This is a genomic window from Actinoplanes sp. M2I2, from assembly GCF_023544445.1.
Lineage (GTDB): Bacteria > Actinomycetota > Actinomycetes > Mycobacteriales > Micromonosporaceae > Actinoplanes.
In genome coordinates this window covers 1-55124 of record NZ_JALPVJ010000038.1, presented here as the reverse complement: position 1 = coordinate 55124, position 55124 = coordinate 1, and the positions used below count along the sequence as shown (strand labels likewise).

The 55124-nt window shown below is 71.4% G+C and carries 57 protein-coding genes and 1 pseudogene (1 of these 58 running past the window's edge); 23 read left to right on the top strand and 35 right to left on the bottom strand.

Features of this window, described 5'->3' with window-relative positions; all coding sequences use genetic code 11:
* The 4 genes in view from HJC40_RS43080 to HJC40_RS43065 are tightly spaced (at most 59 nt apart) and all read left to right on the top strand, a layout consistent with a single transcriptional unit that may run on beyond the window.
* Nucleotides 1-726, top strand: the final stretch of a protein-coding gene (locus HJC40_RS43080) for an ABC transporter ATP-binding protein (RefSeq protein ID WP_250009610.1). 750 nt of this gene lie to the left of the window's left edge; the window shows 726 of its 1476 coding nt (coding positions 751-1476); its start codon lies beyond the left edge, outside the window; the stop codon is at nucleotides 724-726.
* Nucleotides 723-1523, top strand: coding sequence for an energy-coupling factor transporter transmembrane protein EcfT (locus HJC40_RS43075; RefSeq protein WP_250009609.1), 801 nt, complete (start codon nucleotides 723-725; stop codon nucleotides 1521-1523). Before HJC40_RS43080 ends, HJC40_RS43075 begins: the two co-directional genes overlap by 4 nt.
* Nucleotides 1524-1582: 59 nt before the next feature.
* Nucleotides 1583-3031: a sensor histidine kinase gene (locus HJC40_RS43070; RefSeq protein WP_250009608.1), complete on the top strand. Its 1449-nt coding sequence runs from the start codon at nucleotides 1583-1585 to the stop codon at nucleotides 3029-3031.
* Nucleotides 3028-3672, top strand: coding sequence for a response regulator transcription factor (locus HJC40_RS43065; RefSeq protein WP_250009607.1), 645 nt, complete (start codon nucleotides 3028-3030; stop codon nucleotides 3670-3672). Before HJC40_RS43070 ends, HJC40_RS43065 begins: the two co-directional genes overlap by 4 nt.
* Here HJC40_RS43065 and HJC40_RS43060 read toward each other — a convergent pair.
* Nucleotides 3669-4424, bottom strand: coding sequence for an ABC transporter permease (locus HJC40_RS43060; protein WP_250009605.1), 756 nt, complete (start codon nucleotides 4422-4424; stop codon nucleotides 3669-3671). The genes HJC40_RS43065 and HJC40_RS43060 overlap by 4 nt on opposite strands.
* A 56-nt stretch (nucleotides 4425-4480) precedes the next feature.
* Nucleotides 4481-5128: pseudogene (locus HJC40_RS43055) on the bottom strand (ABC transporter ATP-binding protein); the annotation flags it as partial.
* A gap of 113 nt (nucleotides 5129-5241) precedes the next feature.
* On the opposite strand from HJC40_RS43055, the gene HJC40_RS43050 reads away from it, so the two are divergent.
* The 3 genes from HJC40_RS43050 to HJC40_RS43040 are packed head-to-tail and all read left to right on the top strand — an operon-like array spanning nucleotide 5242 to nucleotide 8453.
* Nucleotides 5242-6999 carry a histidinol-phosphatase gene (locus HJC40_RS43050; RefSeq protein ID WP_250009603.1) on the top strand — a complete coding sequence of 586 codons (1758 nt, stop codon included), beginning with the start codon at nucleotides 5242-5244 and terminating at the stop codon, nucleotides 6997-6999.
* Complete coding sequence (locus tag HJC40_RS43045) at nucleotides 6996-7502, top strand: hypothetical protein (RefSeq protein ID WP_250009602.1); 507 nt, start codon at nucleotides 6996-6998, stop codon at nucleotides 7500-7502. Before HJC40_RS43050 ends, HJC40_RS43045 begins: the two co-directional genes overlap by 4 nt.
* Before the next feature lie 21 nt (nucleotides 7503-7523).
* On the top strand, nucleotides 7524-8453 hold the full coding sequence (locus tag HJC40_RS43040; protein WP_250009601.1) for a 5,10-methylenetetrahydrofolate reductase: 930 nt from the start codon (nucleotides 7524-7526) through the stop codon (nucleotides 8451-8453).
* 2 nt (nucleotides 8454-8455) lie between these two features.
* Here the strand turns inward: HJC40_RS43040 and HJC40_RS43035 are convergent, their stop codons facing one another.
* Nucleotides 8456-9328 (bottom strand): aldo/keto reductase, encoded by an 873-nt coding sequence (locus HJC40_RS43035; protein ID WP_250009600.1) that lies wholly within the window; start codon nucleotides 9326-9328, stop codon nucleotides 8456-8458.
* Nucleotides 9329-9453: 125 nt separating this feature from the next.
* Here HJC40_RS43035 and HJC40_RS43030 point away from each other — a divergent pair, with 125 nt between their 5' ends.
* The gene (locus HJC40_RS43030; RefSeq protein ID WP_250009599.1) at nucleotides 9454-10122 is read left to right on the top strand and encodes an NADPH-dependent F420 reductase; all 669 of its coding nucleotides are present in this window, start codon (nucleotides 9454-9456) and stop codon (nucleotides 10120-10122) included.
* 4 nt (nucleotides 10123-10126) lie between these two features.
* Here HJC40_RS43030 and HJC40_RS43025 read toward each other — a convergent pair whose 3' ends face one another.
* From HJC40_RS43025 to HJC40_RS43010, 4 genes are read right to left on the bottom strand one after another with little or no spacing between them, the layout of a single operon-like run.
* Entirely contained in the window at nucleotides 10127-10312 is a 186-nt protein-coding gene (locus HJC40_RS43025; RefSeq protein ID WP_250009597.1) for a hypothetical protein, read from the bottom strand.
* Complete coding sequence (locus HJC40_RS43020; protein WP_250009596.1) at nucleotides 10309-10518, bottom strand: DUF2191 domain-containing protein; 210 nt, start codon at nucleotides 10516-10518, stop codon at nucleotides 10309-10311. The genes HJC40_RS43025 and HJC40_RS43020 overlap by 4 nt, the downstream gene beginning before the upstream one ends.
* Before the next feature lie 3 nt (nucleotides 10519-10521).
* Entirely contained in the window at nucleotides 10522-10947 is a 426-nt protein-coding gene (locus HJC40_RS43015) for a PIN domain nuclease (protein ID WP_250009595.1), read from the bottom strand.
* A complete protein-coding gene (locus HJC40_RS43010; RefSeq protein ID WP_374273673.1) occupies nucleotides 10947-11174 on the bottom strand; it encodes a DUF2191 domain-containing protein in 228 nt (75 codons plus the stop codon). Before HJC40_RS43010 ends, HJC40_RS43015 begins: the two co-directional genes overlap by 1 nt.
* 257 nt (nucleotides 11175-11431) lie before the next feature.
* Here HJC40_RS43010 and HJC40_RS43005 point away from each other — a divergent pair, with 257 nt between their 5' ends.
* Together HJC40_RS43005 and HJC40_RS43000 are read left to right on the top strand one after the other, a co-directional pair.
* Nucleotides 11432-11725 (top strand): MTH1187 family thiamine-binding protein, encoded by a 294-nt coding sequence (locus tag HJC40_RS43005; protein ID WP_250009594.1) that lies wholly within the window; start codon nucleotides 11432-11434, stop codon nucleotides 11723-11725.
* Complete coding sequence (locus HJC40_RS43000) at nucleotides 11722-12423, top strand: HAD family hydrolase (protein WP_250009593.1); 702 nt, start codon at nucleotides 11722-11724, stop codon at nucleotides 12421-12423. The genes HJC40_RS43005 and HJC40_RS43000 overlap by 4 nt, the downstream gene beginning before the upstream one ends.
* Nucleotides 12424-12507: 84 nt before the next feature.
* Here HJC40_RS43000 and HJC40_RS42995 read toward each other — a convergent pair whose 3' ends face one another.
* The 3 genes from HJC40_RS42995 to recO all read right to left on the bottom strand — a co-directional run bounded on the left by HJC40_RS42995 (nucleotide 12508) and on the right by recO (nucleotide 14823).
* Nucleotides 12508-13026, bottom strand: a complete 519-nt coding sequence (locus HJC40_RS42995) for a phosphoglycerate mutase family protein (protein WP_250009592.1) — start codon at nucleotides 13024-13026, stop codon at nucleotides 12508-12510.
* 190 nt (nucleotides 13027-13216) lie between these two features.
* Entirely contained in the window at nucleotides 13217-13999 is a 783-nt protein-coding gene (locus HJC40_RS42990; protein ID WP_250009590.1) for an isoprenyl transferase, read from the bottom strand.
* Entirely contained in the window at nucleotides 13996-14823 is an 828-nt protein-coding gene (recO, locus tag HJC40_RS42985; protein ID WP_250009589.1) for a DNA repair protein RecO, read from the bottom strand. Before recO ends, HJC40_RS42990 begins: the two co-directional genes overlap by 4 nt.
* 64 nt (nucleotides 14824-14887) lie before the next feature.
* On the opposite strand from recO, the gene HJC40_RS42980 reads away from it, so the two are divergent.
* A complete protein-coding gene (locus HJC40_RS42980) occupies nucleotides 14888-15682 on the top strand; it encodes a DUF4097 family beta strand repeat-containing protein (RefSeq protein WP_250009588.1) in 795 nt (264 codons plus the stop codon).
* Nucleotides 15679-16440: a thioesterase family protein gene (locus tag HJC40_RS42975; protein ID WP_250009587.1), complete on the top strand. Its 762-nt coding sequence runs from the start codon at nucleotides 15679-15681 to the stop codon at nucleotides 16438-16440. Before HJC40_RS42980 ends, HJC40_RS42975 begins: the two co-directional genes overlap by 4 nt.
* A 42-nt stretch (nucleotides 16441-16482) precedes the next feature.
* Here the strand turns inward: HJC40_RS42975 and HJC40_RS42970 are convergent, their stop codons facing one another.
* The 7 genes from HJC40_RS42970 to HJC40_RS42940 form a co-directional block, all read right to left on the bottom strand.
* Nucleotides 16483-17613: an acyltransferase gene (locus HJC40_RS42970; protein WP_250009586.1), complete on the bottom strand. Its 1131-nt coding sequence runs from the start codon at nucleotides 17611-17613 to the stop codon at nucleotides 16483-16485.
* Nucleotides 17614-17721: 108 nt separating this feature from the next.
* Nucleotides 17722-18609 (bottom strand): GTPase Era, encoded by an 888-nt coding sequence (gene era / locus HJC40_RS42965; protein WP_250009629.1) that lies wholly within the window; start codon nucleotides 18607-18609, stop codon nucleotides 17722-17724.
* Nucleotides 18610-19700: 1091 nt separating this feature from the next.
* Nucleotides 19701-20051 (bottom strand): cytidine deaminase, encoded by a 351-nt coding sequence (locus tag HJC40_RS42960; protein WP_250009585.1) that lies wholly within the window; start codon nucleotides 20049-20051, stop codon nucleotides 19701-19703.
* Nucleotides 20044-21420 (bottom strand): hemolysin family protein, encoded by a 1377-nt coding sequence (locus HJC40_RS42955; RefSeq protein ID WP_250009584.1) that lies wholly within the window; start codon nucleotides 21418-21420, stop codon nucleotides 20044-20046. Before HJC40_RS42955 ends, HJC40_RS42960 begins: the two co-directional genes overlap by 8 nt.
* 3 nt (nucleotides 21421-21423) lie before the next feature.
* Nucleotides 21424-21891 carry an rRNA maturation RNase YbeY gene (gene ybeY / locus HJC40_RS42950; protein WP_250009582.1) on the bottom strand — a complete coding sequence of 156 codons (468 nt, stop codon included), beginning with the start codon at nucleotides 21889-21891 and terminating at the stop codon, nucleotides 21424-21426.
* A gap of 22 nt (nucleotides 21892-21913) precedes the next feature.
* Complete coding sequence (locus HJC40_RS42945; RefSeq protein ID WP_250009581.1) at nucleotides 21914-22987, bottom strand: PhoH family protein; 1074 nt, start codon at nucleotides 22985-22987, stop codon at nucleotides 21914-21916.
* Nucleotides 22988-23112: 125 nt separating this feature from the next.
* Entirely contained in the window at nucleotides 23113-24504 is a 1392-nt protein-coding gene (locus HJC40_RS42940; RefSeq protein ID WP_250009628.1) for a serine hydrolase, read from the bottom strand.
* Between the two features lie 51 nt (nucleotides 24505-24555).
* On the opposite strand from HJC40_RS42940, the gene HJC40_RS42935 reads away from it, so the two are divergent.
* Nucleotides 24556-26934: a beta-glucosidase gene (locus tag HJC40_RS42935; RefSeq protein WP_250009578.1), complete on the top strand. Its 2379-nt coding sequence runs from the start codon at nucleotides 24556-24558 to the stop codon at nucleotides 26932-26934.
* Here the strand turns inward: HJC40_RS42935 and HJC40_RS42930 are convergent.
* A complete protein-coding gene (locus tag HJC40_RS42930; protein ID WP_250009577.1) occupies nucleotides 26931-28658 on the bottom strand; it encodes an ABC transporter ATP-binding protein in 1728 nt (575 codons plus the stop codon). The genes HJC40_RS42935 and HJC40_RS42930 overlap by 4 nt on opposite strands.
* Nucleotides 28655-30178 (bottom strand): ABC transporter ATP-binding protein, encoded by a 1524-nt coding sequence (locus tag HJC40_RS42925; RefSeq protein WP_250009576.1) that lies wholly within the window; start codon nucleotides 30176-30178, stop codon nucleotides 28655-28657. Before HJC40_RS42925 ends, HJC40_RS42930 begins: the two co-directional genes overlap by 4 nt.
* A 246-nt stretch (nucleotides 30179-30424) precedes the next feature.
* On the opposite strand from HJC40_RS42925, the gene HJC40_RS42920 reads away from it, so the two are divergent.
* Complete coding sequence (locus HJC40_RS42920; RefSeq protein ID WP_250009575.1) at nucleotides 30425-31219, top strand: hypothetical protein; 795 nt, start codon at nucleotides 30425-30427, stop codon at nucleotides 31217-31219.
* A gap of 412 nt (nucleotides 31220-31631) precedes the next feature.
* Here HJC40_RS42920 and HJC40_RS42915 read toward each other — a convergent pair whose 3' ends face one another.
* Nucleotides 31632-31904: a hypothetical protein gene (locus tag HJC40_RS42915; RefSeq protein ID WP_250009574.1), complete on the bottom strand. Its 273-nt coding sequence runs from the start codon at nucleotides 31902-31904 to the stop codon at nucleotides 31632-31634.
* Nucleotides 31905-32435: 531 nt separating this feature from the next.
* Here HJC40_RS42915 and HJC40_RS42910 point away from each other — a divergent pair.
* The gene (locus HJC40_RS42910; RefSeq protein ID WP_250009573.1) at nucleotides 32436-33791 is read left to right on the top strand and encodes a glycosyltransferase; all 1356 of its coding nucleotides are present in this window, start codon (nucleotides 32436-32438) and stop codon (nucleotides 33789-33791) included.
* A complete protein-coding gene (locus tag HJC40_RS42905) occupies nucleotides 33784-34545 on the top strand; it encodes a hypothetical protein (protein WP_250009572.1) in 762 nt (253 codons plus the stop codon). Before HJC40_RS42910 ends, HJC40_RS42905 begins: the two co-directional genes overlap by 8 nt.
* Before the next feature lie 238 nt (nucleotides 34546-34783).
* On the opposite strand, the gene HJC40_RS42900 is transcribed toward HJC40_RS42905, so the two are convergent.
* The 6 genes from HJC40_RS42900 to HJC40_RS42875 all read right to left on the bottom strand — a co-directional run bounded on the left by HJC40_RS42900 (nucleotide 34784) and on the right by HJC40_RS42875 (nucleotide 40408).
* A complete protein-coding gene (locus HJC40_RS42900) occupies nucleotides 34784-35071 on the bottom strand; it encodes a hypothetical protein (RefSeq protein WP_250009571.1) in 288 nt (95 codons plus the stop codon).
* Nucleotides 35072-36056: 985 nt separating this feature from the next.
* The gene (locus HJC40_RS42895; RefSeq protein WP_250009569.1) at nucleotides 36057-37256 is read right to left on the bottom strand and encodes a hypothetical protein; all 1200 of its coding nucleotides are present in this window, start codon (nucleotides 37254-37256) and stop codon (nucleotides 36057-36059) included.
* Nucleotides 37257-37614: 358 nt separating this feature from the next.
* Complete coding sequence (locus HJC40_RS42890) at nucleotides 37615-38220, bottom strand: hypothetical protein (RefSeq protein WP_250009568.1); 606 nt, start codon at nucleotides 38218-38220, stop codon at nucleotides 37615-37617.
* A gap of 180 nt (nucleotides 38221-38400) precedes the next feature.
* The gene (locus HJC40_RS42885) at nucleotides 38401-39135 is read right to left on the bottom strand and encodes a 16S rRNA (uracil(1498)-N(3))-methyltransferase (RefSeq protein ID WP_250009567.1); all 735 of its coding nucleotides are present in this window, start codon (nucleotides 39133-39135) and stop codon (nucleotides 38401-38403) included.
* A gap of 123 nt (nucleotides 39136-39258) precedes the next feature.
* Nucleotides 39259-39906: a hypothetical protein gene (locus HJC40_RS42880; RefSeq protein WP_250009566.1), complete on the bottom strand. Its 648-nt coding sequence runs from the start codon at nucleotides 39904-39906 to the stop codon at nucleotides 39259-39261.
* Between the two features lie 43 nt (nucleotides 39907-39949).
* Nucleotides 39950-40408: a carboxymuconolactone decarboxylase family protein gene (locus tag HJC40_RS42875; RefSeq protein ID WP_250009565.1), complete on the bottom strand. Its 459-nt coding sequence runs from the start codon at nucleotides 40406-40408 to the stop codon at nucleotides 39950-39952.
* 119 nt (nucleotides 40409-40527) lie between these two features.
* On the opposite strand from HJC40_RS42875, the gene HJC40_RS42870 reads away from it, so the two are divergent.
* Complete coding sequence (locus tag HJC40_RS42870; protein ID WP_250009564.1) at nucleotides 40528-41382, top strand: sigma-70 family RNA polymerase sigma factor; 855 nt, start codon at nucleotides 40528-40530, stop codon at nucleotides 41380-41382.
* 17 nt (nucleotides 41383-41399) lie between these two features.
* Here HJC40_RS42870 and HJC40_RS42865 read toward each other — a convergent pair whose 3' ends face one another.
* The 5 genes from HJC40_RS42865 to HJC40_RS42845 are packed head-to-tail and all read right to left on the bottom strand — an operon-like array spanning nucleotide 41400 to nucleotide 45491.
* A complete protein-coding gene (locus HJC40_RS42865) occupies nucleotides 41400-42362 on the bottom strand; it encodes a zinc-binding dehydrogenase (protein WP_250009562.1) in 963 nt (320 codons plus the stop codon).
* A complete protein-coding gene (locus tag HJC40_RS42860) occupies nucleotides 42359-42721 on the bottom strand; it encodes a hypothetical protein (protein ID WP_250009561.1) in 363 nt (120 codons plus the stop codon). The genes HJC40_RS42865 and HJC40_RS42860 overlap by 4 nt, the downstream gene beginning before the upstream one ends.
* Complete coding sequence (locus HJC40_RS42855; protein ID WP_250009560.1) at nucleotides 42718-43581, bottom strand: extradiol ring-cleavage dioxygenase; 864 nt, start codon at nucleotides 43579-43581, stop codon at nucleotides 42718-42720. The genes HJC40_RS42860 and HJC40_RS42855 overlap by 4 nt, the downstream gene beginning before the upstream one ends.
* Before the next feature lie 24 nt (nucleotides 43582-43605).
* Nucleotides 43606-44376 (bottom strand): citryl-CoA lyase, encoded by a 771-nt coding sequence (locus HJC40_RS42850; protein ID WP_250009559.1) that lies wholly within the window; start codon nucleotides 44374-44376, stop codon nucleotides 43606-43608.
* On the bottom strand, nucleotides 44361-45491 hold the full coding sequence (locus HJC40_RS42845) for a CaiB/BaiF CoA-transferase family protein (protein ID WP_250009558.1): 1131 nt from the start codon (nucleotides 45489-45491) through the stop codon (nucleotides 44361-44363). The genes HJC40_RS42850 and HJC40_RS42845 overlap by 16 nt, the downstream gene beginning before the upstream one ends.
* A 185-nt stretch (nucleotides 45492-45676) precedes the next feature.
* On the opposite strand from HJC40_RS42845, the gene HJC40_RS42840 reads away from it, so the two are divergent.
* From HJC40_RS42840 to HJC40_RS42830, 3 genes are all read left to right on the top strand, one after another.
* On the top strand, nucleotides 45677-47062 hold the full coding sequence (locus HJC40_RS42840; protein WP_250009557.1) for an amidohydrolase family protein: 1386 nt from the start codon (nucleotides 45677-45679) through the stop codon (nucleotides 47060-47062).
* A gap of 78 nt (nucleotides 47063-47140) precedes the next feature.
* Complete coding sequence (locus HJC40_RS42835; RefSeq protein WP_250009556.1) at nucleotides 47141-47944, top strand: IclR family transcriptional regulator C-terminal domain-containing protein; 804 nt, start codon at nucleotides 47141-47143, stop codon at nucleotides 47942-47944.
* A gap of 65 nt (nucleotides 47945-48009) precedes the next feature.
* Nucleotides 48010-48327, top strand: a complete 318-nt coding sequence (locus tag HJC40_RS42830; protein WP_250009554.1) for a hypothetical protein — start codon at nucleotides 48010-48012, stop codon at nucleotides 48325-48327.
* Here the strand turns inward: HJC40_RS42830 and HJC40_RS42825 are convergent, their stop codons facing one another.
* Nucleotides 48328-48894 (bottom strand): MarR family winged helix-turn-helix transcriptional regulator, encoded by a 567-nt coding sequence (locus HJC40_RS42825; protein ID WP_250009553.1) that lies wholly within the window; start codon nucleotides 48892-48894, stop codon nucleotides 48328-48330. It abuts the gene before it with no gap.
* An 89-nt stretch (nucleotides 48895-48983) separates the two neighbouring features.
* Here HJC40_RS42825 and HJC40_RS42820 point away from each other — a divergent pair, with 89 nt between their 5' ends.
* Nucleotides 48984-49619 carry an FMN-dependent NADH-azoreductase gene (locus HJC40_RS42820; protein ID WP_250009551.1) on the top strand — a complete coding sequence of 212 codons (636 nt, stop codon included), beginning with the start codon at nucleotides 48984-48986 and terminating at the stop codon, nucleotides 49617-49619.
* Between the two features lie 115 nt (nucleotides 49620-49734).
* Nucleotides 49735-50958 (top strand): DUF4241 domain-containing protein, encoded by a 1224-nt coding sequence (locus HJC40_RS42815; protein WP_250009550.1) that lies wholly within the window; start codon nucleotides 49735-49737, stop codon nucleotides 50956-50958.
* 30 nt (nucleotides 50959-50988) lie between these two features.
* Here the strand turns inward: HJC40_RS42815 and HJC40_RS42810 are convergent, their stop codons facing one another.
* Nucleotides 50989-51654, bottom strand: coding sequence for a TetR/AcrR family transcriptional regulator (locus HJC40_RS42810; RefSeq protein ID WP_250009549.1), 666 nt, complete (start codon nucleotides 51652-51654; stop codon nucleotides 50989-50991).
* A gap of 101 nt (nucleotides 51655-51755) precedes the next feature.
* Between HJC40_RS42810 and HJC40_RS42805 the strand changes: the two genes are divergently transcribed.
* Complete coding sequence (locus HJC40_RS42805) at nucleotides 51756-52667, top strand: SDR family NAD(P)-dependent oxidoreductase (RefSeq protein ID WP_250009547.1); 912 nt, start codon at nucleotides 51756-51758, stop codon at nucleotides 52665-52667.
* On the opposite strand, the gene dnaJ is transcribed toward HJC40_RS42805, so the two are convergent.
* Together dnaJ and hrcA are read right to left on the bottom strand one after the other, a co-directional pair.
* A complete protein-coding gene (dnaJ, locus tag HJC40_RS42800; RefSeq protein ID WP_250009546.1) occupies nucleotides 52664-53806 on the bottom strand; it encodes a molecular chaperone DnaJ in 1143 nt (380 codons plus the stop codon). The two genes, HJC40_RS42805 and dnaJ, sit on opposite strands and share 4 nt — an antisense overlap.
* Before the next feature lie 17 nt (nucleotides 53807-53823).
* Nucleotides 53824-54846 (bottom strand): heat-inducible transcriptional repressor HrcA, encoded by a 1023-nt coding sequence (gene hrcA, locus HJC40_RS42795; RefSeq protein WP_250009545.1) that lies wholly within the window; start codon nucleotides 54844-54846, stop codon nucleotides 53824-53826.
* Between the last annotated feature and the right edge of the window lie 278 nt (nucleotides 54847-55124).

The window sequence follows — 55124 nt, the reverse complement described above, 5'->3', positions numbered from 1 at the left end:
GTGCCCGGCTTCACCGTTCCGCCGCTCAAGTCGGGAAGGACGGCCGGCCCCGATCTCGTACGGGCGTCGCAGGTCGCCGTGGCGCAGCGGCTCGCACCGGTGTCGCTGGGCGTGGGCGAGGGCGAGGTGCTGGCGGTGACCGGCCCCAACGGCGCCGGCAAGTCCACTCTCGCGCTCGTGCTCGGCGGCCTGCTGGCCCCGACCGGTGGGCAGGTCCGCGGCTTCGGCGACGACCGCCCGCCGCACCGGTGGCGCGCGGCCACGCTCACCGGGCGGATCGGCTCGGTCTTCCAGAACCCCGAGCACCAGTTCGTCACCGCCCGCGTCGCCGACGAGCTGGCGGTCGGCCCGCGCCGGCTGGGCCGGTCGGCCGACGAGGTCGAGCGGATCGTCGACGACCTGCTCGACCAGCTGCGCCTGGCCAAACTGGCCGGCGCCAACCCGTACACGCTCTCGGGCGGCGAGGCGCGCCGGCTCAGCGTGGCCACCGCGCTGGCCACCGCCCCCCGGCTGCTGGTGCTCGACGAGCCGACCTTCGGGCAGGACCGGCGTACCTGGATCGAGCTGATCACCCTGCTGTCCACCCTGCGCGACGACGGCCACGGCATCGTCGCGGTCACCCACGACGACGATTTCGTGCAGACCGTGGCCGACCGCACGTTCCCGCTGGGCACCGCCCGGCGGCGGGACCCGCTCCCCCAGCGCCACCCGGGCGGCCGGTCATGACCCTGGCCCTCCAGGCGATCGCCGACCCCTCGGCCCCGCTCGCCCGCCGCAACCCGGTCGCCAAGCTCGCGGCCGCGCTGCTCTTCTCGCTGCCGCTGATCTCCACGCTCGACCCGTTGACCCCGGCCATCGCGCTCGCCATCGAACTGGCCGCCGTCCCGTTCTTCGGCGTGCGCTACGCGACGCTGGTCCGGCGGGCCTGGCCCCTGCTGATCGGCGCGTTCGGCCTGCTGGTCACGATGGTGCTGTTCGCCGCCGAGCGCAACGGCACGCTGCTGCTGGACCTCGGCCCGTTCGACGTCACCACCGGCGTGCTGACGGCGGCGCTCGGCCTGATCCTGCGCCTGTTCGCCGTGGCCGTCCCCGGCGTGCTGGTCTTCGCCACCACCGACCCGACCGACCTGGCCGACGCCCTGGTGCAGAACGCCAAGGCGCCGGCCCGCTTCGCGATCGGGGCCCTGGCCGCCTTCCGCCTGCTGCCGCTGCTCGGCGCCGAGTGGCAGATGCTGACGCTGGCCCGCCGGGCGCGGGGCATCGACGCCGGCCACAACCCGGTCGCGGCCTTACGGCTCTTCGTCTCGACGGCTTTCGCCCTGCTGGTGGGCGCGCTGCGCCGCGGTGGCCGGCTGGCGGTCGCGATGGACGCGCGCGGGTTCGACTCGGGGGCGCCCCGGTCGTACGCCCGGAGGCAGATCTTCCGGCCGGCCGACACGGCGCTGGTCGTGAGCGCGGTCGCCCTCTCGACGCTGACGCTGGCCGTGACGATCTCTCTGGGCCTGTTCCGCCCCATCATCTGACGACCAGACCTGACTTTCGGCAGTGGTGGCGGGCCGGGGCGCGTCGATAGCCTGGCCGGATGCGGGTACGGCGGGAGTGGGTGGCCGACGGAGTGCTCGGGTCGGTGCTGATCGCGCCGGTGGTGGCCAACCAGGCCTTGAGCAGCGAATACCTCGCGCTTCTGGGCGCGCTCGCGGCGGCCGCCGTCATCGTGCTCACGGTCCGCCGCCGGCCGGTCGTGGCGTGGCTGGTCGTGCTGCTCGGCACCCTGCTCGACGGCAACTTCGTGTTCGGCCTGCCGGTGCTGAGCTACCTCCTCGGCCTGCGCACCGAGCGCGTCCGGACGGTCGCGCTCGCCTTCGTCGTCATCGCGGCCGGGGGCACCGCGCTCAACGTCGCCGTGCTGCACACCGCCCTGGCCGAATGGTTCTTCCTGGCCATGGCCCTCCTCCTGCTGGGCGTCTTCCCGTGGCTGGCCGGGCGTTACCGCGCGCAGCAGGCCCGGCTGGTCTCGGCGGGGTGGGAACGCGCGGCCCGCCTCGAGTACGAGCATCGGATGGTCGTGCGCGAGGCGCGGCTGCGTGAGCGGGCCCGCATCGCCCAGGAGATGCACGACTCGCTCGGTCACGAGTTGAGCCTCATCGCGCTCAACGCGGGCGCGCTGGAGACCACGCCCGGCCTGCCGGCGAAGCAGAGCGCGGCGGCCGGGCGGATCCGCGCGTCGGCCGGCGCCGCCACCGACCAGCTGCGCGAGATCATCGGCGTGCTCCGCGGCGAGGACGACGGGCCCCCGCTGGAACCCGCCGGCGAGCAGGTGGAGGCGCTCGTCGAGCGGCACCGGGAGGCCGGGATGACCGTCCTGTTCGAACGGCGTGGCGAGCTGCCGCCGCCGATCGAGCGGACCGTCCACGGGTTCGTCCGCGAGGCGCTGACCAACGCGAGCCGGCACGCGCGAGGCGCCACCGTGCGGGTCACCCTGGCCGGCGACGGCGACCACACGACCGCCTCGGTGATCAACGACGCGCCACCGTCCCGGGGCGAAGGGCGGCCGATGTCCACCGGGCTCGGGCTTCTGGGGCTGCGGGAACGCGTACGCCTGGCCGGCGGGACCCTCACCGCCGAGCGCACCCCCGACGGGGGCTTCCGCGCCGTCGCGGTGATCCCCCACGACGGCGCCCCGGACGTCGCGGAACCCCCGGTGATCACCGAGATGCACGACGCCCGCCGCCGGGCCCGCCGCAGCCTGGCCGCCGCGATCGTCACGCCGCTCGTGCTGGCCGTGCTCACCGCGATCGGGTACTACCCGTTCGCGGTGGCCGGCTCGGTGCTCGACGAAGCCACGTTCGACCGTCTCGGCCCGGGCACGCCGCGCGCCGGCCTGGCCGGTGACCTCCCGGCCCGGCAGGCACCCGGCGACAAGCCGAAGGGCTGCGAGCTCTACACCGACGGCAACTTCCCGATGGCCGACGCCGCGTACCGGCTGTGTTTCTCCGACGGTCGCCTGACCAGCAAGGAACGACTGAGATGAAGGTGCTGATCACCGACGACGAGGCGATGATCCGGGCCGGCATCCGGGCCATCCTCGACAACGACGACGGCCTCGAGGTGATCGGCGAGGCCGCGGACGGCATCGAGGCGGTCGATCTGGTGCGGCGGCACCGGCCCGCTGTCGTGCTGCTCGACATCCGCATGCCGCGCCGCGACGGGCTGGCGGCCGCGGCCGAGATCCGCCGTCTCGCTCCGGACACCGGCGTGCTCATGCTGACGACCTTCGGCGAGGACGAGTACATCGTCCGGGCGCTCGCGGCCGGCGCGTCGGGTTTCCTGCTCAAGTCCAGCGATCCGCGTGAGCTGACCGCGGCGATCCGGGCCGTCGCGGCGGGCGCGGCCTACCTGTCGCCCCGGGTGGCCCACCGGGTCATCACCGAGCTGGCCGGGGTCCGCCTCGGCGCCGGCGCGGCCGCCCGTACCCGGGTGGACGCCCTCACCGACCGGGAACGTGAGGTGCTGGCCCTGGTCGGTGAGGGACTGTCCAACGCGGAGATCGGGCGCCGGCTCTTCCTGGTCGAGGGCACCGTGAAGGCGTACGTCAGCAGTCTGATGAGCCGGCTGGGCGTGCGTAACCGGGTACAGGCGGCGATCGTCGCCTACGAGGCCGGTCTCCTTTAGGCGTCGCGCCGGTCGAGCTCGCGGCAGCCCAGGACGAAGCCGCCGACTGCCCACACCGCCACGATCAGGAGACCGAGGCCCGGGGCGTACGGGTCGGAGTCGCCCAGCAGGAAGTGGTTTCCGGCCACGCCGGGCAGGGCGTCGGCGATCCCGTTGAGCACGGCGACGTCCGGCACCTGCAGCAGCGGGGGCAGCACCACGATCAGCATCAGCAGCACGACCAGCGTGACCACCGGGCCGCGCAGCGCGGCGCCCAGGCCGACCGCGAAGACCCCGAGCAGGGCCAGGTACGCGCCGATCCGCAGAGCTGTCGGAGGGATCCCGCCGGCCTCTCCGAGGTCACCCAGCAGCGGTTTCGCGATCAGCCCGCCAACGATCCCGGCCACCGCCCCGGCGACGAAGGTGACCGCCGCGACGACCGCGCTCTTGGCCAGCAGCAGCTTGACCCGCGACGGCACCCAGGTCAGCGTCGCCCGCATCGTGCCGGTGGAGTATTCGCTGGTCATCGCCAGCATGGCCAGCGCGACGAAGGCCAGTTGGGCAAAGCTCAGCGCGAGCACGGCGACGTTGCCGGCCGGCACGCGACCGTCGCGCAGCACGGTCGCGTCGAGGTCGCCGTTCTCCGCGTAGAGCGCGTACTGCGCGGCCCCCGCGGCCATCAGGACGAGCGCGGCGGCCAGCGACCACCACACCGTACGAGTCGTCCACAGCTTGATCCACTCCGCGCCGATCGCGGCTCGCAGCACGGTCATCGCAGCGCGCTCCCCTCGGTCAGCGCGTAGTAGGCGTCCTCGAGCGAGGCGTGCCCGGCGAGGATCCGGTCGAGCGGCGCGTCGGCCAGCAACCGCCCGTTACCGATCACGATCAGGTGGTCGGCGGTCACCTGCATCTCGCTGAGCAGGTGACTCGAGACGAGCACCGTGCGGCCCTGGCCGGCCAGCTCGCGCATCAGGCCGCGGATCCAGCGCACCCCGTCCGGGTCGAGGCCGTTCACCGGCTCGTCGAGGATCAGCACCGGCGGGTCGCCGAGCAGCGCGCCGGCTATCCCCAGCCGCTGACCCATGCCCAGCGACCAGGTGCCCGCGCGCTTGGCCGCGACCCCGGTCAGGCCGGCCTGGGCCAGCACCTCGTCGACCCGTACGGCCGGGATCGCGTTGCTGCGGGCCATCGCGCGCAGGTGGCTGCGACCCGTACGCCCGGGGTGCACGCCCTTGGCCTCGAGCAACGCCCCGACCTTGCGCAGCGGGAACTCGTACGCGGAATAGGGCCGTCCATCGAGGAGCGCGCGCCCCGAGGTCGGCCGGTCGAGGCCGAGGATCATGCGCAGAGTGGTCGACTTGCCGGCGCCGTTGGGCCCGAGGAACCCGGTGACCCGGCCGGGCCGCACCTCGAGATCGAGCCCGTCGACGGCCACCGTGGCGCCGAACCTCTTGGTCAGTCCGTCCAGGGTTATCAGCATGCGTCGGACGGTAGAACCGCAGGTGCCGCCGCCGCCCGACCCGAACGGCAGTCGCACGTACTGACGAAAGTCATGCCCGGTACACGGGCCGTTGAACTGCCGCAGCAAGTGTGCCGGAGTACGCATGCATCAATCTGTGGGAGATCATTGATATGGGTCACGGCCACGACCACCACCACCACGACGATGTGCACGAGGGCGCCGGCGGCGACGTCTCCCCCGCGCTCGACCTGAGCATCCCGGACAGCGAGCTGTCGCCGTCCGACGTCTCCCGCCGCGGTTTCCTGCGCGGGGCCGGTCTGCTCGGCGCCGGCGCGGCCGCCTCCGTGCTGGCCACGCCGTCCGCTGCCCAGGCCGCCGGCCTGCCGCACAGCCACGGCCCGGCCGGCGGGGGCACCGAGAAGGGCGGCTTCAAGTGGCTCGCCGGTGACCACCACATCCACACGCAGTACAGCTCGGACGCCCAGTACCGGGTGATCGACCAGGCCCGGCACGGCCACGCGTTCGGTCTCGACTGGGTCGTCATCACCGACCACGGCAGCGTCACCCACGCCAAGATCGGCGTCGACAAGGTCAACCCGGACATCCGCGCCACCCGTGACGAACTGCGCGAGCTGCTCACCTTCCAGGGCCTGGAGTGGAACATCCCGGGCGCCGAGCACGCGACGGTCTTCGTGACCCCGAGCCGCAACGAGGTCGAGGTCCTCAAGAAGTTCGAGCAGAACTACGACGGCTCGGCGCTGCCCACGACCAACACCAACGAGCAGAACGAGGCCGCCGCGATCGCCGGCATCAAGTTCCTCGCCTCGCAGGTCAAGGCCCGCAAGGTGGACGGCGCGGTGTTCCTGGCCAACCACCCGGCCCGCCGCGGCATCGACTCGCCGCACGAGATCCGCAACTGGCGGGACGCCGACCCGACCGTTGCCATCGGCTTCGAGGGCGCGCCGGGCCACCAGGCCGCCGGCATCCCGGCCCCGAACGGCCGCGGCGGCGCCCGCGGTTACTACGACAACAACCCGTCGGCCGCCTCGTTCGCCGGCTACCCGCTGGAGAGCTACCGCACCTGGGGCGGCTTCGACTGGATGACCGCCACCGTCGGCGGCCTCTGGGACAGCCTGCTGTCCGAGGGCAAGGCCTGGTGGATCACGGTCAACTCGGACTCGCACGTCAACTACCTGGACCAGTCGGACCGCGGCCCGGGCAGCGACTTCGAGGCCAACGGCAAGTACAACGACCCGGTCTACACCGGCAAGACGCTCACCACGGCCGGCGACTTCTGGCCCGGCTTCTACGGCCGCACCTCGGTCGGCGCCACCTCGTGGGGCTACAAGCAGGTCATGGACGGCCTGCGCGCCGGCCGGGTCTGGGTCGACCACGGCCGCCTGATCAAGGGCCTGGACGCCCGGGTCCGGGTCGCCGGGGACCGTCGCGGGTCGACCGGCACCCCGCTCGGCGGCGTGGTGCACGTCAAGCGGGGCACCTCGACCGAGATCACCCTCGACATCGACCTGCAGGATGTGCCGAACTGGGCGCAGTTCATCCCGGTCCTCAAGCGCGTCGACGTGATCGTCGGCTCGGTCACCGGCCCGGTCGCCGACAAGGACGCCTTCACCGCCCCGAACACCAAGGTGGTCAAGTCGTTCGAGGTCAGCCCCGGCGCCAAGCGGGTCTCACTGTCCTACTCGTTCGGGCGCCTCGACAAGCCGTTCTACGTGCGCGTGCGCGGCACCGACGGCAACCGCACCCAGCCCGGCCTGATGGGCGCCTCGGTCGACCCGTACGGACCCAAGCTGGACGTCGTCGGCGACGCCGACCCGTGGGGCGACCTGTGGTTCTACACCAACCCGATCTGGGTTCTGCCCAGGTGACCCTGTACCGCTCGGCTGCCGGCCTCCCGGCCACGACCGTGGGCATGTCCCTCGGTCACCGGGAGGTCGGCGCCGCCGATCACTGGATCCTCTCGCTCGACCCGCCCCCGGCGCTGGCCTGCACCCACCTGGTCACCTCGCCGTTCCCGCACGTCGCGATCAGCCTGGCCGGAGCCTCGCCCGTGGAGACGCCGGCCGACCTGCGGGTGGCGGCCGACGAGGCGATGAACGGAAAGTTCGGCCGGGCCGTGGTCTTCGGAGGATCGTCGGAGCTGACCGGCACGCTCACCGTGGCCGAGGTGCTGGACCGCAGCGTGATCGACCGCGTCGAGGTGCTGGGTTCCGGGGTGGCCGACCCGGGCTTGCGGCTGGACACCCGCGACTTCGTCCGCCCGCAGTTCCGGGGCGGCGAACTGGTCCTGGTGACCATGCCGGCCGTGGGCGGGACGCTGGTGCCGTTCGAAACGCGGGATCCCACCCCCTGCTGCGCCGACCACGCCTGACCGCTTCTCTACGCTTGGCCTGTGTCTCGTAACTCGTTGCAGTCCAAGCTCGCCGAGGCGCAGAGCGGGGTGATGCTGTTCAGCATCACCCCGCCGCGCCGCAACACCGCTCCCGAGCGGGTCAAGGAGATAGCCGAGATCACCGTGGGCCGGCTGGCCGGCCTCGACCTCGACGGTCTGATCCTCTACGACATCGACGACGAGTCGGACCGCAACTCCGACCAGCGCCCGTTCCCCTATCTGCCCACCCTGGACCCGGCGTCCTTCCTCGCCGACCACCTGGGCGACTGGGACAAGCCGACCGTGGTCTACCGCTGCGTCGGCAAGTACGCCGAGACCGAACTGCGGGACTGGCTGTCGTCGGCCGACCCGACCCGGACCCTGGGCGTCTTCGTGGGCGCCTCCTCCGGCGGCAAACCGGTGCGGACGTCGCTGAAGCGCGCCCAGCAGTTGCACCACGACGTCCGGCCGGAGCTGCCGCTGGGAGCGGTGGTGATCGGCGAGCGTCACGCCCGCCACGGCGACGAGCACCTGCGCATGCTGACCAAGCAGGAACGCGGGTGCGGCTTCTTCATCTCCCAGGTCGTCTACGACCTGAACGAGTCCAAGAACCTGGTCTCCGACTACTTCCACGCCTGCCGGGACGCCGGCATCACCCCGCGCCCGCTCATCTTCACGCTGTCGCTGTGCGGGTCGCCCAAGACCCTCGAGTTCCTTGAGTGGCTGGGCGTCCAGGTGCCGGCCTGGCTGGCCACCGAGCTGCGCGCCTCCGACGACCCGCTGGCCGACTCGCGGCGTGAGTGCCTGGCCATGGCCCGCGACCTGAAGGCCTTCTGCGAACGCCTGGGCATGCCTTACGGCTTCAACGTCGAGAGCGTCTCCATCCGCAAGGCCGAGATCGAGGCCACGACCGAACTGGCCCGCGAGATCGGCGCCCTGCTCCGCTCCTGATCTCAGGCGAGCCGGGCCAGGTCCTCCTCGGTGAGCCGCACGGCGCCGGCGGCGATGTTGTCCAGCAGGTGCTGTTCGTCGCCGGTGCCGGGGATGGCCAGAACGTTCTCGCCCTGGTGGAGCGTCCAGGCCAGACGGATCTGGTGCTCGGTCACGCCGTGGGCCGCGGCGAGCTCCCGTACGGTGTCGTCGGTCCCGGCCGGTGGGCCGTCCTCGCGGCCGGCGCCGGCGATGGCGAAGAACGGGACGAAGGCGATGCCCCGCCCGGCCAGGATGCGGGGCAGGCCGGCGTCCCGGCGCAGGTCGACGGCGAAGCTGTTCTGGACGCAGACGATCGGGGCGACCGCGGACGCCTCGTCGATCTGGGCGAGCGTGGCGTTGGAGATGCCCAGGTGGCGGATCAGTCCCTCGTCCCGCAGCGCGGCCAGGGCCTCGAAGCGGGCCGTCACGGGCGCCGTACGGCTGGTCAGGCGCAGATTGACCAGGTCGAGGCGGTCGACCCCGAGGCGGCGCAGGTTCTCCTCGACCTGGGCGCGCAGCCGGTCGGGGCCGGCGGCCTCCCAGTCACCCGACGGCAGCAGGCCGGGCCCCACCTTGGTGGCGATGAACAGCGTTTCCCCGTACGGATGAAGCGCCTCACGGATCAGGTCGGTGGCATACCGGCGAGGGCCGCCATCGCCGTCGAGGATGCCGCCGGGAGTCACATAGAAGGCGGCGGTGTCGAGGTGGTCGACGCCCAGTTCCACGGCACGTCGCAGAACCCTGATCGCGACACCGGGGTCGGGGTTCACGGTGAGGCGCATGGACCCGAAGCCCAGGCGATGGACGACCCGATCGCCCAGTTTCCAGGAGCCGGCGGCGTCTGCGGTGATCACCGTGGCCACGGTAACGACGACGCGCCCAGAAGGACCTCGGCCGTCCGCTCGATACCGATTTATCCACATCGTTGCTAGGGTGTTGCTCACGGAATGCTGCGCGCGAGACCGAGGTTGTCGCGGTCATGACGACGATCGGATTCATCGGTAGCGGGAACATCGGCGGCACGGTGGCGCGATTGGCGGTCGCGGCCGGCTACGACGTGGTCGTGAGCAACTCCCGCGGACCCGAGACCCTCCAGCACCTCACCGACGAGCTGGGCGGGTCGGCCCGGGCGGCGACCCCCGCCGAGGCCGCGGCGGCCGGGGACATCGTGGTGGTGAGCATCCCGTTCAAGGCCTTCCCGCAGCTGCCGGTGGCCGAACTGGCCGGCAAAGTCGTGCTGGACACGAACAACTACTACCCGCAGCGCGACGGGACCATCGAGGCCCTCGACAAGGGCGAGCTGACCAGCTCCGAGCTCGAACAGCAGAGCCTGGGCACGGCCCGCGTGGTCAAGGTCTTCAACAACATCAACGCAGGGCATCTGGCGTCGCTGCCCCGCCCGTCGGGAGCCGCCGACCGTTCGGCCCTGCCCATCGCCGGCGACGACGCGGCAGCAAAGCAGATCGCCACGGAATTCCTCGACGCCCTCGGCTACGACGCTGTGGATGCCGGTTCGCTGGCCGACAGCTGGCGCCAGGAGCCGGGCACTCCCGCCTACGGCCCGCCCTACGGCACCTACGCAGTGAAGGCCGGCACTCCCGCGAGTGCCGACCAGATCCGCCAGGCCCTGGCCGAAGCCAAGCGCTGACCGGTCAGGAGATCGTGCCGGGCTCGGCCACCCATTCGACGGGCTGCCCGGTGATCTTGGATATGGACAGGAAACCAGCGTCGTAGTGCAGAAGTGTCAGCTGATGCTCCTCCGCCGTGGCTGCCACCAGCAGATCGAGAGGCCCGGCCGAACGGTGGCAGCCACGCGACGTCATCTCAGCCGCCGTCATACGCGGTAATTCCTTTTGTCCAACAGGATGTCGAAGTCGCCCGCATCGGCCATCTCGGCGAGCCGGTCGAACGCCTCACCACGCCGTTGGCACTGAGCCGCATGCTCGACTGCCGCCGTGACAGTCTCTTCCCTCGTTGCGGTGCCGAACATGCGGGCAGCCGCAGTCAGTGCCCTGTCGTCCACTTCGACTCTGAACTCGCTCATCGGCTAATCGATCGAACCCGGTTTCGCCAGCCATCGGGTCGGCTGGCCAGTGGCGGCGGCGATCTGCTCGAAGTCCGCGTCGTAGTGCAGTAGCCCCAGACCATGGCTTCGAGCAGCCGCGGCCGTCAGTAAGTCGACCGTTCCGGCAGACCTGTGCGCTCCCCGATCCGACAACGCGTCCTGTACCTCATCAGCGCTCTCGAAGACCCGCTCCGGCATGACCACCCAGCTGAACGTATTGCGCAACAGCACTTTCTGCCTGTCACGATCAGCCTTTGACCGCGCGCTGTAAAGGTGTTCGATCTCGGTGACGGCACAGACCGCCACCATCCCGTCTCTGACAACACCCAGGCAGCGATCAAGAACGTCTGGATCGCGAAGGATGCGAACCACAGCACTGGTGTCAGCGAGATAGAGCGCGTAACTCATCAGCGATAGTTGCTTTTGTCGAGGAGCTCATCGAATGCGCCGGTCTGGGCTATCGCGGCCAGCTCTTCCAGGGCCTTCACCCGGCGCACCATCGCGACAGCCTCGCGAAGCGCCGTACTGACCGTCTCCTCGTCGGTTCCGGTACCCAACTCCTTCGCGGCGTCAGCCAAGACTGCGGCATCCACCTCCACTTGGATCTTCTCCATCACGGTCTCCATCCGCTCCACTCCCCTCAAGATAACCGAGTCGCTCCGTGCGCCTAGTTGATAGACGACAAGGCTAGTCACGCGTCCAGGAGGACGCAACATAGGTACAAGTCGAATTCCTCCCGGCTCAATCCGATCCTCCTTCACCTCCGGACGCCGCTGTACCCGCCGTGACCTGCGGAACCACTCTGCGCGGGTGCCTCCACGAGCAGTCGGCGCTGGTCATCACTACGCGCCAGGACTGCCGGGAAGCGGGTGGGGCCTGCGAGTATGGGGGTGTGCTGGTTGCCTTCTCTGTGACGCCGCTGGGCGTCGGCGATTCCGTCGGTGATCTCGTGGCCGAGGCGGTGCGCGTGGTGCGCGCCTCCGGGCTGCCGCATCGGACCGACGCCATGTTCACGACCATCGAGGGCGAGTGGGACGAGGTGATGGCCGTCGTCAAACAGGCCGTCGACGCGGTGGCCGCCCACGCGCCGCGGGTCAGCGTCTCGCTCAAGGCGGACGTGCGGCCCGGCGTGACCGGCGCGCTGGACGCCAAGGTGGAGCACATCGAACGGGTGCTCGGCGAATGAGACGCCTGGTCATGTGGGACATCGACTACACGCTGCTGCGCGGTGGCGGGGTCACCACGACGGCCTGGAAAGCCGCGTTCACCGAGCTGACCGGGGTCGCCTGGCGGACCACGCCGTCGTTCGGCGGCCGCACCGACATGGACGTGTGCGCCGAGGTCTTCGCGGCGCACGGGGTCACCGACTGCACGCCTGAGCGGTTCTTCGTGCGCTACGTGGCCGAGATCGAGCGCATCAAGCATCTGTTCATCGAGCAGGGTGCGTTGATGCCCGGCGTACGAGAAGTGCTGGCCCGCCTGGGTGACGACCCCGAGGTGGTGCAGACGCTGGTGACCGGCAACGTGCCGGAGGTCGCGGCGGCGAAGGTGGCCGCGTTCGAGCTGAGCGATTCGTTCGACGCCGAGGTCGGCGGCTACGGCACCGACGACAGTGTGCGCGCCACCCTGGTCCGGCGCAGCCTGGAGCGGGCCGAGGCCAAGTACGGCGAACGCTTCCAGCCCGTCGTCATCGGCGACACCGAGCACGACGTGACCGCTGCCCTGGCCAACGGCGCCTACGCCGTCGCGGTGGCGACCGGGCGAACAAAAATGGCCGACCTCGTGCTGGCCGGCGCCCACGCCGTGCTGCCCGACCTCTCCGACGCGGACGCCGCCGTCAGCGTGCTCCTGGCCGACGCCTGGCCCCTCGAACACCGAGCCTGACGAACGATCGCGCCCACTCGGACAGCAAGCCCGACGGCTCACCGCACGACTGACGCACGGCCGCTGGAATTGCAAGCCCACCGCTCAGGGCAGGCGCAACTCCGGCGGGAACCCGGTCCAGCGCAGCTCGGGCGGCAGGTGGGTGAGGTCGTTGAAGACCAGTGGGGACACCGGCCGGCCGGGGATCGGGCTCCAGCGCAGCACCGTGACGCCGGTGTTGGCCGAGTTCAAGGCCGCCCATCGATCGGCGGGCGCGCCGAGCACGGCGCGCACGAACCAGCCGACCTGGAACATGTGGGTGATGCACAGCTCGTCGGCGGGCGGGTCGGAGAAGCGCGCGACCATCGCCTCCGCGGCCGCGGGGTCCTCGGTGGGGTCGGAGTCGGTGAGCTCCTCGGCGGCCTCGACCGGCACGCCGGGCAGGGCCGCGGCCACGATCGAGGCGGTCTCGGCCGCGCGGGCCAGCGGGCTGTGGCTGATGCGGGTGATGCCCGCCTCGGCCAGCCGTTCACCGAGCAGCTGCGCCTGCCGCCGGCCGGTTTCGCTCAGCCCCATCCCGCCGGGCAGAGCCTCAGCGTGCCGCACCAGCCAAAGCCGGCTCACCGCTCGCTACCCGAGGCGGCCGAGCACAGGCCCCCACGCCAAACAGCCAAGCGGCCCGCGCCGACCGTCCCCATTCCGACGAGCACCGCGTGCGGCGACAAAGGTGAGCGCTCAGCGCCCCCTCGGGAGGACGAGCGCCCAGCCCTGATCTCGCGGGTGGCTCGCCGTGGCGACGGGTGAACCAACGCGGTCATGTCGGGCTGACGGGGTTGGGGACAGCGCCGCCGAAGCGGCGGTCGCGGCTGGCGTAGAGCTCGCACGCGTACCACAGGTGGCGGCGGTCGAAATCGGGCCAGAGGGTGTCGAGGAAGACCAGTTCGGCGTACGCCGACTGCCAGAGGAGGAAGTTCGACGTACGCTGCTCGCCCGACGGGCGCAGGAAGAGATCGACCTCGGGGATCTCGGGGTGGTAGAGGTATTTCCCGATCGTCTTCTCGTTGATCTTCGAGGGATCGAGGCGACCGGCGGCGACGTCGCGCGCGATCGCGGCGGTGGCGTCGGCGATCTCGGCCTGACCGCCGTAGTTGACGCAGAACTGCAGGGTGAGCTTCTTGTTCTTGCCGGACATCTCCTCGGCCGTCTCGAGCTCGGAGATCACGCTTTTCCAGAGCCGGCCCCGGCGTCCCGACCACACCACCCGTACGCCGAGATCGACCAGCTGGTCACGCCGGCGCCGGATGACGTCGCGGTTGAAGCCCATGAGGAAGCGCACCTCCTCGGGTGATCGCTTCCAGTTCTCGGTGGAGAAGGCGTAGGCCGACAGATAGGGGATGCCGAGCTCGATGGCGCCCTCGATGGTGTCGAACAACGAGTACTCGCCCTGCTCGTGCCCCTTGGTGCGGGACAGGCCGCGCTCCTTGGCCCAGCGGCCGTTGCCGTCCATCACGAGCGCCACGTGCTTGGGCAGTGCTGCCCGGGGCAGGTCGGGCGGCGTGGCCCCGGAGATGTGCGGGGTGGGCGGGCGCGGCGTCATGGGTTCTCCCGTCGATCGACCAGCGGCAACGAGCGCAACGCCCGTTCCATGTGCCATTGCAGGTGGGCGGCGACCAGCCCGCTGCACTCGCGGCGCACCGGGCCGTCGGCCCCGTCGGCCACCGTCCAGTCGCCGAGGGTCAGCGCGCTCATCAGGCCGAGCGTCGCCGGGCTGGGGTGGGCCGAGCCGGGCGGCCGGCAGTCGGGGCAGACCGCGCCGCCGGCCGGCACCGAGAAGGCGCCGTGCTGGCCGGGGGTGCCGCAGACCGCGCACTCGGTGATCGCCGGCGCCCAGCCGGCCACCGCCATGGCCCGCAACAGGTAGGCGTCGAGGACCAGGCCGCCGGCGTGCTCGCCCACGGACAGCGCCTTGAGCGCGCCCAGGGTGAGCTGGAACAGGCGCAACGAGGGCTCCCGCTCGATCGGGGTGAGCCGCTCGGCGGTCTCGGCGATGGCGCTGGCCGCCGTGTAGCGCGGGTAGTCGGAGAGGAACTGCTTGCCGTAGAGCGCGACCGCCTCGACCTGGCTCACCGAATGCAGGCTGCTGCCCACGCCCTCGGGCGAGCCGGCGAGCTGCAGGTCGATGTGGCCGAACGGCTCGAGCCGGGCGCCGAAGCGCGAGGTGGTGCGCCGCACCCCGCGGGCCACCGCGCGCAGGCGGCCGTGACGGCGGGTGAGCAGCGTGATGATGCGATCGCTCTCGCCCAGCTTTTGCACGCGCAGGACCACCGCGTCGTCGCGGTAGAGATGGCGGCGGTATCCGGCTGGCACCCCGTCATTCTGCCTCGTGGGTGTGACAGACCCTGACCCGGATCTCAGGGTCATCTAAGGGCTCGGTCAGTGACAGGACCGATGGCGCCCGCACCGGCACGGTCCTAGCGTCATCACCATGACCACGACACTCACCCGGCGCGCCGGAGCACTCGCCCTCATCGCCGCGACGGCGGTGACCACCCTGACGGGGTGTGCCGGGGTGATCGGGGCCAGGATGACGTACGACGACACCGAGAAGACGAAGATCACCGAGATCCGGCTCGACGGCGGCAGCGGCGACGTCGCGATCCGCACCGCGGCGGTCAGCGAGACGAGCGTCAAACGGGTCATCCGGCGCAGTTCCGGCGATCCCGGCCCGTCCTACCGGCTCGACGGCAGCGTGATGATGATCGACACCTCGTGCGGCGACAACTGCTCGGCCTCGTACGAGATCGTCGCCCCGGCCGGGGTCAAGGTGAGCGGCGAGCAGCGGTCGGGCGACCTGTTGTTCGATGCCGTCGGCGACACCGACATCAAGCTCACCTCGGGCGACGTCCACCTGGTCGACCCGACCGGCCTGGTCAAGCTGCGGGCCACGTCGGGCGACATCCGAGTGATCAATGCGAAGAAGGCGGTCGAGGTGCAGTCCACCTCGGGCGACATCGAGGCGATCGACATCGCCGCCCCGGTGACTCTCAAGGTCACCTCGGGCGACATCAGGGCCGTGTTGAGCACCGTCAACTCGGTGACCGCCCAGACCACCAGCGGCGACGTCCACGTGCAGGTGCCCCAGGGCAGCTACAAGATCGTCAGCAGCACCAGCACCGGCTCGGGCGACTACGCCGTGCAGAGACTCACCAATGATCCGGGCGCCAAGAACGAGATCAACGTGCGCACAGCGAGCGGAGATGCGGTAGTCGTGGGGTCATGAGTTTCTACCTGCCGCTCGGCGACGGTCAGTTCCGTCCGACCCGGTCGACCGAGAGCCCCTGGGACACCGAGATGCAGCACGGCGGTCCGCCCGCCGCGTTACTCGGCCGGCTGCTCACGGTCACCGGTCAGCGCCTGGCCCGCATCTCGGTCGACTTCCTCGGGCCGATTCCCCGCCGCGACCTGCGCGTCGAAGTCTCCCCGATCAAGCCGGGCCGGCTCACCGCCCTGAACGAGGCCAGCATGATCGTCGACGGCCGGGTCGCCGTGACGGCCCGGGCCTGGCATCTCGCGCCGGGCCCGAAGCCTCCGGCCGACACCCCGGTCGACCACGCCGACCCGCTGCCCACAGGCGACGGCGACGGCGGCTTCCCGCTCCACGACGGCTGGGGTTACGGCGAGGCGATCGAGTGGCGCGCGACCAAGGGCGAGCTCGGCGTGGCCGACGGCGAGACCCACGTGTGGACCCGCGTGCGGATGCCCCTGATCGAGGGTGCGGAGATCGACGGCCAGGACCGGGCGCTGATCGTGGCCGACTCGGCGAACGGCATCTCAGCGGTGCTGCCGATGGACAAATGGCTCTCGATCCCGCCCACGATGACGACCACGCTGCTGCGCCCGGCCACCGGCGAGTGGGTGCACCTGGCCGGCCGCACCGACCTCAGCGACGACGGCCTCGGACTGGCCTCCGGCGAGCTGTACGACCGGGACGGCCGCATCGGCCAGGTGGCCCAGCCACTGATCGTCCGCGCCCGCTGACGAATCACGCCGGAGCCCCGGCCGAGGCTGCCGTCGCGGTGGTCAGGCGTTGGTCGAACGAACCCGCTCCGGCGCCCGGGTGGTCGCGCCGGCCGGGGCGGGCGAGATCGGGGCGACGCGGCGGGCCCGGCCCGGCACCAGCGCCGGCCGCCGGCCCGCCGAGATGTCCTCGACCCAGCCGACGATCAGCACCACGATTCCCAGCAGCACCGACACGACGGCCAGCCGCCACGTGATGCCCACCCAGCCGTGCACCGGCAGGCCGGTCGCCTCGGCGAAGCGGACCACGATCAGGATCAGCGGCACGTGCCACAGATAGATGGTCAGGGCTCGCGCGTTCAGCACCGTGAGACTGCGATGAGCCGTGACCCGCGGGGCGAAGCCGAGGACGACCAGAATGAACGCGGCCGACCAGAGCGCGTTGGCCAGCGGGATGTCGTTGAGGTCGAACCCCCGCGGACCGGGATGGGTCAGCGCCCACGCCGCGCCGGCCGTCCCGAGCACACCGGCAAGCCACCAGCGGTAGCGGGAGAGCGCCTGACCGCGCGCCGGGGCCTCGCCCCGCGGCCGCAGGCCGTTCGGGCTCGCCGATCCGACCACACCACGTAGGCCGCCCCGGCTGAGCAGGCCGTCGTGGTGGGCGAAGCCGAGCAACCAGGCCCCGCCGTAGAGGGCGAGGTCACGCGGCACCGCGGGGGGCGTCGCGCCGGTGAAGGTGATCAGCGCCAGAGCCCCGTACGGAAGGGCGAGGGTGGCCAGCGGAAAGCGGCGGAACACCGGCAGCAGCAGGGGCGACAGCAGCACCAGCCACAGGAAGTCGCGCAGGTACCACATGGCGGCCAGGCCTTCCAGCCAGAAGCCCGTGGCCGGCGGGTCCACGACCGGGAAGGCCCACAGCAGCACCTTCCAGTCCCAGGCCATGCCGCTGAGCAACATCATCGGCACGGCCACCGCAACCAGCACCCACAGCGCCGGCAGCAGGCGGTGCAGCCGGCGCTCCACGGCCGACGCGCCGTAGCGGTCGAGGGAGGCCGCCATCATCGAGCCGGCCAGCGCGAACATCACCGACATGGCCGGGAACACGATGGTCAGGGTGACCCAGCCGGTCGAGTGATAGACCACCACCCGGACGGTTGCGGCAGCGCGCAGCAGATCCAGGTACCGGTTTCGCATAGGCGTCGTTGTTACCCAACTCCGCACCAAGGTCGCAAACTGGCGTGAGCTATCCCATAATTGACCAATTGCGACGTTTGGATCCCACGCGGGCGTCGATCATCAATGTCAGAAGCCGAGTTTACGCAGCTGACGGGGGTCGCGCTGCCATTCCTTGGCGACCCGCACATGAAGATCCAAATACACGCGGGCGCCGATCAACTGCTCGATCTCGGCGCGGGCACGAGTGCCGACGTCCTTGAGCCGGACGCCGCGAGTACCGATCACGATCGACTTCTGGCTGTCCCGTTCCACATAGAGATCGGCGTAGATCTTGGTGACGTTGCCCTCGACCATCATCTCTTCGACGAGCACCGCGATCGAGTGCGGCAATTCGTCCCGCACGCCCTCGAGGGCCGCCTCGCGGATCAGCTCGGCGATCAGCACCTGCTCCGGCTCATCGGTCAGCATGTCGTCCGGATAGAGCTGCGGCGACTCCGGCAGGTGATTGATCAGAACGTCGACCAGCGTCTGCACCTGATGCCCGGAGACCGCGCTCACCGGCACGATCTCCGCGAAGTCGTACAGCTCGCTCACGGCCAGCAGGTGCTTGGTCAGCGTGGCCGGGTCGACCAGGTCGACCTTGGTCACCACCGCGATCACGGTCGCCTTCAGCTCGGCCAGCTCCGAGGAGATGAACCGGTCGCCCCGCCCCACCGGCTCGTCGGCCGGGAAGCAGACCCCGATCACGTCGGTCTCGCTCCACACCTCCCGCACGAGATCGTTGAGCCGCTCACCCAGCAGCGTGCGCGGACGGTGCAGACCCGGCGTGTCCACCAGCACGAGCTGCGCGTTGTCCCGGTGGACGATGCCCCGGATCACGTGCCGGGTCGTCTGCGGCTTGCTCGAGGTGATCGCGATCTTCTGTCCGATGATCGCGTTGGTCAGCGTGCTCTTGCCGGCGTTCGGCCGCCCGACAAAACACACGAAACCGGCGCGATAGACGTCATCGAGCACCGCGGGTCCGGTGGCCTCCCGATGCCGATGCACCCGCCGCGGCCGCTGACCACCCGGAGCGTCGCTCTGAGGCCTCTGATCAGTCTTCGGCCCCCGGTCGTTTTTAGGCGCCTGGCCGGTCTTGGGCGCCGAGTCGCTGCGAGCGACGACGTCACGCTTCTTGGAGGTACGGGCTACACCCGCCACGCCGGAACCGGTCGCCGACGGATTACTGCGCGAATCACCGCGCCCACGCGGAGCATCAGCGCGAGCCGGACGACCCGGCTCGCCGCCGGCTCCGGGAGTCTCCCGCCGCCCTCCGACCGAGCTCTCCGCCCGCCGCCCGCCGGACGAGTTCTCCGCGCGCCGCCCGCCGGACGAACTCTCGACGCGCCGCCCACCGGACGAGCTCTCCGCGCGCCGGGCCGCCCGCCGCTCCTGGCGACGCAGCTCGTTCCGCTCCCCCGCCGTCAGCCGACGCTCACCGCCGGCCGACGCCACCGGAGCCGGGCCCGACGACGAGCCCGCACCACGCGCCGAACCACCCGTGGCACGAGCCGAACCGCCCGTGGCACGAGTGGAGCCACCCGTGAAACGAGCCGAGCCACCCGTGGCACGAGCCGAACCTCCCGTGGCACGGCGCGACCACGGGTCGGAGGAAGACGAGCCGGCCGTACCGGAGCCCCGCTCACCCGAGCCCCGCGAACCAGCCGATGCTGAGGCCGAGCCCGTCGCCGCACGACGTGAGCGCGGATCGGTCGAGGACGAGGCGGCGCCGCCCGCGCCCCGCTCACCGGATCGCCGGGAACCGGCCGAGCCCGTCGCCGCTTGACGCGAACGCGGATCGGTCGAGGACGAGCCGGCCGTACCAGAGCCCCGCTCACCCGAGCGCCGAGGCGTTGCGGAGTCGGAGCCGTCGGATGCGCGGCTCGGACGGGAGTCGGAGACGCCGCCCGGGGCCGAGCCGTCCGACGCGCGCGCCGGACGAGGATCGGCCGAGCCGTCCGGCGTGTGAGCCGTACGGGGATCGGCCGAGCCGGCGGGAGTGGAGCCCGAGGCGGAGGCGGTTGCGCCGCGGGTGCGGGGCTTGCGCGGGGAGGTACGGTCGTCGCTCATGCCGTGACCGTGCCGCAGAGGCTGCCCGTCGGGTCGGCCACGTGGATCGGGGCGTCGGCGGCCAGATCGCGCACCGCGGTGTGACCCGCGGGCTCGAGCTCGGCCGTCTCGGTGACCACCGCGGCCGCCTCGATGAGCTTGGCCCCCGACGCCACCGCCGACGCCACCGCGAGTTGCAGCGCCGTCACCGACAGGCTGGGCAGCGACACCGTGGCCGCCGCGTAGGTGCGGCCGTCCTGGTCGCGGACCGCCGCCCCCTCGGCCGCGCCCACCCGGGCTCGGGCGCTCCGCGCCAGGGTGACCAGTTTGGTGTCCTCGGCGCTCAAGGCGGTGTCCGTGTCAGGCATCAGCGGTCTGTTTCTCCTCGTTGTCGGTCGGGGTGTCGGAAGGGGTCTCGGAGGTGGGCTCGGGCGGCTCGACCCGGCGCACCAGCACCGAGTCGATGCGGTTGCGCCGGCCGGTCGTGCCCTCGGCCACCAGGTGCAGGCCGCCGACGTCGACCGTGGCGCCGGGGATCGGCACCCGGCCGAGTGTCTGGGCCAGCAGGCCGCCGACCGTCTCGACCTCGTCGGCGGGCAGCTCGACCCCGAACTGCTCGCCCAGATCCTCGATCGGCAGCCGGGCCGTGACCCGGATCGCGCCGTCGTCCAGGTGCTCCACCGGGGGCCGCTCGACGTCGTACTCGTCGGTGATCTCGCCGACGATCTCCTCGAGGATGTCCTCGATCGTGACCAGGCCGGCCGTGCCGCCGTACTCGTCGACCACGATCACCAGGTGGGTGCGGGCCGCCTGCATCTCGGAGAGCAGGTCGTCGACCGGTTTCGACTCGGGCACGAACGTCGCCGGCCGCATCAGGTCGGCCACCGCCTGGCCGGTCGACGCCGGGTCGCCGTTCTGGGTGCGGCGGATCACGTCCTTGAGATAGAGCACGCCGAGCACGTCGTCGACGCTCTCGCCGATCACCGGGATGCGCGAGAAGCCCGACCGCAGGAACAGGTAGAGCGCCTGCTGCATGGTCTTGGAGGCCTCTATCCAGACCATCTCGGTGCGCGGCACCATCACCTCGCGGGCGATCGTGTCGCCCAGCGCGAAGACCGAGTGGATCATCTCGCGCTCGCCGTGCTCGACGACGCCGCGCTGCTCGGCCAGGTCGACCAGCTCGCGCAGCTCGACCTGGCTGCCGAACGGCCCCTCGGGGAAGCCCTTGCCGGGCGTCACCGCGTTGCCGATCAGGATCAGCAGCGAGGCCAGCGGGTTGAGCACCTTGCCGAGCCAGCGCACCAGCGGAGCGGCCGCCTTGCCCACCGCGTACGCGTGCTGGCGCCCGACCGTACGCGGAGCGACCCCGACCACGACGAAGCTGACGACCGTCATCGTCCCGGCCGTGACCAGCGCGGCCGTCCAGCCGATGCCCCAGCTGTCGACCGCGACCAGCGCGATCAGCGTGGTCGCGGTGAGCTCGCAGAGCAGCCGCAGCAGCAACAGCAGGTTGAGGTGGCGCACCACGTCGGAGGCGACAGCGGCCAGCGCCGAGGCGCCGCGCTCACCCTCGCGGGCCATCTCGGCCGCGCGGGCGGTCGAGACGCTGCCCAGCGCCGCGTCGGCCATCGAGGCGAGGCCGGCCAGGAACACCAGCACCACCGCGAGCACGATGAGTTGCACGTCGGGCAGGCCCGCGGAGGCGGTGCCCGCCGCGAGCAGATCTGTGGGGGCCACGAGTCAGCCGGCCCGTCCGGCCCGCCAGCTCTGGAGCAGCCTGTTCTGCAAGGCGAACATCTCGCGCTCCTCCTCCGGCTCGGCGTGGTCGTAGCCGAGCAGGTGCAGCGTGCCGTGCACGGTCAGCAGGTGGAGCTCGTCGGCCGCCGAGTGACCCGCCGCGGCGGCCTGCTTGGCCGCCACCTCGGGGGCGAGCACGATGTCGCCGAGCAACCCCGGCTCACCCGCGCCCGCCTCGCCGGGACCGTGGTCGACGCTGCCCTCGTCCATCGGGAACGCGAGCACGTCGGTGGGACCGTCACCGCCCATCCAGCGGTGGTTGAGCTCGGCCATGTAGTCGATGTCGACGAGCAGGATCGACAGCTCGGCGAGCGGGTTGACCCCCATCTCGTCGAGGGCGTGCCGGGCCACCGCGAGGATCGCGTCGGTGTCGACCTCGACTCCCGACTCGTTGGCGATCTCGATGGACATAGTGGTGCGAATTCCCTTGGGATCAGCGCCGGTGCCCCGTGCGGCCACCGCTGGCGGCTCGACCGGGGACGGCGTGGACGGATTGAGTGGCGCGTTCCTGCTCGTCGTCGTAGCGCGCGTACGCGTCGACGATCTCGGCGACCAGCCGGTGCCGCACGACGTCGGAGCTGGACAGCTCGGCGAAGTGGACATCCTCGACATTCTGCAGGATCTCGCGCACGACCTTGAGACCGCTGCTGGTGCCGCCGGGCAGGTCGACCTGGGTGACGTCGCCGGTGACCACGATCTTGGCGCCGAACCCGAGCCGGGTGAGGAACATCTTCATCTGCTCGGGCGTCGTGTTCTGCGCCTCGTCGAGGATGATGAACGCGTCGTTGAGCGTCCGGCCGCGCATGTAGGCCAGCGGCGCGACCTCGATCGTGCCCGCGGCCATCAGGCGCGGGATCGACTCGGGGTCGAGCATGTCGTGCAGCGCGTCGTAGAGCGGGCGCAGGTAGGGGTCGATCTTCTCGTTGAGCGTGCCGGGCAGGAAGCCCAGCCGCTCACCGGCCTCGACCGCGGGCCGGGTGAGGATGATGCGGCTGACCTGCTTGGCCGTCAGCGCCTGCACGGCCTTGGCCATCGCCAGGTAGGTCTTGCCCGTGCCGGCGGGGCCGATGCCGAAGACGATCGTGTTCTGGTCGATGGCGTCGACATAGCGTTTCTGGCCCAGCGTCTTGGGCCGGATGGTCTTGCCGCGCCGGGACAGGATGTTGAGCGTGAGGACCTCGGCGGGCCGCTCGGAAGTCGCGTCCTCGAGCATGGCCGCGGTGCGGCGCACCGAGTCGACGCTGAGCGTCTCGCCTCGTTCGATGAGCTCGATGAGCTCGGAGAACAGGCGCTCGGCGGTCGCGTTCTCGGCGGGGTCACCGGTGATGGTGATCTCGTTGCCGCGGACGTGGACGTCGCTGGCGAGGGTTCGCTCGATCAGGCGCAGGATTTCATCCTTGGCGCCCAGCAGGTTCACCATGATCTTCGGGTCCGTGACCGAAATCTTGGTCTGCACCCGCGCCGCGCCACTGGAGCCCGCGCTGGAAGGGTTCGGCGTACCGGTCATAGGACGGCCACGAGGGCCTCCGCACCTGCTCTCTTTCTCATCGTCGCCCGGTCGGGACGGCGTGCTGGAGGATCGTGCCATCGTATCCGCTCAGCCGCGTGAGCGCCGATGCCATTATCGGCGGGTCAGCGGGCGGCGTCGCCGTCGGACGCCACTCCCCCGTCGAAGCCCTCCTGGGCCCGCGTGACGCGGTAGGTCGCCCAGTGCATCCGCACGACCGTCCCGGCGTCGTCCCGGGTGAGCCTCAGCAGCTCGCCCGCCTCGCGGCCACTGACCGTACGAAGCAGGTCGGACTGCCCCGGCACGGGCTCGAAGATCGCCGGCGGGGTGTCGGCCGGGGCCTCCGGCGACCGTGCCTGCAGGGCGCCGCCGTGCCACGAGAAGACGAACTGGGTGCCCTCGCTCCACCACGGCCCGAGCACCGACCGGTACGGGGTGGGCGCGGGCGGCGCGATCCGCCACGGCTGGATGTCGGCCGGGTCGTGCTCGACGGCCGCGTTCAGCAGCTCGTGCACCAGGTCGTTGATCTCACCGGCGGTGCCGGACGACCCGAGGACCGCGCAGCCGAGCCCGTCCGGCAGGCCTTCGCCACCGCGCCGCCCGTACGCCCCGGCGAGGAACCCCGGCATCGCGCCGTCATGCCCGACGTGCACGGACCGCCCGCCCTGCGGAGCGATGATCAGCCCGAGCCCCCAGCCGAGCTGCCACAGCGTCTCGTTGGTGGTGGTGGCCGGGAAGCGCATCTCGTCGACGGTGGCGGCGGAGAGCACCTGCCCGCGCGGGTCGATCGTCCCGGGGTCGGCCAGGAAGGCGCCCCAGGTGGCCATGTCCCCCGCGGTGCTCCAGAGCTGGGCGGCCGGGCCGACGCCACCCAGATCGGTCCGCGGTTCGGGGCGGGCGGCGTCCGAGTACGCGTCGACCAGATAGCCGACCGCGGCCTGGGCCGGCGGGTGCGGCGTGGTGGCGCTGAGACCCAGCGGTTCGAGCACCCGGTCGGCGACGACCTCGGCCCAGCTGCCGCCCCGGAGCTTGGCGGCCAGCTGCCCGAGCACGGCGAAGCCGAGGTTCGAGTAGTGGAAGCGGCGGCCGTTGGGCAGCACCCGCTCGGCCCGGTCGAGCTGGGCGAGGAGCTCGGCGTCGCCCGGCGCCTGCAGCGTGTCCCAGATGTCCCCGTACGGCTCACGCTGGAAGCCGGCCGTGTGCGAGAGCAGCCGCCGGATCGTCGCGTCGCCGTGCGCCGGCACCTGGAGGTGCTCGCCGATCGGGTCGTCCAGGCCGAGCAGGCCGTCGTCGCGGCACTGCAGCACGAGCGCCGCGGTGAACGTCTTGGTGATCGAGCCGATGCGGAACCGGGTGTCGGGACCGAGCGGGTGATCGGCGTTGCCCGAGTCGCCGACGGTGAACACCCACGGCTCCCGGTCGGCCCGGCGCAACGCGACTGAGATGGCGGGTACGCGGCCGTCGGCCTGCGCCTTTCGGACGGCTCGTTCGTAACGGGCCGGGGGATGGCTCTCCATCTCCATGATCCTATGGTGGCAGCGACGAGCAATGCAGATGGGAGCGCTTCCATGGCGGATGTCGAGCAACTGCTGACGCAGTTGACCCTCGAGGAGAAGGTCTCGCTACTGGCCGGGCAGGACTTCTGGTCCTTGCCGGCCATCGAGCGGATCGGACTGCGCTCGCTGGTGATGTCGGACGGGCCCATCGGCGTGCGGGGTGTCGGCTGGGCGCCCGACGACCCGTCGATCGCCCTGCCCAGCCCGACCGCGCTGGCCGCGGCCTGGGACGTGGAGCTGGCCGAGCGGGCCGGGCAGCTGCTCGGTCAGGAGTCCCGGCGCAAGGGGGTGCACCTGCTGCTCGGCCCGACGGTGAACCTGCAGCGCACGCCGCTGGGCGGCCGCCACTTCGAGTGCTACTCCGAGGACCCGCTGCTCAGCGGCGAGATCGCGGTGGGCTTCGTCCGCGGCGTGCAGCAGCACGGCGTCGGCACGACGGTGAAGCACCTGGTCGGCAACGACTTCGAGACCGACCGCATGGAGGTCGACGTCCGGATCGGCGACCGGGCGCTGCGGGAGATCTACCTGGCGCCGTTCGAGCGGGTGGTGGAGTCCGGCGGCTGGGGCGTGATGAGCGCCTACAACGCCGTGAACGGGCTGTCGATGGCCCAGAACGGGCCGATCCAGGACGAGATCCTCAAGCGGGAATGGGGCTTCGACGGCATCGTGGTGTCGGACTGGCGGGCCGCGCGCTCGACGGTCGGCGCCGCGCTCGGCGGGCTCGACATCGCGATGCCGGCCCTGGAGAACCCGTGGGGCGACAAGCTGGTCGCCGCCGTACGGGCCGGTGACGTGCCCGAGGAGGTCGTCGACGACAAGGTCCGCCGGGTGCTGCTCCTGGCCCAGCGGACCGGGGCCCTCGACGGCGGCCCGGCGATCACCCCGCCCGCCGACCTCGACGGTGACGCGATCGCGCACGAGGTGGCCGCCCGCTCGTTCGTGCTGGTGCGCAACGAGAACTACGCGCTCCCGCTCGAGCCGGCCGCGCTGACCAAGGTGGCTGTGATCGGCGCGCTGGCCGCCGATGCCCGGGTGCTCGGCGGCGGCAGCGCGCAGGTCTCGCCCCCGCACGTGGTCGCGCCCCTCGACGGCCTGCGGGAGCGGCTGTCCGGGGTGGACGTCGAGTACGCGATCGGCGCCGACCCGCGCCCGTTCCTGCCCGCCGCCCACGGCCCCGGCTGGGCCCCGACCACCGTCTCGATCGGCAGCCAGGCCTTCGTGGTCGACCCGGCCGCGGTGCGGTGGATCGGCTCGCTGCCGGGCGGCCTCGACCCGGACGACGTCGACGAGATCCGCCTCGAGACGACCTTCACGCCCGACGTCGAGGGGGAACACACCTTCGCCGTCTCCGGCTTCGGCTCGTTCCAGCTCAGGGTGGCCGGCGAGCTTTTGTACGAGGGTTCGCTGCACCCGCCCACCGCGAGCCGGGCCGACCTGCTCCTGTCCCCGCGCGAGCAGCGGGTCACCAAGCGGCTCGAAGCCGGCGTGGCGGTACCGGTCGTGCTGCGCCAGACGATCGCGCGCGGCCTGGCCCACTCGATCTCGACCACGCTCGGCCACCGGCCGCCGGCCCCGGACGAGAACGGGATGATCGAGGAGGCGGTTCGCCTGGCCGCCGGCGCGGACGTCGCCGTGGTCGTGGTCGGCACCACCGAGCAGGTGGAGTCCGAGGGCTTCGACCGCGTCTCGCTCGCGCTGCCCGGCCGGCAGGACGAGCTCGTGTCGCGGGTGGCCGCGGCCAATCCCCGTACGGTCGTGGTCGTCAACGCCGGCTCGCCGGTGCTCCTGCCGTGGGCCGATGAGGTCGCGGCGGTGCTGCTGACCTGGTTCCCGGGGCAGGAGGCGGGCGCCGCGCTGGCCGACGTGCTGCTCGGCGTGACCGAGCCGGGCGGGCGGCTGCCGACGACGTGGCCGCGGCTCGAGCAGGACTGCCCGGTGCTGGCGATCGAACCGCGTGACGGGGCGGTCAGCTACGACGAGGGCGTGTTCGTCGGCTACCGCGGCTGGCTCCGCTCGGGCACCGCGCCGCTGTACGCCTTCGGCCACGGTCACGGCTACACCACGTGGCAGTACGACGAGCTCGTGGTCACCGAGTCCGAGGCCGTGGTGACGCTGACCAACACGGGCCCCCGGACCGGCCGCGAGGTCGTGCAGGTCTACGTGGGACCGTCCCCGGTCGACCCCGACCGGCCGGAGCGCTGGCTGGCCGGCTTCGAGAACGTCGAGGCGCAGCCGGAGGAGACGGTGACCGTGCGGGTCCCGTTGCCGCCGCGGACGTTCGAGACCTGGGACGACGGTGGCTGGCAGCGCCGGACCGGCGAATACCGGGTGATCGCCGCACACGCCCTGGACGACCCCCGCCTGACCGCCGCGCTTCACGTGAAGGGCTAACGCCGGGACTGCCAGGCCGACCACAACGTGGCATAGCGCCCGCCCGCGGCGACCAGATCGCCGTGGGTGCCCTCCTCGAGCACCACGCCGTGCTCGAGGACCACGATGCGGTCGGCCCCGGCGGCCTGGGTGAGCCGGTGGGCCACCAGCAGCGTCGTGCGGCCCTTGGTCGCGGCCAGCGCCGACTCCTCCAGCTCGCGGGCGCCCACGCTGCCGGCCTCGGCGGTGGCCTCGTCGAGGACGGCGATCGCCGGGTCGAGCAGCACCAGCCGGGCCAGCGCGAGCTGCTGCGCCTGGGCCGCGGTCAGCGGATGCCCGCCCTCGCCCACCACGGTCGCGAGCCCGCCGGGCAGCGCCCGGGCCCAGTCGAGCGCGCCGACCCGCTCCAGCGCGGCCTCGACGGCCTCGACCGGGGCGGCCGGGCGGGCCAGGCGCAGATCCTCGATCAGCGGGCCGGCGAACACGTGCGTCTCCTGGCTGACGATGGCCACGGTGCCGGGAGCGAGCTGGTCGACCGGCACCCCGCCCGCGGTGGCGGTGCCCGAGAGCGGGCGCAGGATGCCGGCCGCGATCGAGGCGACCGTGGTCTTGCCGGCGCCGGTCGAGCCGACCAGCGCCACGCGCTCCCCGGGGGCCACCCGCAGGCTGATGCCGCACAGCACGGGGACCCGTTCCTCGTACCCGAAGGTCACCGCCCGCAGGGTGAGGTCGGCGGAGGTGATCTCGCGGGCCCCGGCCGGCGCGACCGGCAGCGTGCCCACGCCGACCAGGCGGGCCAGCCCGGCGCCGGCCGCCTGGATCTCGTCGAAGGTGAACAGGATCATCGACACCGGGCTGAACAGGCGGTGGAACAGCACCGCGGCCGCCGCGGTCTCGCCGACGGTGACCCAGCCCGAGCGCACGTACCAGAAACCGGCCACCAGGATCGCCGACAGGCCGAGCAGCTCGGCCCGGTTGATCCGCCCGACGAAGCGGGTGAACAGTGCGAAGACCCCGACGGAGAAGTCCCGGGCGCGGGCCGAGGCGTCGTCGATCGCGCTCAGGTGCCGGCTCTCCAACCGGTACGCATGAACCGTCCGCACCCCCTGCAGACTCTCCACCAGCAGCTGGGAGCGGACGCCCACCGCGGCCCGCTCCGCGGCGTAGATCGGCGCCGAGCGCGGCAGATACCAGCGCAGCGCGACCAGGTAGGCCGGCATCGCGGCCACCCCGGCCAGGCCGAGCCGCCAGTCCAGCCCGAACATCGCGATCACACTGAGCAGCGCGAGGAACAGGGCCGAGATGACGGTCGGCAGCACCTCGGCCGCCGCCGCACCGACCGCGGCCACATCGGCGCCGACCCGGGCCAGCAGGTCACCGCGCCCGGCCCGGTCGAGCGTGGTGGCGGGCAGGCGCAGCGCGACGCCGACGGTCTGTTCGCGCAGGTTGGCCAGGATGCGTTCGCCGAGACGGCTCACCAGCGTCGTGGTGGCGCCGGCGGCGATCCCGCCGAGCAGCGCTATCCCGGCGACGAGCAGGCCGATGGGCACCAGCGCGGTGGAGGCGGCGCCGTCACGGACGAGATCGACCAGCAGGCCCAGCGCGGTGACCGGGACCACCGAGGCGGCGGCGGCGCCCAGACCGGTCGCCACCGTGAACGCAGCGTCGAGGCGGTGGACCCGCAACTGGGAGCAGAGCCAGATCCACGTCTGCCGGGGCGTCGCGATCGGGAGCGCGAGGGTCACCGCAGCACCGCCGTCCGGTAGGTGTCGTCGGTGGCCGCCAGCGAGGCGTGCGTCCCGGTCGCGACCACCTCGCCGTCGCGGACCACGACCACCCGGTCGGTGACGGCCAGCAGCGCCGGGCTGGTGGTGATCAGCAGCGTGCCCAGGGTCGAGCCGGGACCGTGCCGCAGATCCCGGATGCCCCGGGCGATGACGTGCTCGGTCACCGCGTCGACCGCGGTCGTGGGCTCGTGCAGCACCAGCAGCCGCGGCCGGGCCAGCAGCGCGCGGGCCAGGGCCAAGCGCTGCCGCTGCCCGCCCGAGAGCGCCGCCCCCCGGTCGGCGATGGCGTGGTCGAGGCCGTCGGGGTGGGCCGCCACCACGTCGTCGGCGGCCGACGCGCGCAGCGCCCCGCGCAGGTCGTCCGCCGCCGCCTCGAGGAGGTTGTCCCGGATCGTTCCGCTGAAAAGTTCCGGCAGGTGGGGCGCCACGAGCACGTCCGGCGAGCCGTCGTCGAAGAGCGCGACCAGCGCGGCGGCGTCCGGTTCGACCACGACGCCGACGCACTCGCCGGCGATCGGCGGGAGGGGATTGCCGGCCGGTGGCGGGCCGGCCGGCGAGAGGCCGAGCACCGCCTCGATCCGCTCGGCCGACGCCCGCGACGAGGCGAACCAGCCCGGCGCGGCGGAGAGCGTGGCGAACGGCTCGCCGAGGAAGGCGGCCAGCCCGATGACCGTCACCAGCTCCCCCGCCGAGATCCGGCCGCTGAGCGCGAACCACCCGGCCAGGATCGCGATGCCGCAGGCCAGCAGCGTGCTCACGGTGTCGGAGGCGGCCTGGAACCAGCCCACCGTCCGGGCCGCGCGCAGGGTCGCGTCCAGCGACTCGCGGCTGACGTCGCGGTAGCGGCGGGCGGCCGCGTCCTGGGCGCCGATCCCCCGCAGCGGGCGCAGGCCGGTGACCAGATCGGTGGCGAGCGAGGCGGCCCGGCCCGCGGCCTCCTGCCGCGCGGCGACCCGTCCGGTGATCCGGGGCGCGGCGCGCTGCAACGCCACCAGCACGAGCGGGGTCCCGACCAGGACCACCAGACCCAGGGGTACGGAGATCAGGCACAGCCCGGCCGCGCTGATGGCCGTCGCGACCAGCGCCCCGGACAGCCGTGGCAGATAGTCCAGCAGGTACGAGGTCGTGTCCGCGTCGGTGGTCGAGAGGGTGAGCACGTCACCGGTGCGCACCTCCGTACGCGGGTCGAGCACCTTGGCCGCCACCTCGAGCCGCAGCCGGTGCGCCTCGTCGGCCACGGCCCGCATCAGCTGCCGCGCGCCGGTGCGATAGGCGACCGTCAGCACCAGGAACAGCGCGGCCAGGACGCCGATCCAGAGGACCAGCCGACCCAGGTGCCCGGGGGCGACGGCCCGGTCGACGATGACGCCGATGCCGATCGGCACGAGCGCCTCACAGCCCTGGTGCAGCCCGATCAATAGGATCCCGGACGTGACCCGGCCCCGGTTGCGGAGCAGCGCCCGCCCGAGGAGGCTCACGCCCGCTGCCGCGCGGCCACCACGAGCCGGTCACGTTCCTCATCGAAGCTCATCAACCATTGACCTTGGCCCGGCGCATCCATCAGATCAAGACCGGAGCGCCCGCGAACGCCATCACCGCCCGACCCGGCCGGCCGCCTGACCCTGATTCAGTTACTGCCTGTGATCAAGATCGCTTTCACGCTGGGTAGTTCGCGCCTAAAGTATGCAGGTCACGTTCCGGTTGAGCCCGTTAGGACGCCTTGCATGTCGCCGATTCCTGAGCTCGACGCCAAGGCGCTCGCCCGGCACTGCGCCGCCGCACTGGCGGCCCACCCCACCCCCGGCCGCTTCGCCGCGCTGGTGGTCGGGCCGACCGATCCGACCGCGGATGTCGTCCGGACGGTCGAGGCATCGAGCACCGCCGAACACGACCTGAACAGCATCTATCTGCTCGTGCTGGACCGGCAGACCGGACAACCGGCCGGCGCCGGCCGCGTCGTGCGCGGCGGCGGCCGGACACTGGACGACGCCCCCGAGCGGATCGGCCGCGACCTGTCGGCGATCGTCGAGGCCCACAGCCTGCACGACGGCGGATTGATCTGGGATCTCGCTACGCTCAGTGTTCTTCCGGCCTACCGTACCGACAGGTCGGCCGTCACTGTGAGTGCGCTCCTGCATCGCTCGTTGCTCCGCGCGGGCCACCGGGCCGGCGTCCGCCACCTGGTCGCCCTCCTCGACTCCGGCGCCCACCGTGACCTGACGCTGCTCGGGCTTCCGTTCGTGCCGATGGCCGGCGCCGAGCCGGTCGACGGGGTGCACGCGGTGTACGCGCCGTTCGCCGCCCTGGAAGCGTCCATCGCCGAACAGAGCCGGCGCCTGCGCCGGCTCACCGGGCCGTTCGCCGGCGAGCTTCCCGTTCGGGGTCTGCGCCGCCTGCCCGCCCGGCGGGTCGCCGCCCGCCTGTCCGGGCAGGTCGCCACCGGACAAGGACTCGATCAGCACATCCTGCTGCCCGGCTTGGAACGGCGCCGGTACCGCGGGCTGCGGACACGCGGATAGCCGCCGGCCCGGCCGGATTGCGCGAAGCGCGGATCGCGGTGCGGGACTTGTGGAGAACCGGCGATCCGTTGGTCCCCGCCGGACGGCTGCGCCGTCGGCCGGCTCTCGCGGGCGGCGAAGGGGAAAAGGGCATGAAACCCGTGGTTGTATCCCTCACGAAACGCCCGGTCCCGGTCCATGCTGTGCATGTACCACTGATGAACGCGTCCGGCGCCGTAGGCCGATAACACCGAAGCAACGACGTAGGCGATGCTCTGCAAGGCGACACTGCTACCGATCAGCATGTATCAACCCTAGAGTTTTCGAACTGTCGAAGAATATATCGCCCCAGTTCGTCGATCGTGACTTTCGTGTGACCCGGATCGGCCGATCATCCGAACTTCTTCGTGGTTCCGCCGGCCGGAGCGGAAAGCTACGACCTGTCCATCTCCGCCTTGTGCACGGGCTTGGAGTGTCCCCCGTGACGGACTCCGGTAGCGACCGCCTTCGCCGAGGACGATGACGGCTGGCCGATGATCATGGCCATGATCGAGCGCGACGCCTTGTCGTAACCGGTGCGATAAGCCTGGTCCCGTTCGACGCCGCGCTTATGCCATTGATGGATGCGGCCGAACGCGTAGGCGCCGGACAGCAGAATGCCGAGTGCGATGATGAAAATGATGGTCTCGTTGCCGGGTGCGGTCATGCTTCACCTGTCATACGCCACGCGATTCCCATGTGCCATGGATGATTCGTACGCCGATGGCAGTCACCGCCGGCCGCGGAGAAGGCATTCCTTCACCGATTCACAACCGGGGATTCCCGAGGGTCCTGACCCGGGAATCCCCGGCCGGGTCACGTCGCGTTCCTGATCGCAGCAACTCGCCGCCGGCAACGCTGCCGGTTATGGGCGCGCTTTCTTGAGCTGCGACCGATCGCTGAGTGAACCGTTCCTTGCAAGTTGTAGAACTCGCATTCGACAACGCGCGGACTCGGTCGCCGGTCCAGCCCTGGACGAGGAAAGGAGAGTCTCCGGCTGACCGATCGGCCGATGCCGGACGTAGGGCCGCGAACTTCGCGAAGGCCCCTTTACGGGCAGCAGTCACCAGCGCGCCCGACAGTCGTTTCCAAACGCGACTCGTCATGGTGCTGCCGGCCGGCCTCGTGCTGAATTCGCTGATGTCGCCTGTTCTGCGCGGCAGGTAGTCGCGGCACCCTGATCAGGAAGGTTTCACGTATGCCGGAGAATCCCCTCACCCGACGCGGCCGGCGGCTCCTCGTCGCCGTCGCCGGAATCCTCTTCCTCGCGTTGGTCGCGGCGACCTGGTACGCCTACGGAAAGGGAGCCGATCCGGTGCTGCTCACGTACTGCTGGGTCGGCAGCGGCACGTTGATTCATTTCTTGTACGCCATTACCCGGGACCGCCGATTCGAGCACCTGCCGGTGGCGGCCGGCCGGATGGTCGCTGTCGTCCCGGCGTACGAGCAGGACCACGACGACTTGCGAGCCTGCATCTGGTCGATCCTCAACCAGCGCGGCGTCGTCGTCGACGAGGTCCACGTGGTGGACGACGGATCGATCCACCGGCCGGTCGATCCGTTTCCCCATCCCCGGGTCCGCTGGCACCGTACGGGCAACGGCGGCAAGCAGGCCGCCCAGATCTACGTTCTCGACCGACTCGATCCGCACGACTGGGACTTCGTCCTCACCGCGGACGGCGACTGCGTCCTGGACGAGCAGGCGATCGAGCACCAGCTCCGGGCGTTCAGCCGACCGGGGATCGTGGCGACCACCGCGATGGTGGCTGTGCGCAACGCCGAGGACAACCTGCTGACCCGGGTCGTGGATCTGCACAACGGCACCCGCGTCATGAGACGGGTCAGCCGGGCCCGGAGATCGCCGACCGCCCTGGCCACGGTCACCTCCGGCGCGCTGACCATCTGCCGGGCCGACACCCTCTTCGAGCAGAAGCGCCGCTGGATCGCGGCGAAGGCGATCGGGCAGCATCATGGCGACGCGGCCTTCGCCGACCTCGACGGCGACGTGGTCCGGGTGCACGAGGCGATCGTCTGGACCCGGGTTCCCACCGACGTCGTGGCCACCTACCGGCAACGACGGCGCTCGGCGACGGCGGCTTGGCGCCGGATCGCGCCCGCGCCGGCCCGGGCGCGCCTGCCCCGCAACGTCGGCCGCCTCATGCTGATCCTCCGGCTGGCTTTCGGTCCGCCGGCCCTCGGCTCAGCGGTGATCATCACCGCCGAAGTCGCCCGCCGCGACGCGCTCCGACTGCTGCCGGTCGTCGCCTACGCGGTGCTCTATCTGCTGGTGCGGTACGCCATGACCGGTCTTCATCTGATCCAGCGTCCGGGGCCCGGCAACGCCCGGATCCGGACCTGGATCCTGCTCACCCCGGTCGAAGCGGCATACCACCTGGCGTTCTCGGTGCCGATCAAATACCTCGCCCTGCTCCGGTTCCGAGAGGTCGACCGGACGGCTTCGGCCGATCCCAGCAAGGTCTACTACAGCGGTTATCTGATCGGGGCGGGCACCTCACCGACCCCGGCCAGTGGTCTCGGAGATGGTCATGAGTGACAAGCAGATCGGCCGGGTGGCGGTGTCGCAGAGCGGCGGGCCCATCCACCTCAGAACGTCCGTTCCCGGGGCGAGCCCATCGGGACAGCGGGCCGAGCCGGCCCCGCACGCCGTCCGGGGAACGCCGGCGACGTACGGCCCGGCTCACCACCAGGAGCAGGTAGTGCAGCGTGGCGGCCCCGTCGACGCGGTGGCGCCGGACAAGGCACTCGAGGTGCTGACGCTGGCGCAACGGACGGCCGAGGCTCATGTCGCCGGTGCGGCCGGGCAGGCAAGAAAGGCCCTGGCCGACGCCGAAGCCCGCATCGAACAGATGCTCCGCGATGCCCAGTCCCACGCCGATCAGATCCGCGGCGAGGCCGAGGCCGTCCTGGCCGAGGCCCACGCCGCCGCCGCGGTGACCGGACGCGAGGCCCAGGCCGAGGCGGCCGAGGTCCGGCGCCAGGCGGAAAAGATGCTCGCCGACGCCCGGGCCGAGGCGCAGAAGACGGTGGCCGGCGGCCAGGAGTACGCCGAGCAGCTGAAACTTCAGGCTCAGCAGCGCTACGAGGATGCCGTGGGAGGACTCGCGACCAAGCGGGAGGCCCTGCAGAAACAGATCGAGACGCTGGAGGTCTTCAACGCCGACTATCGGCACCGGCTGACCTCCTTCGTCCAGAGCCAGATGAGAGCCCTCTGGACCGAACAGCCCGACGTCCCGGGCGCGGTGGTGAGCGAAGTGGGGCGCCACCCGATCAGCTCCGGGACCGGCTGAGCAGATCTCCGGTCCGGCGCCTGCGGCCACTGCCCGATCGTCCGACGTCCTCACGACTCGGCACTGATCGGGCAGTGGCCGCTTTCTTCTCGCCTCCGCCGCTCTGTCTCGCCTCCGCGGCTTTGGTCTCGCCTCCGCGGCTTCCGTCTCGCCTCCGCGGCTTCCGTCTCGCCTCCGCGGCTTTCGTCTCGCCTCCGGTTACACACAAGGCGCCGAACGCCGGTCCGCGACCAGGTGGTCAGCTCTGCAGGAGCCGGCGCTGGCGACGACGGCGTAAGTCGATCTCGCGCCAGTTGTCCGGTATGTGATCCATGAAGAGCGTCTGGATCGGGGAAAGCGCGCCGGCCGACGCCAGCTGCTTCTGCTCGCGGATCCAGCGACGGGTGTCCGTACGCAGACGTTGCGCCCGCGCGCGGGCCGCGGCGTCACGCGGGTCGTTGTAAGGCAGATCGCTTTCCAGGAGCGCCAGTGCGGCCCGATAGGCCGCACGCCACTTGGCCGAAAGCATGGTCGTCTCTGTTTCCAACGGATCTTTTCCTTGCTTCGTCGTACTTCTCGCGAACCACGGCTCTACCCGCCCCTCGGGGGGCGGCGATTCCAGTCAGTAATACATCCTCGAATGTCGATCCAGCGGCTGTCGCGGGCTCCTGGAATGGATCAAGAACGTCCCCATCTCCACGGTCACGACCGTTTGCCATGCTCGCCCGTGCGCCTCGTTCAGCTCACGGAGCGTACATCGGCGCCGACCCCGACAGACCGGCGCGGATAGCGAGCAAAAGCCGAAAGAGCTTCACCAGCAGCCGTCAGCTGCCTTTTCCACCGGAAAGCATTTGTCGAACGCAATATCAGCCCTTTCCTCATATCCCGGAGCAGATACTCAACGTCATTTCGCAGGCCCGTTCCGACTAATGCGAGCAGCGGCTGATCTTCCCCGGGCGTGGGCACGCCAAACAATTCTGCCAGAAACGTCTGACCGATGCATGAAGAGGGTTTCGTAGGGGAACCGCCATTTATCAGCGCATCCGCCGGAGAGCAAGAGGGGATGATTGCCCCTCTGCAACCAGTTAGAGGTAAGAGCCACCGGATCACGCCCACCGGCGGCCCGTAACCCCGCACTGGTCCGGCGATCCGGAGTGGTCCGAAAGTCGGCCGGGCCGGCCGCACGTCCATCGTGACCAACCGTGCGGACTACACCGGACGAGGAAGGGCCGGGGTCGGGAGCGTCACCGAGGCGTCGCCCAAGGACAGCGAAGGGTGATCGGACCGGCTCCGGTGGCCGCCCGCCTCCGCCTTCGACCGGAGCCGGCATTTCGCCTGATGAAATTGCCTGACTCGACGGCGTCCCCCGAGCCGGTGGGCCCATTGCCCGAGGCAAAGGGGGCCATCAGTGAGTGACGGCGACCACACACACGCGGTGTCAATGCCTTCGTACCTGTCGGCGAGACAGCCCCGGCCCTAGCCCGCGACTCTCCGAACACGACAGTGCGCCGATGGTAGGCGTCGCCATCGCATCAATACGTCCCGGAGGAAAGGATCGACCGGCGGCCGGAATACGGATCGACCGGCGGAGAGGCGTTCACGAACTGGCTGGTTCGAACCGGCCACACCCTCCACCGAACGGTCAACCGGCGGCAGTCGTTCCGGTGTCGGACGGTATCCGCGAGTTCGACTTCCAGCGTGGACGAAAAGCGGTTTTCCCTGCCGTAAGACACCGAGCAAGACGGCACGAGAGGAATGCGATGAACAAGCTCACCCGCGCCATCACTCTGGGAGGCTTCGGCGTTCTCGCTGCCCTGGCCGTCGGGACCGGACCGGCTCAGGCGGCCGGCCCGTCCGGCACCACCCCGGAGAGCAAGAGCAAGTTCGCGACGGCCCGCGCCGACTGGCGCGTCGATGGCGAGGTCGTCGGCTACTACCGGTCCCGGCAGGCCTGCGAGCTGGCCGGCCGGTACGGCGAGCGGGCCGGCGCCTGGGACGACCACGACTGCGACCTGGTCCGCGGTGGCCTGCGGCACGGCACGTGGGCCCTCGAGGTCGGCGACGACGACAACTGGGGCCGGTTCGGCTTCGGCCGTCCCTTCCAGGTCATCCGTACGTTCCCGGGTCAGTTCCGGCCCACCCACCTGGGCCAGTTCCGGCCGGGGCGTCCCAGCCACGTCGGCCACAGCCACTTCGGTCACGGGCGCCCGGACTTCCGTCCCGGCAACCACCACGGCGGCCCGCGCGGCAACCAGCACGACCAGCAGGGCGGCCCGCGTGGCGGCCAGCACGACCACCACGACGGCCCGCGTGGCGGCCAGCACGACGGCCCGCGTGGCGGCCAGCACGACGGCCCGCGTGGCGGCCAGCACGATGGCCCGCGTGGCGGCCAGCACGATGGCCCGCGTGGCGGCCAGCACGATGGCCCGCGTGGCGGCCAGCATGACGGCCCGCGCGGTGGTCAGCCGGGCGGCCAGCACGACGGCCCGCGTGGCGGTCAGCAGGGCGGTCAGCACGACGGCCCGCGTGGCGGTCAGCCGGGCGGTCAGCCGGGCGGTCAGCACGACGGCCCGCGTGGCGGTCAGCCGGGCGGTCAGCCGGGCGGTCAGCCGGGCGGTCAGCACGACGGCCCGCGTGGCGGTCAGCCGGGCGGTCAGCCGGGCGGTCAGCACGACGGCCCGCGCGGTGGCCAGCAGGGCGGCCAGCAGGGCGGCTGGAACCGCTGAGCCCACGGCACGTCCGGGGCATCCAGCAAGCCCACCAGGGTCAGTGGTGGGCCGGAGGCTCCGGACGGACTGAGATCGTCGACTGAAGAGGAGGCCTATTGCCTGATTCCTCCAGCTGATGCTTAGTCACATCCCCTGGTGCCGCCGGGCGAGCACGATCGCCCGGCGGCACCAGCCCCCCGCGAAAGCAACGATTCCTCGTGCTCCCGCCCGGCGCTGGTGTCATTCCTTTTCGTGCGCCCCGTCAATTCCGCCGGAAACAGTGTCGATTCCGGCCGGGGCGTTGTTCGACATTCACGTGGCGGGCCCGAACACCGACCACGATGGTGCGGAGGCGCCGGACCGAGGATCGCGGCGACACCGGTCAGTAGGCGCTGTCGTCCTTGGCGCCGTTGTTCTTGGTGCCGTTGTCCTTGGCGCCGTAGCCGTCGCCGGCTCCGTTGTTCTTGGTGCCGTTGTCCTTGGCGTCGTCGTTCTTGGCGTCGTTGTCCTTGGCACCGTTGTTCTTCGTGCCCTTGTCCTTGCCTCCGTAGCCGTCGTCGGCTCCGTTGTCCTTCGTGCCGTTGCCCTTGGCGCCGTTGCCCTTGGTGTTGCCCTTGGACCCGTAGCCGCCGCCGTCGCCCTTGAAGTCCTGGGGCCGGACCGCCGGCCCGTGCCCGTGCCCGACCCGACGCCACCAGTCGTCCCGCTCGACCTCGAGGGCCCAGACGCCCCGGCGGAAGCCGACGCGGATCAGGTCGCAGTCGTAGTCGTCCCACCGTCCGAAGTGCTCACCGACGCGGCCGGCGAGGTCGCAGGCGCCCAGCGTCCGGTAGTAGCCGACGACCCCGTCCCGGTCGCGGTGCTGCTGGGTCTGACCGGCGCCCGGCTTGGCGTCCGTCTGGGTGGTGGCCGGGGAGGCCTGCGCCGGACCGGCACCGATGGTGAGGCCGGCCAGCACGCCCAGGCCGGTCACCGCGAAAACGCGCATCGACTTATTCATTGCTGTTCCCTTTCGTACCTTTGCACGATCTTGTGCAAGATCAGCAAAGCACGCGAATCGGCACAAATCACCCGAGCAACACGCCGAGGTAGCCGGAAGGAATGAATGACGATCAGGCACCGGAGTGCCCGCTTCCAGCCGAAAAGAAAGACGACTGCCCGGGTTACGTCACCAGCGGCCGAGCCGGGCCGACAGCACCGACAGCGCCGCCACCCCGGCCGTCGAGGTGCGCAGAACCTCGCGGCCCAGCCGCACGGCGGTCGCGCCGGCGTCCGTGAACGCCTCGAGCTCGACGTCGGTGATGCCGCCCTCCGGCCCGACGACCAGCGCGATGTCGCCCGACGCGGGCAACGCATACGTCGCCAGCGACGCGGTCGCCTCCTCATGCAGCACGAACGCCGCGGACGCGGCGGCGAGCCGGGCGGCCACCTGTTTCGTCGAGCAGTCCGGCTCGCCGCCGACCGTTGGCAGCCACGCCCGCCGGGCCTGCTTGGCCGCCTCACGGGCGGTGGAGACCCATTTGTCGCGGGACCGCCCACCCCGATCGCCGCGCCACTGCGCCACCGACCGCGCGGCGGCCCACGGCAGAATCTCGTCGACACCGATCTCGGTCATCGCCTGCACCGCCAGCTCGCCCCGGTCGCCCTTGGCGATGCCCTGGGCCACGAGCAGGCGCGGGTCGGGCGCGGGCACCTGCACACGGTCCCGGATCTCGACATCGACGCTGCCCTTGCGGACGGTCGTGACCTCGCCGGTGACGCTGCCGCCCCGCCCGTCGGCCAGGATCAGCGTCTCCCCGGCGCGCAGCCGCTGGACGTCCGCGGCGTGATGCCCCTCGGGCCCGTCGAGCGTGTGCGAGGCGCCGGTGGGCAGGACGTCGACGAGAAAGAGCGGTGCGGACACCGGGCGACGCTACCTCAGGCCGGGCGGCTGTCCCGGGCTGGGCGCCGGGACGCCGCGCGGCTTCCCTCCGAAAAGGCATCGGCCCGCGCCTGATGGCCACGCCGGCCACGAACGGAAGGGGCCCTATTCGCCGGGCCTGCGATCGGCCCGCAGGCGGGCGATAGCGGTGTCCCACTCGTCCGGCTCGCCGGGGTCGCCGCGCGACATGAAATGCTCGGCGTTCGTCACCCCGGCCCAGACCAGCGCGACCACGACGCCCAGGGCCAGCACCGTGCCGGCGCCCTGGGCGAGATCCTCGAGCCACGGATACCAGGCCGGATACAACTGCGCCTGGACGAGCGGGATGCGATCGCCGATCGTCGCCCAGGTCAGCGACGTGAAGTAGTCACGCAGGTAGGCCGGCTGGCTCGCGTCGGCCCCGATCGTCATCAGCCCGGTGAGGAAGACCGCGGCCGCGACGCCCAGGCCCCAGCTGCGGGCCCACCGCACGCCCCGGCCGATCAACGGCGCCAGACCCGCGTACGCGAGGCCGGCCGCTCCGGCCACGACCAGCAGCACGGCTCCACCGCCGGCCCGGATCATCGCCGGCGGGCGGACGCCGTACTCGGTCTCGATGTCGGTCATCAGCGTGGTCAGCCGGGCCGCGCCGGGCGAGCCCCAGTACGCCAGATCGAGCACCCCGGCGGCGATCAGCAGCACTCCGGCCGGCACCATCAGCCACGCCAGCACCGTCGCCACCCGCACGCCGCGGGGCGTCTCCTTCCCCGTCATGACCCGGATGGTAGACCTGCCCGGCTCGTGGCGAGTCCGCCGATCATCCCCATTGCTGCGGGGCCTGCTGGCGGGTCGTGACGTTGATGCGGTTGAAGAAGTTCGTCGTCGCGATCCACAGCACGAGACCGGCCAGCTCCTTGTCGCCGTAGTGGCGGGCGGCCTCGTCCCAGACCGCGTCGGGCACGGCGTCGGGGCTGTCGGCGAGCCGCGTGGCGTGCTCGGCCAGGGCGAGCGCGGCCCGCTCGGCGTCGGTGAACCACGGGGTCTCGCGCCACACCGCGACCGTCATCAGCCGTTCGTCGGTCTCGCCGTTCTTGCGGGCGTTGCGGGCGCCCGACTCGACGCAGGGCGCGCAACCGTTGATCTGGCTGGCCCGCAGGTGCACCAGTTCCAGCGTCGCCGGGTCGACCCCGGCCGAGTGCACCGACTTGTACAGGATGGTGATGGCCTTGACCGAGTCCGGCAGCAGAGTGGCGGGGTTGGTCATCCGAGCCTGCATGATTTCCTCTTCCGTTCGCGGCGGCGCGTCACATCGGCGCGCTCTCATCCGTCGCACCACCGACGGACCGGGCCGCGGCGAGGTGACCGATGTGACCGGGACCACACAGAGGGGGCGACATGGACGTGCACGAGCGCTTCGAGGAGAACCGGCCCCGGCTGCGGGCGGTGGCCCACCGGATGCTGGGCTCGGCCGCCGAGGCCGAGGACGCGGTGCAGGAGGCCTGGCTGCGCCTCGACCGGGCCGGGGCCGGCGGCATCGACAACCTCGACGCCTGGCTCACCACGGTCGTCGGCCGGGTCTGCCTCGACATGTTGCGCTCCCGCGGGTCGAGGCGTGAGACCGCCTGGCCCGATCAGGAGCTGGCGCCGGGCGGCGGGTCGGGCGGCGGGTCGGGCGGCGGCCCCGAGGACGAGACACTGCTCGCCGACTCGGTCGGTCTGGCGTTGCTGGTCGTCCTCGAGACGCTGACCCCGGCCGAGCGGCTGGCCTTCGTGCTGCACGACCTGTTCGCCGTGCCGTTCGACGAGATCGCCCCGATCGTCGGCCGCTCCCCCGACGCGGCCCGTCAGCTGGCCAGCCGGGCCCGGCGACGCGTCCGCCGGCACCCCGCGGAGCGCCCGGCCGGTCGCGAAATCGTCGACGCCTTCCTGGCCGCCTCCCGCGACGGCGAGTTCGAGACGCTGCTGAGCCTGCTCGATCCCGACGTACGCCTGCGGGTCGACGCCTTCGGCCGCGAAATGCTGAGCACACCGGCCGAGCTGCACGGGTCGGAGGCGCTGGCCCGCTTCTTCACCGGCAAGGCCCGCAACGCCGAACCGGCGCTGGTCGACGGCTCGCTCGGCATCCGGGTCGCCCCGGGCGGCGACACCCTGCTCGTCATCACGCTCACCGTGGCCGGCGGCCGCATCATCGTGCTCGACGCCACCACCGACCCGGTCCGCCTGCGCGAGATGGAGGTGCTGCCCATCTGAAGGTCAAGCGAGGAGGTTCAGAAGGCGAGCACCGTCCGGCCGCCGGCGTCGCCGCCGGCCTGACGATTCCAGGCGGCCGTGACGTCCGTGAACGGCACGACGTCGTGCGACACGGTCAGCCGGCCCGCCGTGGCGTGGTCGGCCACCACCCCGAGCGACTCGGCCCGCTCCCCCACCGACAACCCGTTGTTGGTGTAGCCGAGGATCTTCAGCGAGCCGCTGCGCAGCGTCGCCGAGTCGAGCGGCGCGGTCGCCCCGGCCGAGCTGCCCAGGTTGACCAGCCGCCCGCCGGGCCGCAGCACCCGCAGCGCGGCCGCCGCGGGGACGCCGAAGACCGGGTCGAGCACCAGGTCGACCAGCCCCGAGACCGCGCGCAGCCGATCGGCCAGCGTGCCGGCGTCGTCGTCCGGCAGCAGGGGTACGGCGTGTTCCGCGCCCAGCCGCAGAGCACGCTCGCGCGCGGACGACGAACGGGACACGGCGATGACCCGGGACGCCCCGGCGAGCCGGGCCAGCTGGACGGCGGCCTGGCCGACCACCCCGCCGGCGCCGAGCACGAGCACCACCTCGCCCCCGGTCAGACCGCCGGTGCGGGTGAGGGCGGCGTGCGCGGCCACCGCCGAGAGACCCAGCGCCGCGATCAGGGTCAGCGGCGCCTCGGGCGGCAGCGGCACGACATCGACGTACGGGACGCAGACCGCCCCGGCCATGCTGCCGTCACCCGGGCGCATGCCGGCCGAGGTCGCGAACCAGACCGGCTTGCCGTCGTCGGCGCGCCGCCCGACCCCCTGCACCCCGGGGACGTACGGCGTCGCCGGCGAGCCGAAATAGCTGGTGCCCGAGGCGCACAACAGGTCGAGCGGGGTGATCGGCGCCGCCGCGACGCGGATCGGCACCTCGCCCGCGTGCGGAACCGGCGGCCGGCGCTCCTCGATGGACGGTGGCCGGCCGCACACCCGGAGCACGGCGGCCGGGATCATGTCGCGATGTCCGGGTACGGCATGTCGAAGTGAGCCAGCCGCGCGCCGAACGCCTTCTGGTACTCCAGGGGCTCGCTGTTGTCCCGCTCGAACATCGCGATGAACAACGTCAGCGTGAGGAACGGGTGGGCGCCGAGCTCGAAGAGGCGTACGTGATCGTGGCCGATCAGGGCGGCGCGCTCGTCGTCGGTGAACCGCAGCCACGTGGTGGCCTCGCCGGTGTGGCAGTTGAGCACGGCGTTGGCCAGTTCCGCCTCCCACCACGTCACGAGGTCGTGCGGCTCTTCCCGGTAACGCTCGACCAGATCGGGATCGCGGTCCACCGTGTACAGGAACTTGTCCAGCAGGTACTTGCTCACGAGGGCGCTCCGTTCGGGTACCAGGTGAAGTAGGCCTCCATCGTGTGGAACAGGTCCAGGGTGTCGACGTGATCGGCCTTGGCCCCGGCTCCGGCCACCCCCATCATCAGCATGAAGTCCATGAAGCCGTGGGTGGCGTTGCCCGGCGAGTGCAGGCTGTCCAGAGTCACCTCGCGCAGGCAGTTGTCGAGGTCGCCGGTCGCGATCCACTCGACGGCCCGCCGGTCGAAGTCGGGGTCGGGCCCGTGCGGCCCGAACTGGCGCGGACCGCCCAGCTCGAGCGAGAGGTGCCCGGTGCCGATGACAGCCACCCGCAGGTGCGACGGCCACTCCTCGACGATCTGCCGGATCGTCTCGCCGAGCTTGACGAAGCGCGAGGGCTGCGGCAGCGGCGGCGCGAAGATGTTCGTGTAGATCGGCACGATCGGCAGGTCGGCCTCGGGCCGCAGCGTGATGATCGGGCAGGTGATGCTGTGGTCGATCCGCAGCTCGTTGCTGAACGCGAGGTCGAAGCCGGCGTCCAGACCGGCCCGCAGCACGTGGGCCGACAGGTCCTCCTGGCCCTTGAGCAGCATGCGCGGCAGACCGAACTCGCGCTCCTCGTTGTACCAGTTGGCGTCGTAGAAGGGCGCCTTGCCGACCAGGAACTGCGGCATGTTGTCGAGCCACAACTGGTGGAAGTGGTCGGAGCCGACCATCACCAGCACGTCCGGGTTGGCCCGGGTGAGCGTCTCGCGGAAGGCGAGGATCTTGCGCTCCCACTCGTCCGCGAACGGGGGCCGGTCCGCACCGGTGGCCGTGGTGGCCCGGTAGTAGAACGGATGGTGGGTGGAGGCGATGACCGCGACAATGCTGGCCATGTGTTCTTCTCCTCGAGGACGGCGTCAGGGTTCGTAGACGGCGTTGCGGTCGACAGTGCGGTAGATCTCCATGCCCAGCGGGCGGCGGCGTTCCTCGGCCAGGTGCCCGAGCAGCCCGGCCGCCCGGGCCAGCAGCGCGAAGCCGCGCAGCAGGTCGACGGGCAGCCCCAGGTCGGCGAGGGCGGCGCCGCACACCCCGGCGCCGTTGAGCGGCAGCCGGCGGCCGAGCACCTCGGGGTGCACCCGGCCGATCGCCTCGAACAACCGCAGGTGCGGGCCGCGCAGGCCCTCCTGTTCGGCGATCCGGATCAGCACGGGCGTTCGCGGGTCCTGGTCCTTGTGCACGGGATGCCCGAGACCGGGGACGAAGCGCCGCTGGGCCTTAGCCTCGCGGACGGCGGCCAGCGCGATCGCGTCGTAGTCGGGCTCGTCGCCCACGCCGTCCAGCGTCTCGGCCAGAAACCGTCCACAGTCCTCGGTCACGCCGAGGAAGCGGGACCCGCCGCCGAGCAGACCGGCCGCGAGGGCGCCCTGCAGGGCCTCCGGCGCCGAGAGGTACGTGAGCCGCGCCGCGATCGCCGTCGGCGTGAAGCCGTGGTCGGCCAGCGCCACCAGCACCGCCTCGAAGACCCGTACCTCGGACGGCGACGGACGGCGACCGGACACCAGCCAGAAGGCCAGCTCGCCGAAGCCGACCTTGCCCATCAGGTCGGCCGCCAGGTCCTGGCCCAGCAGCGAGATCGTGTCCGGGGTCGACGTGCCCAGGCCGGTCGGGAAGCTCAGCTCCTCAGCCACTTGCGGATCTCCTCGCCGTGTTCGTCCAGCGTGGGCGGCGGCAACTCGTACCGGGCGCGCGAATCGCTGAAGGTGATGGGGTTGCGGATGCCGGGGACGCCGCCCGTGGTGACCACCGGGTCGAGCCCGAGCTCCTCGGCGAACGTGACGCCGCCGTCGATCGTGTTGATCGGCGCGCAGGGCACCCCGGCGGCGATCAGGTCGCGGAACCACTCGTCCTTGGTCCGGGTGGCCAGCCGCTCGAGGAGGATCGGGCGCAGCTCCTCACGGTTGGCCGTGCGGTCCTGGTTGCGGCCGAAGCGCGGGTCGTCCGGCAGCTGCGGCAGGTCGAGCACCTGGCAGAGCTTGCGGAACTGCCCGTCGTTGCCGGCGATGACGATCAGCTCGCCGTCGGCGGTGGGCAACGGCTCGTACGGGAAGAGGCTCGGGTGGGCGTTGCCCATGCGGAACGGGATCGTGCCGCCGGCGACGTAGCCGCTGGAGTGGTTGACCAGCCCGGAGAGCGCGGAGCTGAGCAGGTTGACCTCGACGTGCTGACCACGGCCGGTCCCGGCCCGGGCGTGCAGGGCGGCCAGGATGCCGATGTTCGCGTGCAGGCCGGCCATGACGTCGAAGACCGAGATGCCGGCGCGGAACGGTGAGCCGTCCGGGTCGCCGGTGAGGCTCATGAGCCCCGAGATGGCCTGGACCATCAGGTCGTACCCGGGAAGGCCGGCGCCCGCACCGGTGCCGAAGCCGCTGATGCTGGCGTACACGATCTTCTTGTTGGCGGCCGAGACGGAGTCGTAGTCGAGCCCGAAGCGGGCCAGCCCGCCCGGCCGGAAGTTCTCGATCATGACGTCGGCCCGGTGGGCCAGGGACCGCGCGTCGGCCAGGTCGGTCTCGTTCTTGAGGTCGAGCGCGATCGATCGCTTGTTGCGGTTGATGCCCAGGTAGTACGTGGAGACGCCGTCCCGGACGGGCGGCATCCACGTGCGGGTGTCGTCCCCGGCGGGACCCTCCACCTTAATCACCTGGGCGCCGAGGTCGGCCAGGAGCATCGTCGCGTACGGCCCGGCGAGGATCCGGGAGAAGTCGGCGACGAGCAGGCCGTCCAGTGGCCCTTTCTCAGACATGGGTACCGCCCGTTCTACGGACACTCGTCCGCCGCCCCAGCTTGCCTCCGCCCCAAGGCACTGTCAACGGTTTGTTGATCTGGCCGAAACAAACTATTGACCACCCAAGTGACCGCGCGCACACTGACGCCATTCGCCCTGGCCGCCATGCGGACAGTGGTCCGGAAATCTCGAAAGGATCGGCGATGATCTTCCGTAATGGCCTGGTGCTCACCATGGACGACTCGCACACCGTGCTGGAAAACGCCGACGTGCTGGTCGTCGGGGACAAGATCGCCGAGATCGGGCCGAATCTGACCGCGCCCGAGGGCGACGAGGAGATCGACGCCTCCGGCGGCATCGTCATGCCGGGCATGGTCGACACCCACCGGCACCTGTGGCAGACCGCGATGCGCGGCTACGGCGCCGACTGGACCCTCACCCAGTACTTCGTCTGGTACTACCTCGAGTCGGGCAAGCACTTCCGGCCCGAGGACATCTACGCCGGCAACCTCCTGGGCGCGCTCGAGGCCCTCGACTCCGGCGTCACCACCACGGTCGACTGGTCGCACGGACTGCAGAGCACCGACCACGCCGACGCGGCCGTCGACGCGCTCGAGGCGGTGCCCGGCCGGTTCGTCCTCGCCTACGGCAACATCCAGCAGGGCCCGTGGGAGTGGTCGACGGCGCCGGAGTTCCAGGACTTCCACCGCCGGCGCGTCGACGGCGGCAAGCTGGCCGGCTTCCAGATGGCGTTCGACGTCACCGGCGACCCGGCCTTCCCCGAGAAGGCCGCGTTCGAGGTCGCCCGCGAACTGGGTGTCACGGTCACCACGCACGCCGGCGTCTGGGGCGCCACCAACGACGACGGCATCCGGCTCATGCACGACAGCGGCTTCATGACGCCCGGCAACGTCTACGTGCACGCGGCCTCGCTGTCCAGCGACTCCTACCACCGCATCGCCGCGAGCGGCGGCTCGGTGTCGGTCTCCACCGAGAGCGAGCAGAGCGCCGGTCAGGGCTACCCGCCCACCTGGCAGCTGCGCCGGCACGGCATCCCGGTGTCGCTGTCGATGGACACCAGCGTGTGGTGGAGCGGCGACCTGTTCTCGGCCATGCGCACCACGCTCGGCGCCGACCGCTCCCGGGAACACCTCGAGGCCCACGGCCGCCAGGAGACGGTGACCCATCACCACCTGCGGGCCGAGCAGGTCGTCGACTGGGGCACCCGCGGCGGGGCGAAGGCGCTCGGGATGGACTCGTCGATCGGGTCGCTCACCCCGGGCCGGCAGGCCGACGTGGTGCTCCTCAAGAACGACGCCTCGCCGGCGATGTTCCCCCTGCTCCACCCGTACGGACAGGTGGCCTTCCAGGCGCAGCGGGGCGACGTGCACACCGTGGTGGTCGGTGGCCGGGTGGTCAAGCGCGACGGCAAGCTGGTCGACGTGGACCTCGCGGCGGCCCGGGCCAAGGTCGGCGCGACGATCGACCACCTGCGGTCGACGCTGGGCGACCAGGCCTGGGAGCAGGGCATGAACCCGGACATCCCGGAGGCCCGCATCCTGCACAACCCTTACCAGTACACGAAGTAGCCGGCATCGTGTCGCCGCCCGCCTGCGGGTCGACGCCCGTGTGCCGGTCGCCGCGCGGGGCAATGAAAGCATGAGGTCATGACCGACACCGGAAGGGGCGCCGGGCCCGATTTCATCGAGGCGCTGGCACGTGGCCTCGATGTCCTGCGCTCCTTCCGTCCCGGCACACCGGCCATGACGCTGAGCGAGATCGCCGGCCGGACCGGCCTCGCCCGCCCGACGGTCCGCCGCATCCTCATCACCCTGGAGGCGCTGGGCTACGTGCGCGCCGACGGCCGGGGGTACGCGCTCACCCCGCGGGTGCTCGAGCTCGGCATGGCCTACATCAACGCTCTGAACATGTGGGACGTCGCCCGCCCGCACATGGAGAAGCTGGTCGCCCAGACCGACGAGTCCACCTCGATGGCCCAGCTCGACGGCAGCGACATCGTCTACGTCGCCCGCGTGGCCATCCCCAAGATCGTCACCCTGGCCGTGACCATCGGCACCCGCTTCCCCGCGCCGGCCACCTCGATGGGCAAGGTGCTGCTGGCCTCCCTGCCCGCCGACGAGCTCACGGCGGTGCTGGCCGAGCCGTCCCGGTCGGGCATCACATCGCGCCGGCAGCCCACGACGGCCCAGCTCGACGCCTCGCTGCGCGAGGTCCGGGCCAAGGGGTGGGCACTGGCCGATCAGGATCTCGCGCCCGGCATCCGGTCCGTCGCGACCGGCGTACGGGACGGGGACGGTCGCGTGGTGGCCGCGATCAACGTGACGGTGCACGCCGCGGAGACGTCGGTCGAGACGCTGATCGACGACCACCTGCCCAGACTGCTGCGTACCGCCGCCGACATCAGCCACGACTGGTCCCGTACGGCCGCCGTGCCCGCCATCAGCGTCTGATCCCGCGCTCCGGCGATCCGCTCGCTCGCGATGCGGCCGGAGTCGTGGAGTGCCACGCTGATCCCGTGCGACTCGTCTCCGACCTCTTCGACCCGGAACCCGTGCGCTGGGGCCTGCGCGGCGACCCGTGGGTGTGGCGCGCGATGGGCGAATACCTCGCCGGCACCTATCTGCCGCCGTCCGTCGGCGAGGTGGATCGCCTGCTCAAGGCCACGTTCGACCGTGTCGTCGGCGTCGACCTGGCCGCCGAGTCCGCCCCGTGGGTGTTCCGCGAGGAGTTCGCTCACGGCGGCATGTCGAGCGGCAACGTGCACCTGGAGACGTGGCGGACCGAGTTGCTGCCCACCCTCGTCGACCGGGCGCGCTCCGAGCTGGACGGCTGATCAGCAGACAGAGCCCGGCAGCCGGGAGTCGCCGCTTCCCTCGCGCTCGGCCCGGTCGGCCACCTCGATCGCTTCGTCGATGCGCGTGACCATGTCGGGTGAGGCGACCCCGGCGATCTCGTGGGCGATGCGCTGCATCTGACGCACCTGCGCCGTGGACAGGTTGTCGAAGACCAGGCGGCGAACCTCGCGTACGTGGGCGGGCGCGGCCGCCACCAGCGCGTCCAACCCTTCCGGGGTGAGGAAGGCCTGCACGCAGCGCGTCTCGCCGTCGGTGCCGATGCGCCGGCTCACATAGCCCTGCCGTTCGAGCCGGCTCACCGCGTGCGAGAGCCGGGAGAGCGAGCCGCCGGCCAGGTGGGCCAGGTTGCTCATCTGCACGGCGTGATCATCCGGGAGGGACAGGTGGGACAGGATCGAGTACTCGAAGAAATTCAGCCCGGCATCGCGCTTGAGCTGGGCGTCGATGGCGGCCGGCACCGTCATGAGCATGGCGATCAGGTTCATCCACGCCGTGCGCTCCTCCCTGTCGAGCCAGGGGGTGTCCGAAGGCGTGTCATGAGTCACGCCCCCAGAATACCGCCCGCCCGCACTTGAATGTTCAATGCGCAATCACCTACATTGGTGTTGAACATTCAAGCCGCAGGGAGTCAGCAATGACAGTTCTCCGTATCGACTCGAGCATCCAGGGCCCGGCCTCCGCCTCGAGCGAACTGGCCGACGTCGCCGAGGCGGAGTGGACCGCCGTCCGTCCGGGCACCTCCTTCGTGCGCCGGCACCTCGGCGCCTCACCCCTCCCGGCCGACGCCTGGGCGAACGCCATCCACGGCACCTTCACCCCCGAGGACCAGCGCACCGAGGAGCAGCGGGCCGCCGTGGCCCTGGCTCGTCAGCTCACCTCCGAGGTGCGCGACGCCGAGGCCGCGATCCTGGCTCTGCCGCTCTACAACTACGGCGTCTCCCAGCACGTGAAGGCCTGGTTCGACCTGGTGATGGCCGGCACCCCGGACCCGACCGAGCGCCTGCTCGACGGCAAGCCGGTCATCGTGCTCACCACCCGCGGCGGCGGCTACGGCCCCGGCACCCCGCGTGAGGGCTGGGACCACAACACCGCCTACCTGCGCCGCGTGGTCGGGGACATCTGGGGCGCCGACCTTATGGTGATCGAGCGCGAGCTCACGCTGGCCGGAGTGAGCCCCGCCCTGGACTCGCTGATCGACACCGCCGAGCTGATGAAGAAGGCCGCTCACGAGGCGGCCACCCACGCCGGGCGGACCCTGGCCGCCCGCTGATCCTCCGGCGGATCTCTCGTCCGGCTCTCGCTTCGCTCTCGGCGCCCGCGACACGGCCGAAAAGTCGCAGTTGCGGGCGGCGAAACGGAGTCACCCCTGAATAAGATCGCCGACCATGGAGACCACGCTGGCGGCGGTGTACTGCGAGGGTTGGGACGACGCGGTCGTCAACCCGCTGACCCAGGATCAGGCCGAGTCGCGTGACTCCGCCGGCGAACCGTACTCGGTCGTGCTGCTCGCCGGCGGCCTCCCGCACACCGTGCTCGACATCTCGTGGGCCGAGGGGTATTGCGCCGTCACCCGCTACGACCGTGAGGGCCGGCGGACCGCCGTCCACGAACTCCGCCGGGCCCCCGAGGGTGACCTGTTCCTCCGCGAGTCGACCAGCTGGCACGGTCCGGCCGGGATCGGCGCGGCGGAATTCCGGCAGGTGGCGGCCCGCCACCGGATCAGCTGGCAGATCGGCGGGCGCCGCAACGACTCCATCGAGCCCGGCGGCGACCGCGGCGACAGCCACCGGTTCTCCGACGCCGGGCGGACGCCGCCGCGCCTGCCGCTGCCCGCCTTCGGCCGCTGGGCGTTGCTGGACAGCATGGCCCGCGTTCACGCCGACGCCTGCGTCGAGCCGTTCTCGGCGGTCTGCGCCGTCCCGCGCGAGATCGACGGTCCCTTCCGGATCGCCGCCGCCGACGCCCACGACCTGCCGGTCCGCACCACCGCCGATCGGCCGTGGCACCCGCCGCGGCCCCTTCAGCCGCGCGGGCTCGGCACCCTCTTCCAGGACGGCGCCGAGCGCACGGTCGGCGAGCGCCGCATGCGCATCTCCACCCACCCGGCCGGCAAGCTCAACCTGCCGACGGGCCATCTCGTGGCCGCCGACCCGTCGTCGCTGGACTACGGCGAGGAGCCGTTCCTGACGACCGTCCCGCCCGGCACCTATCCCGTGACCGTCAGCCTGGCCACCTTCACCGACGACCCCGGCCACCGCCGGGTGGCCGCCGTGCGCCTCGACATCACCGACCGGCGGCCGGTGCGGTGGGAGCCGGCGCTGCGCGACGGTCAGGACCTGCTCGACCTGGGGTACGGCGAGTTCTTCGGCTTCGGCGTGGACGCGGGCATGGCCTGCTTCGTCGACGAGGAGAACCGGGAACGCCTCACCGACGAGTGGGAGTCGCTGGAGTTGCTGGACCCGCGCTTCACCACCGTCGCGGACGGCGACATGATCGCCTGGTCCAGCGGCTGGGGCGACGGCGCCTATCCCACCTGGATCGGACGCGACCACTCCGACCGGGTGACCACGTTCATCGCCGACATGCTCCTCTTCCCCTCCGACGACTGACGCCCCTGACCTTGCGCCGGACCACGGAGCTCAGGAGCGCGGCAGCATGCCCACGAGCGATGTGATGATCGCGAGCCGCAGGGCTGCCCGCAGGTCGACCTGGTGGACCGCCAGCGCCGGCTCCGACTCGTAGACGGCGAGCAGGCTCCGCGGCGGGGTGGCGTAGGCGGACAGCGCGCCGGCCATGAGCAGGGCGTTGAGGCAGAACAGCTCGGCGCGGTCACCGAGCTCGGGCAGGTGCCGCCGGACGAGGCCGGCCATCACGGCCAGGTTGCCGAGGGACGCCCGCTTGTGCCGGCGGACCACCTCGACCGAGACGTTGTGCTCGAGCACGCCGCCCTGCGCACCGAACAGGTCGCAGAGCACCGTCCGGGTGGCGAGCGACCGGCTGATCACCTCGGCCGCCTGCTCGGCCCGCTCCACCGCCGACCGGCCGGAGTCGACGCCGCGGGCCAGTTCCGGCTCCAGCTCGGCCAGCCAGGTCGTGGTCCGGTCGTCCAGGAGGTCGAGCAGCACCGCCTCGCGGGACTCGAAATAGCGCAGTACCGCTGTCTTGGCCAGGCCGACCCGCCGGCTCATCTCGTTCAGGGTCACCTCGGCCACCGGCATCTCGTCGAGCATCACCGAGGTGGTCTCCAGGATGGCCCGGCGCCGCACCTCGCGCTGCTCCTCACTGCGCGCCCGCTGGAACGTCATGGTGCCAACCCTAGCTTGGGTACCGGCGGTCCCTTGACACTGTACCGGCGGTACATTAGCGTCGAGGCATAAGTTACCGGCGGTACATTGAGGAGCACGAGATGATCTGGACCGAGCAGCAGATTCCCCGCCAGGACGGCCGGGTGGCCGTGGTCACCGGGGCCAACACCGGGCTGGGCTTCGAGACCGCCCGGCAGCTGGCCGAGCGCGGGGCGTCGGTCGTGCTGGCCGTGCGCGACACCGCCAAGGGCCAGCTGGCGGCCGCTCGCATGAGCGGCGACGTCTCCGTCCAGGAACTCGATCTGACGTCCCTGGAATCGGTGCGGGCCGCCGCGGCCGCTCTGCGGGTCACCCACCCGCGGATCGACCTGCTGATCAACAACGCCGGCGTCATGTACACCCCGAAGCAGACGACCCGGGACGGCTTCGAGATGCAGTTCGGCACCAACCATCTGGGCCACTTCGCGCTCACCGGGCTGCTGCTCGACCAGCTGCTGCCGGTGCCCGGCTCCCGGGTCGTCACGGTCAGCAGCACCGGCCACCGCATCCGGGCCGCCATTCACTTCGACGACCTGCAGTGGGAGCACTCCTACGGCCGGGCCGCCGCCTACGGTCAGTCGAAGCTGGCCAACCTGATGTTCACGTACGAGTTGCAGCGCCGGCTCGCCGAGCACGGCACCACCGTCGCGGTCGCCGCGCACCCCGGCCTCTCCGACACCGAACTGGTCCGCAACACCCCGGCGGTCGTCCGCCGGCCGCTCACCTGGGTCGCGTCGCTGATCGGCCAGCCTGCCACGGCGGGCGCGCTGCCCACGCTGCGGGCGGCCACCGACCCGTCCGTGCTCGGCGGGCAGTACTACGGCCCCGACGGCCTGGCCGAGGGGCGCGGCCACCCGAGGCTGGTCACGTCCAGCCCCGGGTCCTACGACCTGACGGTGCAGCAACGCCTCTGGGCCGTCTCGGAAGACCTGACCGGAGTGCGCTTCCCGGTGGGCCGGGCCGCCGTCGTCTAATGGCCGTTGAAGGCGTCCCGCATCCGGCTGAAGAAGCCGCCCTGCTTGCTCAGCTCGGCCACGTCCTCGCCGCGGGTCTTGGCGAAGTCGCGCAGCATGCGCTCCTGGTCGGCGGTCAGCTTGGTCGGCGTCCGGACGTCCAGGTGGACGAAGAGGTCACCGCGGCCCTGACCGCGCAGGTGCGGCACGCCCTTGCCGCGGATCCGGAGGGTGCTGGCCGGCTGGGTGCCCTGCTTGACCTCGATGGCCTCTTCGCTGTCGAGGGTCTTGATGGTGAGACGGGTGCCCAGAGCGGCCGCGGTCATCGGCAGGGTGACGCGGCAGTGCAGGTCGTCGCCCTTGCGGGAGTAGACGTCGTGCGGGCGCTCGTGGATCTCGACGTAGAGGTCGCCGGGGGTGCCGCCGCCGGGACCGACCTCGCCCTGCTGGGCCAGCCGGATGCGCATGCCGTCCTCGACACCGGCCGGGATCTTGACCGTGAGCGAGCGGCGGGTGCGGACGCGGCCGTCGCCGGCGCAGGTGGGGCAGGGGTGCGGGATGACCGTGCCGTGGCCCTGGCAGGTGACGCAGGGCCGGGAGGAGACGACCTGGCCCAGGAACGTGCGCTGCACGCTCTGCACCTCGCCGCGGCCGCCGCACGTCTCACACGTGGCCAGGTGGGTACCGGGAGCGGTGCCGGCGCCCGAGCACTGGGTGCACAGCACCGCGGTGTCGACCGTGATCGGCGCCTCGACGCCGAAGGCGGTCTCGTTCAGGTCGAGCTCGAGGCGCAGGATCGCGTCGGCGCCGGGACGGGTACGGGGACGGGGGCCCCGCCCGCCGCCACCGGCCGCCGTGCCGAAGAACGCGTCCATGATGTCCTGGAAGCCGACGAACGGGCCGCCCGCGCCGCCGGGGCCACCCGGGCCCATGCCGCCGCCGGGCGCCAGCGGGTCACCGCCGAGGTCGACGATCTGCCGCTTCTGGTCGTCGGACAGGACCTCGTAGGCCGCGTTGATGTCCTTGAACTTCTCGTGTGCTTCCGGATCCGGGTTGACGTCCGGATGGTATTGCCGAGCCAGTTTGCGGTAGGCGCGCTTGATCTCGTCGTCGGTGGCTTCCCGGCTCACGCCGAGAATGCCGTAGTAATCCTTGGCCACGGGCTCCGCAATCCTCGTCAGTTCTGTGCTAGAAGGTCGCCCACGTAGCGTGCCACCGCGCGCACAGTCGCGATGGTGCCGGGGTAATCCATCCGGGTGGGGCCGAGCACGCCGAGCCCGCCGACGATCGTCGCGCCGGGCCCGTAACCTGTGCTGACCACCGATGCCGACCGCAGGTTGTCGATCTGGTTCTCGTCGCCGATCCGGACCCGGGTCTTGCTGGGCTCGAGGTCGCCGATCAACTTCAACAGGATGACCTCCTCCTCGAGGGCTTCGAGGACGGGGCGCAGCGTGCCCTGAAAGTCGAGCACGCCCCCACGGGTCAGGTTAGCCGTGCCCGCCAAGGCGAGGCGTTCCTCACTGCGCTCGACCAGCGTCTCGAGCAGCACCGAGGCCAGGCAGGCCATGGTGGCGCGGTGGCCCGGGGAGCAGTCGTCGACCAGCCCCTGCACCAGCGGCGGGGTGTCGGCGAGCCGCTGACCGGCCAGTTTCTCGTTGACCCGGCGCCGCAGGTCGGTCACGTCGTCGGCCGGGACGGGCTCGGGCAGCTCGACCAGCCGCTGCTCGACCCGGCCGGTGTCGGCGATCATCACGAGCATCAGGCGCGTGGTGGAGATCGGCACCAGCTCGAGGTGCCGCACCGACGAGCGGGCGAGCGACGGGTACTGCACGACGGCGACCTGGCGGGTCAGCTGGGCGAGCAGGCGCACCGTGCGGTGCACCACGTCGTCGAGGTCGACGGCGCCGATGAGGAAGCGCTCGATGGCCCGGCGCTCGGCCGGGGTGAGCGGCTTGACCTTGGAGAGCCGGTCGACGAAGAGCCGGTAGCCGGCGTCGGTCGGCACGCGGCCGGCGCTCGTGTGCGGCTGCCGAATGTAACCTTCCTCTTCCAGCACGGCCATGTCGTTACGGACCGTAGCCGGGGACACGCCCAAAGCGTGGCGCTCGACCAGCGACTTGGAGCCCACCGGCTCCTGGGTCTCGACGTAGTCCTCGACGATCGCGCGCAGGACCTCGAGCTTGCGGTCATCCAGACTCATCCGACCCCTCCCCCTTCGCCGTCGCGACACCCGTCGAGAGCCGGTGCTCCCACCAAAATGAACTTGGCACTCCCGCAGACAGAGTGCCAGTCTACGTCGCCACCGGCGACAACGCGATGATCGTGTGGACTGTCTGTTCACCGACTAGATCCAACGCCGTTCAGTTAGGCGGTGCGGGCGGTCGTCAAGGTGTGTCGTAGGCATGAAAACAGCGGAGCTCCTGTATAGAGGGTGGTCACTCTAAGACGCCCTTGACACCGGGAGCTCCGCTGCCTGAT

What these genes read in the sequence shown, in the direction of transcription:
- HJC40_RS42820 (WP_250009551.1), top strand. Translation starts at nt 48,984, where the DNA reads ATGACAGTTCTCCGTATCGACTCGAGCATCCAGGGCCCGGCCTCCGCC.
- hrcA (WP_250009545.1), bottom strand. Translation starts at nt 54,846, where the DNA reads ATGAGTCTGGATGACCGCAAGCTCGAGGTCCTGCGCGCGATCGTCGAG.
- recO (WP_250009589.1), bottom strand. Translation starts at nt 14,823, where the DNA reads ATGACCCTGAGATCCGGGTCAGGGTCTGTCACACCCACGAGGCAGAAT.
- HJC40_RS42980 (WP_250009588.1), top strand. Translation starts at nt 14,888, where the DNA reads ATGACCACGACACTCACCCGGCGCGCCGGAGCACTCGCCCTCATCGCC.
- HJC40_RS43075 (WP_250009609.1), top strand. Translation starts at nt 723, where the DNA reads ATGACCCTGGCCCTCCAGGCGATCGCCGACCCCTCGGCCCCGCTCGCC.
- HJC40_RS43025 (WP_250009597.1), bottom strand. Translation starts at nt 10,312, where the DNA reads ATGACGGCGGCTGAGATGACGTCGCGTGGCTGCCACCGTTCGGCCGGG.
- HJC40_RS42875 (WP_250009565.1), bottom strand. Translation starts at nt 40,408, where the DNA reads ATGCAGGCTCGGATGACCAACCCCGCCACTCTGCTGCCGGACTCGGTC.
- HJC40_RS42835 (WP_250009556.1), top strand. Translation starts at nt 47,141, where the DNA reads ATGACCGACACCGGAAGGGGCGCCGGGCCCGATTTCATCGAGGCGCTG.
- HJC40_RS43020 (WP_250009596.1), bottom strand. Translation starts at nt 10,518, where the DNA reads ATGAGCGAGTTCAGAGTCGAAGTGGACGACAGGGCACTGACTGCGGCT.
- HJC40_RS42890 (WP_250009568.1), bottom strand. Translation starts at nt 38,220, where the DNA reads ATGCGCGTTTTCGCGGTGACCGGCCTGGGCGTGCTGGCCGGCCTCACC.
- HJC40_RS43060 (WP_250009605.1), bottom strand. Translation starts at nt 4,424, where the DNA reads ATGACCGTGCTGCGAGCCGCGATCGGCGCGGAGTGGATCAAGCTGTGG.
- HJC40_RS42920 (WP_250009575.1), top strand. Translation starts at nt 30,425, where the DNA reads ATGTCGCCGATTCCTGAGCTCGACGCCAAGGCGCTCGCCCGGCACTGC.
- HJC40_RS42855 (WP_250009560.1), bottom strand. Translation starts at nt 43,581, where the DNA reads ATGGCCAGCATTGTCGCGGTCATCGCCTCCACCCACCATCCGTTCTAC.
- HJC40_RS42865 (WP_250009562.1), bottom strand. Translation starts at nt 42,362, where the DNA reads ATGATCCCGGCCGCCGTGCTCCGGGTGTGCGGCCGGCCACCGTCCATC.
- HJC40_RS42870 (WP_250009564.1), top strand. Translation starts at nt 40,528, where the DNA reads ATGGACGTGCACGAGCGCTTCGAGGAGAACCGGCCCCGGCTGCGGGCG.
- HJC40_RS42970 (WP_250009586.1), bottom strand. Translation starts at nt 17,613, where the DNA reads ATGCGAAACCGGTACCTGGATCTGCTGCGCGCTGCCGCAACCGTCCGG.
- HJC40_RS42915 (WP_250009574.1), bottom strand. Translation starts at nt 31,904, where the DNA reads ATGACCGCACCCGGCAACGAGACCATCATTTTCATCATCGCACTCGGC.
- HJC40_RS42975 (WP_250009587.1), top strand. Translation starts at nt 15,679, where the DNA reads ATGAGTTTCTACCTGCCGCTCGGCGACGGTCAGTTCCGTCCGACCCGG.
- HJC40_RS42880 (WP_250009566.1), bottom strand. Translation starts at nt 39,906, where the DNA reads ATGACGGGGAAGGAGACGCCCCGCGGCGTGCGGGTGGCGACGGTGCTG.
- HJC40_RS42960 (WP_250009585.1), bottom strand. Translation starts at nt 20,051, where the DNA reads ATGCCTGACACGGACACCGCCTTGAGCGCCGAGGACACCAAACTGGTC.
- HJC40_RS42840 (WP_250009557.1), top strand. Translation starts at nt 45,677, where the DNA reads ATGATCTTCCGTAATGGCCTGGTGCTCACCATGGACGACTCGCACACC.
- HJC40_RS43015 (WP_250009595.1), bottom strand. Translation starts at nt 10,947, where the DNA reads ATGAGTTACGCGCTCTATCTCGCTGACACCAGTGCTGTGGTTCGCATC.
- HJC40_RS42940 (WP_250009628.1), bottom strand. Translation starts at nt 24,504, where the DNA reads ATGGAGAGCCATCCCCCGGCCCGTTACGAACGAGCCGTCCGAAAGGCG.
- ybeY (WP_250009582.1), bottom strand. Translation starts at nt 21,891, where the DNA reads ATGTCCATCGAGATCGCCAACGAGTCGGGAGTCGAGGTCGACACCGAC.
- HJC40_RS42990 (WP_250009590.1), bottom strand. Translation starts at nt 13,999, where the DNA reads ATGACGCCGCGCCCGCCCACCCCGCACATCTCCGGGGCCACGCCGCCC.
- HJC40_RS42905 (WP_250009572.1), top strand. Translation starts at nt 33,784, where the DNA reads ATGAGTGACAAGCAGATCGGCCGGGTGGCGGTGTCGCAGAGCGGCGGG.
- HJC40_RS42815 (WP_250009550.1), top strand. Translation starts at nt 49,735, where the DNA reads ATGGAGACCACGCTGGCGGCGGTGTACTGCGAGGGTTGGGACGACGCG.
- HJC40_RS42945 (WP_250009581.1), bottom strand. Translation starts at nt 22,987, where the DNA reads ATGACCGGTACGCCGAACCCTTCCAGCGCGGGCTCCAGTGGCGCGGCG.
- HJC40_RS42935 (WP_250009578.1), top strand. Translation starts at nt 24,556, where the DNA reads ATGGCGGATGTCGAGCAACTGCTGACGCAGTTGACCCTCGAGGAGAAG.
- HJC40_RS43000 (WP_250009593.1), top strand. Translation starts at nt 11,722, where the DNA reads ATGAGACGCCTGGTCATGTGGGACATCGACTACACGCTGCTGCGCGGT.
- HJC40_RS43065 (WP_250009607.1), top strand. Translation starts at nt 3,028, where the DNA reads ATGAAGGTGCTGATCACCGACGACGAGGCGATGATCCGGGCCGGCATC.
- HJC40_RS42845 (WP_250009558.1), bottom strand. Translation starts at nt 45,491, where the DNA reads ATGTCTGAGAAAGGGCCACTGGACGGCCTGCTCGTCGCCGACTTCTCC.
- HJC40_RS43030 (WP_250009599.1), top strand. Translation starts at nt 9,454, where the DNA reads ATGACGACGATCGGATTCATCGGTAGCGGGAACATCGGCGGCACGGTG.
- HJC40_RS43070 (WP_250009608.1), top strand. Translation starts at nt 1,583, where the DNA reads ATGCGGGTACGGCGGGAGTGGGTGGCCGACGGAGTGCTCGGGTCGGTG.
- HJC40_RS42810 (WP_250009549.1), bottom strand. Translation starts at nt 51,654, where the DNA reads ATGACGTTCCAGCGGGCGCGCAGTGAGGAGCAGCGCGAGGTGCGGCGC.
- HJC40_RS42805 (WP_250009547.1), top strand. Translation starts at nt 51,756, where the DNA reads ATGATCTGGACCGAGCAGCAGATTCCCCGCCAGGACGGCCGGGTGGCC.
- HJC40_RS42910 (WP_250009573.1), top strand. Translation starts at nt 32,436, where the DNA reads ATGCCGGAGAATCCCCTCACCCGACGCGGCCGGCGGCTCCTCGTCGCC.